At 69.8% G+C, this 56,979-nt stretch carries 50 protein-coding genes (2 of these 50 running past the window's edge); 28 read left to right on the top strand and 22 right to left on the bottom strand.

Going from position 1 to position 56,979, the window contains the following annotated elements:
* Positions 1–194 carry the beginning of a succinate dehydrogenase, cytochrome b556 subunit gene (gene sdhC, locus BLT62_RS05695; protein ID WP_083363189.1) on the bottom strand. The gene continues 232 nt to the left of window position 1, outside the view, so only the first 194 of its 426 coding nucleotides appear in the window; the start codon lies at positions 192–194; its stop codon lies beyond the left edge, outside the window.
* Between the two features lie 163 nt (positions 195–357).
* Here sdhC and BLT62_RS05700 point away from each other — a divergent pair, with 163 nt between their 5' ends.
* From BLT62_RS05700 to BLT62_RS05735, 8 genes are all read left to right on the top strand, one after another.
* Positions 358–1,479: a mannose-1-phosphate guanylyltransferase gene (locus BLT62_RS05700; protein ID WP_083363190.1), complete on the top strand. Its 1,122-nt coding sequence runs from the start codon at positions 358–360 to the stop codon at positions 1,477–1,479.
* A 41-nt stretch (positions 1,480–1,520) separates the two neighbouring features.
* A complete protein-coding gene (locus BLT62_RS05705; RefSeq protein ID WP_083363191.1) occupies positions 1,521–2,600 on the top strand; it encodes a BMP family lipoprotein in 1,080 nt (359 codons plus the stop codon).
* 166 nt (positions 2,601–2,766) lie between these two features.
* Complete coding sequence (locus BLT62_RS05710) at positions 2,767–3,873, top strand: BMP family lipoprotein (protein ID WP_083363192.1); 1,107 nt, start codon at positions 2,767–2,769, stop codon at positions 3,871–3,873.
* A gap of 191 nt (positions 3,874–4,064) precedes the next feature.
* The gene (locus tag BLT62_RS05715) at positions 4,065–5,585 is read left to right on the top strand and encodes an ABC transporter ATP-binding protein (RefSeq protein WP_083363193.1); all 1,521 of its coding nucleotides are present in this window, start codon (positions 4,065–4,067) and stop codon (positions 5,583–5,585) included.
* Positions 5,582–6,850, top strand: coding sequence for an ABC transporter permease (locus tag BLT62_RS05720; protein WP_083363194.1), 1,269 nt, complete (start codon positions 5,582–5,584; stop codon positions 6,848–6,850). The genes BLT62_RS05715 and BLT62_RS05720 overlap by 4 nt, the downstream gene beginning before the upstream one ends.
* Positions 6,851–6,870: 20 nt before the next feature.
* Entirely contained in the window at positions 6,871–8,133 is a 1,263-nt protein-coding gene (locus tag BLT62_RS05725; RefSeq protein ID WP_083365327.1) for an ABC transporter permease, read from the top strand.
* Positions 8,134–8,158: 25 nt separating this feature from the next.
* Positions 8,159–8,584 (top strand): cytidine deaminase, encoded by a 426-nt coding sequence (locus BLT62_RS05730; RefSeq protein WP_083363195.1) that lies wholly within the window; start codon positions 8,159–8,161, stop codon positions 8,582–8,584.
* A complete protein-coding gene (locus BLT62_RS05735; RefSeq protein WP_083363196.1) occupies positions 8,581–9,882 on the top strand; it encodes a thymidine phosphorylase in 1,302 nt (433 codons plus the stop codon). The genes BLT62_RS05730 and BLT62_RS05735 overlap by 4 nt, the downstream gene beginning before the upstream one ends.
* Before the next feature lie 196 nt (positions 9,883–10,078).
* Here BLT62_RS05735 and BLT62_RS05740 read toward each other — a convergent pair whose 3' ends face one another.
* Positions 10,079–10,987, bottom strand: a complete 909-nt coding sequence (locus BLT62_RS05740) for a hypothetical protein (RefSeq protein ID WP_083363197.1) — start codon at positions 10,985–10,987, stop codon at positions 10,079–10,081.
* Positions 10,988–11,220: 233 nt separating this feature from the next.
* On the opposite strand from BLT62_RS05740, the gene BLT62_RS05745 reads away from it, so the two are divergent.
* Genes BLT62_RS05745 through BLT62_RS05755 form a run of 3 tightly spaced genes read left to right on the top strand, consistent with a single transcriptional unit; the run spans position 11,221 to position 13,113 of the window.
* A complete protein-coding gene (locus BLT62_RS05745; RefSeq protein ID WP_083363198.1) occupies positions 11,221–12,342 on the top strand; it encodes an adenosine deaminase in 1,122 nt (373 codons plus the stop codon).
* Between the two features lie 55 nt (positions 12,343–12,397).
* Positions 12,398–12,844 carry a PTS sugar transporter subunit IIA gene (locus BLT62_RS05750; protein WP_083363199.1) on the top strand — a complete coding sequence of 149 codons (447 nt, stop codon included), beginning with the start codon at positions 12,398–12,400 and terminating at the stop codon, positions 12,842–12,844.
* Positions 12,841–13,113, top strand: a complete 273-nt coding sequence (locus BLT62_RS05755) for a PTS sugar transporter subunit IIB (protein WP_083363200.1) — start codon at positions 12,841–12,843, stop codon at positions 13,111–13,113. The genes BLT62_RS05750 and BLT62_RS05755 overlap by 4 nt, the downstream gene beginning before the upstream one ends.
* Positions 13,114–13,222: 109 nt before the next feature.
* On the opposite strand, the gene BLT62_RS05760 is transcribed toward BLT62_RS05755, so the two are convergent.
* Positions 13,223–14,932 (bottom strand): phospho-sugar mutase, encoded by a 1,710-nt coding sequence (locus BLT62_RS05760; protein ID WP_083363201.1) that lies wholly within the window; start codon positions 14,930–14,932, stop codon positions 13,223–13,225.
* Positions 14,932–15,759 (bottom strand): purine-nucleoside phosphorylase, encoded by an 828-nt coding sequence (locus BLT62_RS05765; protein WP_083363202.1) that lies wholly within the window; start codon positions 15,757–15,759, stop codon positions 14,932–14,934. The genes BLT62_RS05760 and BLT62_RS05765 overlap by 1 nt, the downstream gene beginning before the upstream one ends.
* Positions 15,760–15,852: 93 nt before the next feature.
* Between BLT62_RS05765 and BLT62_RS05770 the strand changes: the two genes are divergently transcribed.
* Positions 15,853–17,292: an NAD(P)H-quinone dehydrogenase gene (locus BLT62_RS05770; RefSeq protein ID WP_083363203.1), complete on the top strand. Its 1,440-nt coding sequence runs from the start codon at positions 15,853–15,855 to the stop codon at positions 17,290–17,292.
* A 24-nt stretch (positions 17,293–17,316) separates the two neighbouring features.
* Here the strand turns inward: BLT62_RS05770 and BLT62_RS05775 are convergent, their stop codons facing one another.
* From BLT62_RS05775 to BLT62_RS05785, 3 genes are all read right to left on the bottom strand, one after another.
* Entirely contained in the window at positions 17,317–18,522 is a 1,206-nt protein-coding gene (locus BLT62_RS05775) for an acyl-CoA dehydrogenase family protein (RefSeq protein ID WP_231919361.1), read from the bottom strand.
* A 306-nt stretch (positions 18,523–18,828) separates the two neighbouring features.
* Positions 18,829–20,589: an acetyl/propionyl/methylcrotonyl-CoA carboxylase subunit alpha gene (locus BLT62_RS05780; protein ID WP_083363205.1), complete on the bottom strand. Its 1,761-nt coding sequence runs from the start codon at positions 20,587–20,589 to the stop codon at positions 18,829–18,831.
* A 96-nt stretch (positions 20,590–20,685) separates the two neighbouring features.
* Positions 20,686–21,324 carry a Maf family protein gene (locus BLT62_RS05785; RefSeq protein WP_083363206.1) on the bottom strand — a complete coding sequence of 213 codons (639 nt, stop codon included), beginning with the start codon at positions 21,322–21,324 and terminating at the stop codon, positions 20,686–20,688.
* 41 nt (positions 21,325–21,365) lie between these two features.
* Here BLT62_RS05785 and BLT62_RS05790 point away from each other — a divergent pair, with 41 nt between their 5' ends.
* From BLT62_RS05790 to BLT62_RS05805, 4 genes are read left to right on the top strand one after another with little or no spacing between them, the layout of a single operon-like run.
* Entirely contained in the window at positions 21,366–22,790 is a 1,425-nt protein-coding gene (locus tag BLT62_RS05790) for a class I SAM-dependent RNA methyltransferase (RefSeq protein WP_156786251.1), read from the top strand.
* 13 nt (positions 22,791–22,803) lie between these two features.
* Positions 22,804–23,484 carry a response regulator transcription factor gene (locus BLT62_RS05795; protein ID WP_083363207.1) on the top strand — a complete coding sequence of 227 codons (681 nt, stop codon included), beginning with the start codon at positions 22,804–22,806 and terminating at the stop codon, positions 23,482–23,484.
* The gene (locus tag BLT62_RS05800; protein ID WP_083363208.1) at positions 23,471–24,730 is read left to right on the top strand and encodes a sensor histidine kinase; all 1,260 of its coding nucleotides are present in this window, start codon (positions 23,471–23,473) and stop codon (positions 24,728–24,730) included. Before BLT62_RS05795 ends, BLT62_RS05800 begins: the two co-directional genes overlap by 14 nt.
* Complete coding sequence (locus BLT62_RS05805; RefSeq protein ID WP_083363209.1) at positions 24,727–25,746, top strand: hypothetical protein; 1,020 nt, start codon at positions 24,727–24,729, stop codon at positions 25,744–25,746. Before BLT62_RS05800 ends, BLT62_RS05805 begins: the two co-directional genes overlap by 4 nt.
* A gap of 333 nt (positions 25,747–26,079) precedes the next feature.
* On the opposite strand, the gene BLT62_RS05810 is transcribed toward BLT62_RS05805, so the two are convergent.
* Both BLT62_RS05810 and BLT62_RS05815 read right to left on the bottom strand, forming a co-directional pair.
* Entirely contained in the window at positions 26,080–26,316 is a 237-nt protein-coding gene (locus BLT62_RS05810) for an acyl-CoA carboxylase epsilon subunit (protein WP_083363210.1), read from the bottom strand.
* The gene (locus BLT62_RS05815) at positions 26,313–27,884 is read right to left on the bottom strand and encodes an acyl-CoA carboxylase subunit beta (protein ID WP_231919413.1); all 1,572 of its coding nucleotides are present in this window, start codon (positions 27,882–27,884) and stop codon (positions 26,313–26,315) included. The genes BLT62_RS05810 and BLT62_RS05815 overlap by 4 nt, the downstream gene beginning before the upstream one ends.
* A 181-nt stretch (positions 27,885–28,065) precedes the next feature.
* Between BLT62_RS05815 and BLT62_RS05820 the strand changes: the two genes are divergently transcribed.
* Together BLT62_RS05820 and BLT62_RS05825 are read left to right on the top strand one after the other, a co-directional pair.
* Complete coding sequence (locus tag BLT62_RS05820) at positions 28,066–28,974, top strand: biotin--[acetyl-CoA-carboxylase] ligase (RefSeq protein ID WP_083363212.1); 909 nt, start codon at positions 28,066–28,068, stop codon at positions 28,972–28,974.
* Positions 28,975–28,981: 7 nt separating this feature from the next.
* Positions 28,982–29,578, top strand: coding sequence for a PH domain-containing protein (locus BLT62_RS05825; protein ID WP_231919362.1), 597 nt, complete (start codon positions 28,982–28,984; stop codon positions 29,576–29,578).
* Here BLT62_RS05825 and BLT62_RS05830 read toward each other — a convergent pair whose 3' ends face one another.
* Entirely contained in the window at positions 29,579–30,055 is a 477-nt protein-coding gene (locus tag BLT62_RS05830) for a GtrA family protein (RefSeq protein ID WP_083363213.1), read from the bottom strand.
* 186 nt (positions 30,056–30,241) lie between these two features.
* Here BLT62_RS05830 and BLT62_RS05835 point away from each other — a divergent pair, with 186 nt between their 5' ends.
* The 3 genes from BLT62_RS05835 (at position 30,242) to BLT62_RS05845 (ending at position 33,316) form a co-directional block, all read left to right on the top strand.
* Positions 30,242–31,372, top strand: a complete 1,131-nt coding sequence (locus tag BLT62_RS05835; RefSeq protein ID WP_172829646.1) for a 5-(carboxyamino)imidazole ribonucleotide synthase — start codon at positions 30,242–30,244, stop codon at positions 31,370–31,372.
* A gap of 85 nt (positions 31,373–31,457) precedes the next feature.
* Positions 31,458–31,925: a 5-(carboxyamino)imidazole ribonucleotide mutase gene (gene purE, locus BLT62_RS05840; protein ID WP_083365329.1), complete on the top strand. Its 468-nt coding sequence runs from the start codon at positions 31,458–31,460 to the stop codon at positions 31,923–31,925.
* Entirely contained in the window at positions 31,922–33,316 is a 1,395-nt protein-coding gene (locus BLT62_RS05845; protein WP_231919363.1) for an LCP family protein, read from the top strand. The genes purE and BLT62_RS05845 overlap by 4 nt, the downstream gene beginning before the upstream one ends.
* Positions 33,317–33,322: 6 nt before the next feature.
* Here BLT62_RS05845 and BLT62_RS05850 read toward each other — a convergent pair whose 3' ends face one another.
* The 3 genes from BLT62_RS05850 to rfbD all read right to left on the bottom strand — a co-directional run bounded on the left by BLT62_RS05850 (position 33,323) and on the right by rfbD (position 36,533).
* A complete protein-coding gene (locus BLT62_RS05850) occupies positions 33,323–34,459 on the bottom strand; it encodes a glycosyltransferase family 4 protein (protein WP_083363215.1) in 1,137 nt (378 codons plus the stop codon).
* Between the two features lie 18 nt (positions 34,460–34,477).
* Positions 34,478–35,476, bottom strand: coding sequence for a dTDP-glucose 4,6-dehydratase (gene rfbB / locus BLT62_RS05855; RefSeq protein WP_083363216.1), 999 nt, complete (start codon positions 35,474–35,476; stop codon positions 34,478–34,480).
* A gap of 199 nt (positions 35,477–35,675) precedes the next feature.
* Positions 35,676–36,533 carry a dTDP-4-dehydrorhamnose reductase gene (gene rfbD, locus BLT62_RS05860; protein ID WP_083363217.1) on the bottom strand — a complete coding sequence of 286 codons (858 nt, stop codon included), beginning with the start codon at positions 36,531–36,533 and terminating at the stop codon, positions 35,676–35,678.
* 74 nt (positions 36,534–36,607) lie between these two features.
* On the opposite strand from rfbD, the gene BLT62_RS05865 reads away from it, so the two are divergent.
* The 3 genes from BLT62_RS05865 (at position 36,608) to BLT62_RS05875 (ending at position 40,109) form a co-directional block, all read left to right on the top strand.
* The gene (locus BLT62_RS05865) at positions 36,608–37,216 is read left to right on the top strand and encodes a dTDP-4-dehydrorhamnose 3,5-epimerase family protein (protein WP_083363218.1); all 609 of its coding nucleotides are present in this window, start codon (positions 36,608–36,610) and stop codon (positions 37,214–37,216) included.
* A 2-nt stretch (positions 37,217–37,218) separates the two neighbouring features.
* Positions 37,219–38,085 carry a glucose-1-phosphate thymidylyltransferase RfbA gene (rfbA, locus tag BLT62_RS05870; RefSeq protein WP_083363219.1) on the top strand — a complete coding sequence of 289 codons (867 nt, stop codon included), beginning with the start codon at positions 37,219–37,221 and terminating at the stop codon, positions 38,083–38,085.
* Positions 38,086–38,237: 152 nt separating this feature from the next.
* The gene (locus BLT62_RS05875; RefSeq protein WP_156786252.1) at positions 38,238–40,109 is read left to right on the top strand and encodes a cell wall-binding repeat-containing protein; all 1,872 of its coding nucleotides are present in this window, start codon (positions 38,238–38,240) and stop codon (positions 40,107–40,109) included.
* 77 nt (positions 40,110–40,186) lie between these two features.
* On the opposite strand, the gene BLT62_RS05880 is transcribed toward BLT62_RS05875, so the two are convergent.
* From BLT62_RS05880 to BLT62_RS05900, 5 genes are all read right to left on the bottom strand, one after another.
* Positions 40,187–41,089: a hypothetical protein gene (locus tag BLT62_RS05880; protein WP_156786253.1), complete on the bottom strand. Its 903-nt coding sequence runs from the start codon at positions 41,087–41,089 to the stop codon at positions 40,187–40,189.
* A complete protein-coding gene (locus BLT62_RS05885) occupies positions 41,086–41,946 on the bottom strand; it encodes a glycosyltransferase family 2 protein (RefSeq protein ID WP_083363222.1) in 861 nt (286 codons plus the stop codon). The genes BLT62_RS05880 and BLT62_RS05885 overlap by 4 nt, the downstream gene beginning before the upstream one ends.
* A gap of 6 nt (positions 41,947–41,952) precedes the next feature.
* Positions 41,953–43,188 (bottom strand): ABC transporter ATP-binding protein, encoded by a 1,236-nt coding sequence (locus BLT62_RS05890; protein ID WP_083363223.1) that lies wholly within the window; start codon positions 43,186–43,188, stop codon positions 41,953–41,955.
* A gap of 14 nt (positions 43,189–43,202) precedes the next feature.
* Positions 43,203–44,105 (bottom strand): ABC transporter permease, encoded by a 903-nt coding sequence (locus tag BLT62_RS05895; protein WP_083363224.1) that lies wholly within the window; start codon positions 44,103–44,105, stop codon positions 43,203–43,205.
* A gap of 80 nt (positions 44,106–44,185) precedes the next feature.
* The gene (locus tag BLT62_RS05900) at positions 44,186–46,207 is read right to left on the bottom strand and encodes a glycosyltransferase family 2 protein (protein ID WP_172829647.1); all 2,022 of its coding nucleotides are present in this window, start codon (positions 46,205–46,207) and stop codon (positions 44,186–44,188) included.
* A 211-nt stretch (positions 46,208–46,418) separates the two neighbouring features.
* Between BLT62_RS05900 and BLT62_RS05905 the strand changes: the two genes are divergently transcribed.
* Positions 46,419–47,783, top strand: a complete 1,365-nt coding sequence (locus BLT62_RS05905; protein ID WP_172829648.1) for a hypothetical protein — start codon at positions 46,419–46,421, stop codon at positions 47,781–47,783.
* Positions 47,784–47,792: 9 nt separating this feature from the next.
* On the opposite strand, the gene BLT62_RS05910 is transcribed toward BLT62_RS05905, so the two are convergent.
* Positions 47,793–49,175, bottom strand: coding sequence for a glycosyltransferase family 4 protein (locus BLT62_RS05910; protein ID WP_083363227.1), 1,383 nt, complete (start codon positions 49,173–49,175; stop codon positions 47,793–47,795).
* A 191-nt stretch (positions 49,176–49,366) separates the two neighbouring features.
* Between BLT62_RS05910 and BLT62_RS05915 the strand changes: the two genes are divergently transcribed.
* A complete protein-coding gene (locus BLT62_RS05915) occupies positions 49,367–51,832 on the top strand; it encodes a glycosyltransferase (RefSeq protein WP_231919364.1) in 2,466 nt (821 codons plus the stop codon).
* Positions 51,832–52,827, top strand: coding sequence for a glycosyltransferase family 2 protein (locus BLT62_RS05920; RefSeq protein ID WP_083363229.1), 996 nt, complete (start codon positions 51,832–51,834; stop codon positions 52,825–52,827). The genes BLT62_RS05915 and BLT62_RS05920 overlap by 1 nt, the downstream gene beginning before the upstream one ends.
* Here BLT62_RS05920 and BLT62_RS05925 read toward each other — a convergent pair.
* Positions 52,802–54,421: a DUF2142 domain-containing protein gene (locus tag BLT62_RS05925; protein WP_083363230.1), complete on the bottom strand. Its 1,620-nt coding sequence runs from the start codon at positions 54,419–54,421 to the stop codon at positions 52,802–52,804. The two genes, BLT62_RS05920 and BLT62_RS05925, sit on opposite strands and share 26 nt — an antisense overlap.
* Before the next feature lie 106 nt (positions 54,422–54,527).
* On the opposite strand from BLT62_RS05925, the gene BLT62_RS05930 reads away from it, so the two are divergent.
* The gene (locus BLT62_RS05930) at positions 54,528–56,411 is read left to right on the top strand and encodes a hypothetical protein (protein WP_156786255.1); all 1,884 of its coding nucleotides are present in this window, start codon (positions 54,528–54,530) and stop codon (positions 56,409–56,411) included.
* Here BLT62_RS05930 and BLT62_RS05935 read toward each other — a convergent pair.
* Positions 56,408–56,788, bottom strand: a complete 381-nt coding sequence (locus tag BLT62_RS05935; RefSeq protein ID WP_083363232.1) for a DUF2304 domain-containing protein — start codon at positions 56,786–56,788, stop codon at positions 56,408–56,410. The genes BLT62_RS05930 and BLT62_RS05935 overlap by 4 nt on opposite strands.
* Positions 56,785–56,979, bottom strand: the 3' end of a protein-coding gene (locus tag BLT62_RS05940; RefSeq protein ID WP_083363233.1) for a glycosyltransferase family 2 protein. 543 nt of this gene lie beyond the right edge of the window; 195 of the gene's 738 nt are visible here — the last part of the coding sequence; its start codon lies beyond the right edge, outside the window; the stop codon is at positions 56,785–56,787. The genes BLT62_RS05935 and BLT62_RS05940 overlap by 4 nt, the downstream gene beginning before the upstream one ends.

The raw sequence follows: 56,979 nt of genomic DNA on the forward strand, positions 1-56,979 counted from the left end.
GCCTCCGGGCTGACGCGAATGAGTGCGGTATCAAGAATGTGGACGAGCAGGAAGAAGAAGATCGCGACACCGGTGATTCGGTGCAGGACCCACGACCACATTCCCTCGCGGCCGCGGTACAGGGTACCGGCGGGGCGAGGTGAGGTGGTGGACTTCTTGGCTGCTGTCAGGGTTCCTGCCGTTTGCTGTGGCATGAACAACCCTCCCTGGCTGAAGTGTGGCCAGTCACTGGCCCGGATTGCTCGATGAGCATGTGAACCCATACTATTCCTCACTCTCAGCGTTTTTCTGGTTAGGTATGCCTTACTCGGCGGCCGTCGCCGCGGTCTGCGCCCGCGGCTGGCCTAGGCTGACTGCGTGACTACGTCAACTGCGCTCGCCCGTTTCTACAGCGTGATCCCCGCCGGAGGCATCGGATCCCGGCTGTGGCCGCTCTCCCGCGCCGACGCCCCCAAGTTCCTGCACGACCTGACCGGTTCCGGCCAGACCCTGCTGCGCGACACCTGGAACCGGCTCGCCCCCCTGACCGGGGATCAGCGGATCATGGTCGTCACCGGCCGAGCCCACCGCAAGGCAGTGGAGGAGCAGCTGCCAGAGCTCGCCGACCACAATGTCGTGCTCGAGAGCGAGCCGCGCGAGTCGGCCGCCGCGATCGGGCTGGCCGCCGCGATCTTGGAACTGCGCGAGCCCGGCGTCATCATCGGCTCCTTCGCCGCCGACCACGTCATCCACCGCGACGACATCTTCCGCCAGGCCGTCGCCGAGGCCGTCGAGGTCGCGGATGCCGGCTACATCGTGACCCTCGGCATCCGCCCGACGGAGCCGGCCATCGGCTTCGGCTACATCCACTCCGGTGGCAAGCTCGACGTTCCCGGCGCCCCGAGCGCCCTCGCCGTCGAGTCCTTCGTGGAGAAGCCGGACCAGGCCACCGCGAAGCGCTACCTGGCCAGCGGCCGCTACCTCTGGAACGCCGGCATGTTCATTGCCCGCGCCGACCGGATCCTCGAGGAGATCGGCCGCTCGGAGCCCGAGCTGCTCGCCGGCCTGCTCGAGCTCGCCGCTGCCTGGGACGACCCGGCCACCCGCGGCCCGGCCGTCGACCGCATCTGGCCGAACCTCAAGAAGATCGCGATCGACTACGCCGTCGCCGAGCCGGCGGCCGCGGCCGGCCGCCTCGCCGTCATCCCCGGCCTCTTCGACTGGGACGACGTCGGCGACTTCGCGTCGATCGCCAAACTGCACTCCGGCGGCCGCAAGAGGGACCTCGCCATCCTCGGCGAGAACGCCCGGGTGCTCGCCGACTCCTCCAGCGGAATCGTCATCTCCGAGGGCGGGCGCACGATCGCGCTGATCGGCGTCGAGGACATCGTCGTCGTGGACACCGCCGACGCTCTCCTCGTGACGACGAGTGCCAACGCCCAGAAGGTGAAGGCCGTCGTCGACGCCCTGAAGCTCTCCGGCCGCACCGACGTCCTCTAACCCAACCAGTAACCGCCCACCCCGTGCACCAGGAGTCGAACGTGAAGAATTCAGCCCGCGGCATCCGTCGCGTCATTGTCCCCGCCGCCCTGCTCGCCAGTGCCGCGCTCCTCCTCGCCGGCTGCGCCTCGGCGCCGGAGGCCGGCGGCGAGAGCACCGCCTCCGACTACTGTGCGCGCATGGTCACGAACTCGGGCGGCCTCGAAGACCGCTCCTTCAACCAGTCCAGCTGGGAGGGCCTGCAGCAGGCCAGCACCCAGTACGACATCGACGTCGCCGCGCTGGTGTCGACCTCCGAGACCGACCTCCGCCCGAACGTCGAGCAGGCCGTCGGCACCGGATGCCAGTTCGTGCTCACCGTGGGCTGGGAGCTCGCCGACGCGACGACCGCCGCGGCCGAGGCCAACCCCGATGTGCACTTCGCCATCGTCGACGAGCAGGTCGAGGCCCCGAACATCAAGCCGATCGTCTTCGACACGGCCCAGGCCGCGTTCCTGGCTGGCTACCTCGCGGCCGGCGTCACCGAGACGGGCATTGTCGCGACCTTCGGCGGCGGCAACCAGCCGCCCGTCACCCTGTTCATGGACGGCTTCGTCGACGGCGTCGCGAAGTACAACGAGGTGCACGGTACCAGCGTGCGCGCGCTCGGCTGGGACAAGGCGAAGCAGGACGGCAACTTCACCGGCGACTTCGAGGACGTCGCGAAGGGCAAGACGCTGACCCAGGGCTTCATCGACCAGGGCGCAGACGTGATCCTGCCCGTGGCCGGCCAGGTCGGCGAGGGCGCTGCGGCCGCCGCGAGCGAGTCCACCGGCGTCTCGATCATCTGGGTTGACAACGACGGCTACGAGACCCTGCCGGCCGCCTTCCGCCCGGTCGTGCTCACCAGCGTGCTGAAAAACACGCAGGACGCCGTGGCGGCCATCGTCGGCGACGATCTGAACGGCACATTCGAGAACACCCCCTTCGTCGGCACGCTGGAGAACGGCGGCGTCGAGATCGCCCCGTTCCACGAGCGCGCGTCGCTGGTTTCGCCCGAGCTCTCCGCCGAGATCGAGGGCATCCGCCAGGGAATCATCGACGGCAGCATCGTCGTCACCTCGCCGAGCACGCCGCGCTAGACCGGCGGACGACCCCTCGCGATCCTCTGCTCACATGAGCAGAGGATCGCGATTTCATAACCATTGAGTCGCGGGCCGAATTTGCTCATAAGAGCAGGGAAATATTCGGTAACGTGACTTGCACAGAGGCCCCGGACTCCGTCGGGGCAGCACCTTGGAGGTCACCTTGACTATCACGACTCGTAAGGCTGGCCTGTCCGGTCTTGCTATTTTTGGCGTTGCCGCCCTGCTTTCGGGTTGTGCATCCGCACCCGAGAGCGGCGGAGGATCCACGGGCGGCGCCGACGGCGCGCTTGACTACCTCCCCTGCATGGTCTCCGACGCGGGCGGATTCGACGACAAGTCCTTCAACCAGCTCGGCTACGAGGGCATGGTCAAGGCAGCGGACGAGCTCGGTGTCGAGTACAAGAAGGTCCAGTCCGACGCTGAGACCGACTACGCCCCGAACCTGACCAACCTCGTTGACCAGGGCTGCAACACGATCGTCACCGTTGGCTTCGCCCTCGCGGCCGCCGCCGGAGAGTCCGCCGCGGCGAACCCCGACATCGAGTACGTCAGCATCGACGACGTCGTCGACCAGGACTTCGACGGCAAGACCGACCAGCCCAACATCAAGCCGATCATCTTCGACACCGCCCAGGCCGCGTTCCTGGCCGGCTACGCCGCAGCTGACTTCTCGAAGACCGGCGTCGTCGGCACCTTCGGTGGCATGAACTTCCCGACCGTCTCCATCTTCATGGACGGCTTCGCGCAGGGCGTTCAGTACTACAACACCGCCAAGGGCAAGGACGTCAAGGTCCTCGGTTGGGACACCGCCGCTCAGGACGGCTCCTTCACCGGTGGCTTCGAGGCCAACGACGGCGCCCGCCAGATCGCGCAGGGCCTGATCGACCAGAACGTCGACGTGCTGCTGCCCGTCGGTGGCCCGATCTACCAGAGCGCCGCTGCCGCCATCCGCGACTCCGGCAAGGAGATCGCACTCATCGGCGTCGACGCCGATGTGTTCGAGACCGACCCCTCGGTCGGCGACCTCCTCCTCACCTCGATCCGCAAGGCGATCGACGTCGGAACCTACGACGCGATCCTCGCAGCGGGCAACGGCGAGTTCGACGCCACGCCGTTCGTCGGCACGCTCGAGAACGAGGGTGTGGGCCTGGCCTCCTTCCACGACTTCGAGAGCAAGGTCAACCCCTCCCTCCAGGGCGAGCTCGACGAGATCAAGGCCGGCATCATCGACGGCTCGATCCCCGTCACGTCGTACCTCGCTGGCTAAGTAGCCGCTGCAACACAGAGCACTGCGTCACACGGGGAGACCAGCGAGAGCTGGCCTCCCCGTGCGGCGTTAAGCCCCGCACCTTTCGCTCAGAAGGCGGGGCTTCGCAACTTATGAGCAAACGGGTCGGATGCAGCCAACTTCCGTGCACAGCCCCCACTTCTGCGCAGGCACTCAATAGAATCGGGAACATGAAGCTCGAACTTCGCGGCATTACGAAAAGATTCGGTGCCCTGGTCGCCAACGACCACATAGACCTCACTGTCGAGGCCGGCGAGATCCACTGCCTACTGGGCGAGAACGGTGCCGGCAAGTCGACGCTCATGAACGTGCTCTACGGCCTGTATCAGGCCGAGGAGGGCGAGATCCTGCTCGACGACGTCGTGCAGCACTTCGCCGGGCCCGGCGACGCCATGGCCGCGGGAATCGGCATGGTGCACCAGCACTTCATGCTCATCCCCGTGTTCACCGTCGCCGAGAACGTCATGCTCGGCAACGAGTCGACCAAGTTCGGCGGGCGGCTCGACCTGCCGGCGGCCCGCGCCAAGGTCAAGGAGATCTCCGCGCGGTTCGGCTTCCACGTCGACCCGGACGCCCTCGTCGGCGACCTGCCCGTCGGTGTGCAGCAGCGCGTCGAGATCATCAAGGCGCTCTCCCGCAACGCCAAGGTGCTCGTCTTCGATGAGCCCACCGCGGTGCTCACCCCGCAGGAGACCGACGAGTTGATGGCCATCATGCGCCAGCTGCGCGACTCCGGCACCTCGATCGTCTTCATCACCCACAAGCTGCGCGAGGTGCGCGAGGTCGCCGACCGCATCACCGTCATCCGGCTCGGCAAGGTCGTCGGCGAGGCATCGCCCACCGCGACCAACGCGGAGCTCGCCTCCCTCATGGTCGGCCGCGCCGTCGAGCTCACCGTGCAGAAGGGCCCGGCCGACCTGCGCGGCCCAGCCTTCGTCGTCACCAACCTGTCCGTCATCGACCCCCTCGGCCAGATCGTCGTCAACGACGTGAGCTTCGAGGTGCAGCGCGGTGAGATCCTCGCCATCGCCGGCGTGCAGGGCAACGGCCAGACCGAGCTCAGCGAGGCCATCGTCGGCCTCCAGCCCCGGGTCACCGGCAGCATCACGCTGGACGGCAAGGAGATCTCCACGCTCAGCGTGCGGAAGATCCTCGACTCCGGCGTCGGCTTCGTGCCGGAGGACCGCACGGAGGACGGCCTCGTCGGCGAGTTCACCATTGCGGAGAACCTCATGCTCGACCGCGCGGACGGCGCGCCCTTCGTCAAGGGCGCGAACCTGCAGCGGGCCTACCTGGCCGAGTTCGCCACCGAGAAGTCCGCCGAGTTCGACGTGCGCTCCCAGGGCATCGACACCAAGGTCGGCCGCCTCTCCGGCGGCAACCAGCAGAAGGTCGTGCTGGCCCGCGAGCTCAGCCGCGAGCTGCGCCTCTTCCTCGCCGCCCAGCCCACCCGCGGCATCGACGTCGGCTCCATCGAGTTCGTGCACAAGCGCATCGTCGAGACCCGCGACTCGGGCGTGCCCGTGATCGTCGTCTCCACCGAGCTCGACGAGGTCACCGCCCTTGCCGACCGCATCCTCGTGATGTACCGCGGCAAGGTCATTGGAATTGTCCCAGGCGACACCCCGCGCGACGTGCTGGGTCTCATGATGGCCGGCGAAACGCCGAGCAACGAAGGAGCAGCGGCATGAGTGCCTCTCAGACAGCGCCGGGGCTGACCCCGCCCGACACCGTGCCGGGCACGGAGCCGTCCCGCTGGCAGAAGGCCTTCCGCGAGATCGCCACCGGCAACGCGATCATCTCCGTGCTGGCCGTCCTGCTCGCGCTGCTCGTCGGCGCGATCATGATCGCCTTCACCGATGAGCGGGTGCAGGAGACCGCCGGGTACTTCTTCGCCCGCCCCGGCGACATGCTGGGCGCCATCTGGCAGTCGGTCTCGGGTGCGTACTCCGCGCTGTTCCAGGGCTCGATCTACAATTTCCGGCGCGACGGCTTCCTCGACGGCATCAAGCCGCTGACCGAGACGCTCGTCTTCGCCACCCCGCTGATCGCCGCCGGCCTCGGTGTCGGCCTCGCATTCCGCGTCGGCCTGTTCAACATCGGTGCCAAGGGCCAGATGCTCATCGCCGCGGCCTGCGCCGGCTGGGTGGGCTTCGCGGTCGAGCTGCCGTGGGGCCTGCACATGATCGTCGCGCTGCTCGCCGGCGTGCTGGGCGGTGCGCTCTGGGGCGGCATCGTCGGGCTGCTGAAGGCGCGCACCGGCGCCCACGAGGTGATCGTCACGATCATGCTCAACTACATCGCCTTCTACCTGATCTCCTACGCGCTCCGCACCCAGGGCCTGCTGCAGGCGCCGGGCTCGACGAACCCGAAGACGGCTCCGATGCTGGAGACGGCCATCTTCCCGTCGCTGCTCGGGCCGCGCTACAACCTGCACATCGGCTTCATCCTCGTGATCGGCGCGACGATCTTCGTGTGGTGGCTGCTCGGCCGCTCGAACCTCGGTTTCAAGTTCCGCGCCGTCGGTGAGAACCCGAACGCCGCGCGCGTGGCCGGCATCAACGTCAAGAACATGTACGTCTACGCCATGCTGCTCGCCGGTGGCCTCGCCGGCCTCGCCGGTGTCAGCCAGGTGCTCGGCACGGTCACCACCGGCTTCAGCGCCGGAATCGACGCCGGCATCGGCTTCGAGGCGATCACGGTCGCCCTGCTCGGCCGCTCCCGCCCGTGGGGCATCTTCGCGGCCGGCCTGCTGTTCGGCGCGTTCAAGGCCGGCGGCTTCTCGATGCAGGCTGCAGAGGGCATCCCCGTCGAGATCATCGTCGTCGTGCAGGCGCTCATCGTGCTCTTCATCGCCGCCCCGCCGCTCGTGCGGGCGATCTTCCGCCTGCCGTCCCCGGACTCCACCCCGCGCAGACAGCGCCCCATCGTTACCAAGGAGGTGGCAGCAAAGTGAGCGCATCACCCGCCGTCGTCATGCCGTCCTCCGAGCCGATCGCGCTCGACACCGCCGTGATCAAGAGCTGGAAGGCCCCCATCGCCTTCGGCATCTTCACGGTGATCGCCTTCCTCATGTTCGTGCTGAATGCCCGGCCGGGCGAGACCACCTTCCGGCTCTCGACCGAGCGCGACGCCGTGCAGCTGCCCGAGGTCGTTGTGAACTCCGCGACGACCGGCTGGGTGGTCTTCCTCGCCCTCGTGCTGATCACCGCGGCATCCGCCCTCGCCGTCATCTCACGGCGCAAGGTGTCGATCTGGCTCACGGTGCTGTTCGCGCTGCTGTTCATGATCGGCTTCCTCGCCTGGGCTGCAGCCGGCTCATCGCTCCCGGTGACCGGCCTGCTGTTCGGCTCGGTCAGCCTCGCCGTTCCGCTCATCTTCGGTGCACTCGGCGGCGTCATCTCCGAGCGCGGCGGCGTCGTCAACATCGCCATCGAGGGCCAGCTGCTGGCCGGCGCGTTCACCTCGGCCGTCGTCGCGTCGAGCACGGGATCGCTCGTGCTCGGTGTGCTGGCCGCGCTCGTCGCCGGTGTGCTGGTCGGCATGGTGCTCGCCGTCTTCGCGATCAAGTACCTGGTCGACCAGGTGATCGTCGGTGTCGTGCTCAACGTGCTCGTCACCGGCCTCACCAGCTTCCTGTTCTCGCAGGTGCTCGCGCCGAACGCCGCCATGCTGAACACCCCGCCGCGCTTCCCGCGCCTGGAGATCCCGCTGCTCAGCGACATCCCGATCATCGGGCCGGTGCTGTTCAAGCAGACGGTCATCGTCTACGTCATGTACATCGCCGTCGCCGCCGTGGCCTACGCGCTGTACAAGACCAAGTGGGGCCTGCGGCTGCGCGCCGTCGGCGAGCACCCGAAGGCCGCGGACACCGTCGGCATCAAGGTGAACGCCACCCGCTTCTGGAACGTGGCCCTGGCCGGGGCGATCGCCGGCATCGGTGGATCCTTCTTCACCCTCGGCTCCGTCGGCGCCTTCAACAAGGAGATGACGGCCGGCGCCGGCTTCATCGCCCTCGCCGCCGTGATCTTCGGCCAGTGGGACCCGATCAAGGCCACCCTCGCCGCGCTGCTGTTCGGCTTCGCCACCAACCTGCAGAACGTGCTCGGGATCATCGGCTCGCCGGTGCCGAGCGAGTTCATGCTAATGCTGCCCTACGTCGTCACCATCTTCGCGGTGGCCGGCCTGGTCGGCGTCTCGAGGGCCCCCGCCGCCGACGGCAAGCCGTACATCAAGTAATTCAGCACCGAGTCAGGAGATCGACGTGAACGCCGTGACATCCGAGAACATCGACTGGGACGGCTTGCACGCCGCGGCCCTCGAGGCGATGGCGAAGGCCTATGTGCCCTACTCGAAGTTCCCCGTCGGCGTGGCCGCGCTGGTCAGCGATGGCCGGGTGATCAGCGGATGCAACGTCGAGAACGCCTCATACGGGCTCACTCTGTGCGCGGAGTGCGCGCTCGTGTCGTCGCTGCACATGACGGGCGGAGGGCACCTTGTCGCCTTCGCCTGCGTGGACGGCAACGGCAACGCGCTCATGCCCTGCGGCCGCTGCCGCCAGCTCCTGTTCGAGCACTCGGCGCCAGGCATGCTGCTGCAGACCGTTTCAGGAATCAAGACGATCGACGAGGTCCTGCCGGACGCCTTCGGGCCGCGCACCCTCGCCGCATTCGCAGAAGGAGCATCATGAGCACCATCGAGGCATTCGACGCCGTCGACCTCATCCACACCAAACGCGACAAGGGCACCCTCTCCACCGCCCAGATCGACTGGCTGATCGACGCGTTCACCCGCGGCTACGTCGGCGACGAGCAGATGGCCGCCATGGCCATGGCGATCTTCCTCAACGGGATGTCGCGCAGCGAGATCCGCGACCTGACCATGGCGATGATCGCCAGCGGCGAGCGGATGAGCTTCGCCGAGCTCGGCAAGCCGACCACCGACAAGCACTCCACCGGAGGCGTCGGCGACAAGATCACCCTGCCCCTGATGCCGCTCGTCGCCGTCTTCGGCGCGGCCGTCCCGCAGCTCTCCGGCCGCGGCCTCGGCCACACCGGCGGGACGCTGGACAAGCTCGAGTCGATCCCGGGCTGGCGCGCGAACCTCACGAACGAGGAGATGTTCGCCCAGCTGCAGCAGCACGGCGGCGTCATCAGCGCCGCCGGCAGCGGGCTGGCCCCGGCCGACGGCAAGCTGTACTCGCTCCGCGACATCACCGGCACCGTCGAGGCGATCCCGCTGATCGCCTCCTCGATCATGTCGAAGAAGATCGCGGAGGGCACCGGCGCCCTCGTGCTCGACGTGAAGTTCGGCTCCGGCGCCTTCCTCAAGGACATCGAACGCTCTCGCGAGTTGGCGCAGACGATGGTCGCCCTCGGCGAGGACGCCGGCGTCGCGACCTCCGCCCTGCTCACCAACATGAATGTGCCGCTCGGCCTGGCCATCGGCAACGCCAACGAGGTGCGCGAGTCGGTCGAGGTGCTCGCCGGCGGCGGCCCGCGTGACGTGGTCGAGCTGACCGTCGCACTGGCCGAGGAGATGCTGGCGCTCGTCGGTATCACCGACGTCGACGTGGCGGCCGCGCTCCAGGACGGCCGCGCCATGGACAAGTGGCGCGACGTCATCCGCGCCCAGGGCGGCGACCCGGATGCCGCGCTGCCGGTTGCCCGCGAGACGCACACAGTCGTCGCCGACCGCGACGGCGTGCTGGTGGAGCAGCAGGCGCTGCCGTTCGGCATCGGCGCCTGGCGCCTCGGCGCCGGCCGCGCCCGCAAGCAGGACCCGGTGCAGCACGCGGCCGGCATCGACCTGCACGCCAAGCCGGGCGACGAGATCCGCGCGGGCCAGCCGCTGTTCACGCTCAGCGCCGACGAGCCGGAGCGCTTCGCTCGGGCCCTCGAGGCCGTCGAGGGCGCCTGGCGCATCGGCGACCCCGGCGAGCCCGTGCTGGACGGTGGCCCCCTCATCGCGGAGCGCATCGGCCGCTAGCCCCCTCCCCAGTTGCCGATTTTCGGGGGTGCAAGCGTCTCACACCCCCGAAAAACGGCAACCGGGCGTGGTGTCGGCCGCGCTCATACACACCCAGTTGCCGAACTTCGGGGGTGCGCGGCCCGCGCACCACTGATGTGCGGCAACAGCGTGCGGCAACTGTGTGCGGCGTCAGACGGGCGGACCGGGCGCGGGCTCAGGGGCGCCAACCCCTGTCGAGGAGCGCTTGTCTGGTTCGCTCGACCGCCTCGGCGAGCGACATGTGCTTGTTCTGGCGGATGTGGCGCCAGTCCTCTGCCGCGATGTCGTTGAGGCGCTGCACGTCGCGCGCATACTGGGCATCGAGCTGCCTGTGCTGTTCGCCGTCGTATTCGAGCAACACCTTGTACTCCGGGTAGACGAGGTCCCCGAGCGCGATGGGCCGGCCCTGCCGGTCAAGGATCCACACGTTCACCTCGGGCTCCGGCAGGCCCGCCGCGACCACGGCGCGTCGCAACCGGGTCTCGCGCGGCGACTCCACACGGGCACGGAGCTGCGGGTAGGCCGCGCGCACGTGGGCGTGGCCGCGGCGGCCACCAACCGCGCGCACACTGCGCTCGATGTCGAGCGCCGTGCAGAGTGGGTGCGGGCGGCCGAGCAGGCGATCGCCCGCCTCGATCATCTCCTCGACGTCGAGCACCGCGCCGAGCTGGCACCAGGCCTGCGCAGGCGAGAGCACCGGCAGAGTGCCCATCATCCGGACGATGGGGATCCCCGTCTTCACCGTGTGCCCGACGATTCCGGCCATGCGTCGCGCCCGCACGGGATGCTTGACGCTCACATGAAGGAGCGCGTCATCCGTGACCCGGAAGGGCAGCGGGAGGCCGTGCAGCGCCGCTGCGGTCTGATGGCTGAAGAAGCCGCCCGGAGGCATGCGCACCGCGTACGCCCCGCACAGTGAGCGGAGGTCTGTGGGGCTCCCCGCCGGCACCCGCACCCCGAAGAACGGCGCCTCCAAGTCTGCGGCGCGCGTGCGCCCGTCGGAGGCGCCCGCATCGCGCACCGACGCGTAGTTGAAGGCCGAAGCGGTGCCGAACCCGCCCGGCAGCTCGGAGCGTCTGGTCATGGCGCCAGCGTGGCAGAATCCGAGCCGGCCCCGTCAGAGTTATCCACAGCCTGCGCGCCGTCGCACCCACCCCGTCGCGCCCGGTTGCCACCTTTCGGGGGTGTCGGCCGAGCCGCACCCCCGAAAATCGGCAACTGGGGGGTTGGGGCGTGGGGCGGCGGGCGAGCGCGCTACCGGTGGCCCCTGCGAATCTGCCGAGACATCCTGGCCGTGCGGCCACTAGATTTGTAAGGGTGAACACCTCTTCGAATGAGCACCTTCTGCCCGGCGGCGGCGTCAGCATCGACGCGCTGCCCAAGATCTCCCTGCACGACCACCTCGACGGTGGCCTGCGGCCGCAGACGATCATCGAGCTCGCCGACGTGATCGGCCTCGATATCCCCACGACGGATGCCGCAGAACTCGGCGCCTGGTTCGCGAATCAGGCCAACTCCGGCTCGCTCGTGGACTACCTGAAGACCTTCGACGTCACCACCAGCGTCATGCAGACCGCGGAGGGCCTCGAGCGGGTCGCCCGCGAGTTCGTGCAGGACCTCGGCGCCGACGGCGTCATCTACGGCGAGGTGCGCTGGGCGCCCGAGCAGCACCTGGCCCGCGGCCTCAGCCTCGACGAGGTCGTCGAGGCCGTGCAGCGCGGCATCGACGCCGGCATCGACGACGTGTACTCCGCCGGGCGCGAGATCCGCATCGGCCAGCTCGTCACCGCCATGCGCCACGCCGACCGCGGCCTCGAGATCGCCGAGCTGGCCGTGCGCCACCGCGAGCGCGGCGTCGTCGGGTTCGACATCGCCGGCGCAGAGCTCGGCTTCCCGGCCGGCAACCACAAGGCCGCCTTCGACTACCTGGCCCGGGAGTTCTTCCCGGTGACGGTGCACGCCGGCGAGGCCGACGGCGTGGACAGCATCCGCGGCGCGCTGTTCGACGGCCGGGCCCTGCGCCTCGGCCACGGCGTGCGCCTCGCCGAGGACGTCACGATCGAGCGCGAGGACGACGACAACAGCTACGTCACTCTCGGACCCGTCGCCCGGTGGGTGCGCGACCGCCAGATCGCCCTCGAGCTCAGCCCCTCGTCGAACCTGCAGACCGGCGCCATCGCCGCGTGGGGCGACGAGCTGATCGACCACCCCTTCGACCTGCTCTACCAGCTCGGCTTCCAGGTGACGGTCAACACCGACAACCGCCTGATGAGCAACACGAGCCTGAGCAACGAGCTCGGCCTGCTCAGCGACGCCTTCGGCTACGACCTGGACGACTTCGAGAAGTTCCAGCTGAACGCCGCCGCGGCGGCGTTCCTGCCGCTGGAGGACCGGGAGGAGCTCGCCGAGGCGATCTCCGACGGTTTCGCCGAGGCCTGAGCCTCGGCACCCGGCACGCATCACCTCACCCTGCCCCACCACGAGAAAGACACCGATGACTCTCCCGCCCCTGCCCGACTCGGCCATCGACATCGCCGTCAGCGCCGCCGATTGGCGCGCAGCCGTTGAACTGTGCGGGGCCGCGCTGACGCGCTCCGGCGCCACGAGCCCCGGGTACACGGGGCGCATGGTGCAGGTCATTGACGAGTTCGGTGCATACATCGTGATCGCGCCCGGGCTCGCCCTCGCGCACGCCCGGCCCGGCCCCGATGTGCTCCGGGAGGGGCTCAGTGTGGTCACGCTCGCCGAGCCCGTCTCCTTCGGGCACCCGCACAACGACCCGGTCAGCGTGGTCGTCGGCCTCGCGGTGAAGAGCTCGGACGAGCACGTGCACTCGATCGCCGCGCTGGCGAACGTGTTCAACGATGAGACGGTCATCCCCGCGCTGGCCGCGGCACCTGATGCCGACACCGTGCGTGCGCTGCTCGGCGTGACCGAGTGAAGATCGTCGCGATCTGCGGGGCGGGCATCGGCACCTCCGGCATTCTCAAGGTGAACGCCGAGCGGGCCCTCGGCCGGCTCGACATCGAGGCCGACGTCACGGCCTCGGATGTCGCCGGCGTCGCCGCCCAGGCGGCAGACGCCCAGGTGATCCTCACCTCGCCGGAGCTCGTCGCCCACATCGGCAAGACGAACGCCGACGTAGTCGTGATCAACAACTACTTCGACCTCGAGGAGATCACGGCGAAGCTGGAGACGGCGCTCGGCTAGAGCGGAAATCAGTCGACAGAGCAACAGACACAGAGAAGGGGCAGGGCGCCGCGGCGCCCTGCCCCTTCTCTGTTTTTGTTCTCTGTGTCTGTTCTCTGGCTGTGAGTTGCTACGCGTTCACGAGCGCGCGCATCCCGGTCTCCAGGGCTGCGACGGCGGCCGCGGCGGCCGCCTCGCGCTCCACAACCGAGCCGTCCGTCGAGGAGGCGTCGATGTAGACCTTGAGCTTGGGCTCGGTGCCGCTCGGGCGCACCATCACCCGCGATCCGTCCTGGAGCCAGATGCGCAGCACATCGCTCGGGGGCAGCGCCCCGAAGCCGTCGGCGAGATCGTCGATCTGCTTCACCCGGATGCCGCCGATCTCGACGGGCGGGTCGGCCCGGAGCGCCTGCATCACCTCGGAAATGCGGGAGAGGTCGGTGACGCGCACCGAGATCTGGCTGGACGCGTACGCGCCGAACGTCGCCGTGAACTCCTCCAGGTGCGCGGCGAGGGAGCTGCCGGCGCCCTTCAGCTGGGTGGCGAGGTCGAGCAGCGCGATCGCGGCGGAGATGCCGTCCTTGTCGCGCACCGTCTCCGGGTTCACCAGGTAGCCGAGCGCCTCCTCGAAGCCGAAGATCAGGCCGGGGGCGCGGGACACCCACTTGAAGCCGGTCAGGGTGTTCGCGAAGTCGAGCCCGTAGTGGGCGGCGACCGCCTGCAGGGCGGGGGAGGAGACGATCGAGCAGGCGAGCGTGCCCGTCGGGCCGCCGTCCCCCGGTGCCTCGGCGGCCAGGCGGGCGGCCCGCCAGCCGAGCAGGGCGCCCAGCTCGTTGCCGCTCAGCCGGCGGTAGCCGCTGGCATCCGTCGCCGAGGGGATGGCGACCGCGAGGCGGTCGGCGTCCGGGTCGTTGGCGATGATCAGCTCGGCACCCAGGGCGGCGGCGGTCTCGACCGCAAGGTCCATCGCGCCGGGCTCCTCCGGGTTGGGGAAGGCCACGGTCGGGAACGCGGGGTCCGGCTCGATCTGCGCGTCGACCGGGTGCGGCAGGGCGAAGCCGGCCGCGGCGAGGACGCTCCGCGTGGTCTCCCAGCCGACGCCGTGCATGGCGGTGTAGACCACGGAGAGCTCGGCCCGTCCGCTCTCCGGCGCCGCCGATGCCACGGCGGCCGTCGCGGCCACGTAGGCGTCGACGACGCCCTCCTCGGCCGTCTCGAACGCCGCGCGGGGCAGCGCGAGCACGTCGGCCTCCGCGGCGACGCGGAGGATGTGGTCGGCGATGGCGCCGTCGACGGGGGAGACGATCTGCGAGCCGTTGTTGGCGCCGCCGAGGTACACCTTGTAGCCGTTGTCGTTCGGCGGGTTGTGCGAGGCCGTGACCATCACGCCGGCGCTCACGTCGAGGTGGCGCACCGCGAAGGCGACCAGCGGGGTCGGGAGCAGGCGGGGGAGCAGGATGGCGCGCACCCCGGCGCCGGCCATGAGCTCGGCCGTGTCGCGGGCGAAGACCGCCGAGTTCTTGCGGCCGTCGTAGCCGATCACCACCGAGGGGGTGCTGCCGGGCTCGGCCGTCTCGAGCAGGTAGGCGGCGAGGCCGGCGGCGGCCTGGGAGACGAGCACCCGGTTCATCCGGTTGGGGCCGGCGGCGATCTCGCCGCGGAGGCCGGCCGTGCCGAACGCGAGGCGCTCGTCGAAGCGGTCGTGCAGCGCGGCCAGCGCGTCGGGGTCGCCGGCGGATGCCGCGTCGATCAGGCCCTGCAGCTCGGCGCGGGTCTCCTCGTCCGGGTCCTGGGCGATCCACGCCCGGGCGGAGGCGAGCAGCGCGGCATCCGCGCTCATCAGATCGCCGCCACGATGCGGGCCAGCAGCGCGGAGATGACGGGCTCGGCCAGCTGGCCGGCCTCGATCACCTCGGCGTGGCTGAGCGGGGTCTTCTGGATGCCGGCGGCCAGGTTGGTGATGAGCGACATGCCCAGCACCTCCATGCCGGACTGGCGGGCCGCGATGGCCTCCAGTGCGGTGGACATGCCGACGATGTGGCCGCCGATGATCTTCGCCATCTGCACCTCGGCCGGCGTCTCGTAGTGCGGGCCGCGGAACTGGCAGTACACGCCCTCGTCCAGGGTGGAGTCGATCGAGCGGGCCAGCTCGCGCAGACGGCTCGAGTACAGGTCGGTCAGGTCGACGAAGGTGGCGCCCTCCAGCGGGGAGTCGGCCGTCAGGTTGATGTGGTCGCTGATCAGCACCGGGGTGCCGGGCGTCCACGTCTCCTTGATGCCGCCGGCACCGTTGGTGAGGATCATCGTCTTCACGCCGGTGGCTGCGGCGGTGCGCACGCTGTGCACGACCCGGCGCACGCCGTGGTCCTCGTAGTAGTGGGTGCGGGCGCCGATGACGAGGGCGCGCTTGCCGGTCGGCAGCAGCACGGAGCGCAGCGTGCCGACGTGGCCCTCGAGTGCCGGCTTGCTGAAGCCGATGATCTCCTGGGCGGGAATGGTCGCCGTGGTCTCGCCGAGCAGCTCGGCGGCCTTGCCCCAGCCGCTTCCCAGCGTCAGGGCGATGTCGTGGCGCTCGACACCGGTCTTCTCGGCGATCTGCTCTGCGGCCTGACGGGCGATTTCGAACGGGTCGGCGTCGGGCAGGTCAAGGGGGTTCATTTCAGACATGGGTCAACTCTAATGACGGATGCCGCCGCGCCACAGGCCGTGCTCAGATGCGCGCGTTTGTGGCTGCGCGCGCGACTGGGAGAGAATAGAGCAATGGCCTACGAGTTCGAACGCACCCACAGAATCGCAGTACTCGGTGGAGGGCCCGGCGGGTATGAAGCGGCGCTCGCCGGAGCGCAGCTGGGAGCCGAGGTCACGCTCGTCGAGCGGGTCGGAGTCGGCGGGGCCGCCGTGCTCACCGACGTCGTGCCGTCCAAGTCGCTGATCGCGACGGCGGAGGCCTCGAACTCGATCAAGGAGGCCGCCGACCTCGGCGTGCAGTTCTTCGTCCGCGGCGGCGACGGCGCCCCCGTGCGCCCCGAGGTCGCCATCAACCTGGCCGCCGTCAACAAGCGCCTGCTCAGCCTCGCCCGCCAGCAGTCGGAGGACATGAAGGCCAACCTGCTGCGCGCCGGCGTGCGCCTGGTGCAGGGTGAGGGGCGCCTGGACGGCTCCGGCGCGCTCATCGTCTCCACCGCCCAGGGCGATGCCGGCACCGACTTCGAACGCATCGAGGCCGACACCATCGTCGTCTCCGTCGGCGCGAGCCCGCGCGTGCTTGCCTCCGCGGTTCCGGACGGGGAGCGCATCCTCACCTGGACCCAGCTTTACGACCTGCAGACGGTGCCGGAGCACCTCATCGTCGTCGGCTCCGGCGTGACCGGCGCTGAGTTCGCCTCCGCCTACCGCGCCCTCGGCGCCAAGGTGACGCTCATCTCCAGCCGCGACCAGGTGCTGCCCGGCGAGGACGTCGACGCCGCCCACGTCATCGAGAACGCGTTCAAGCGCAACGGCATGCGCGTGCTGAACAAGTCCCGCGCCGACTCCGTCGTGCGCACGGAGACCGGCGTCATCGCCACCCTCTCCGACGGCAGCACCGTCGAGGGCAGCCACTGCCTGATGGCCGTCGGCGCCATCCCGAACACGGCGGGCATCGGCCTGGAGGAGGCCGGCGTGCAGCTGGACGAGTCCGGCCACATCCGGGTGAACCGGGTGGCGCGCACCTCGATGCCGAACATCTACGCCGCCGGCGACTGCACCACCTTCATGCCGCTGGCCTCCGTGGCCTCCATGCAGGGCCGCACCGCCGTCTTCCACGCCATGGGCGACGCCGTCAGCCCGCCCGAGCTGCAGAACATCACCTCGAACATCTTCACCCAGCCGGAGATCGCCACCGTCGGCTGGACGCAGAAGCAGATCGAGGAGGGCATCCGCCGCGGCGAGATCTACAAGCTGCCGCTCGCCTCCAACCCGCGCGCCAAGATGATGGGCATCAAGGAGGGCTTCGTGAAGCTCTTCGCCAGCCGCGGCACCGGAACGGTCATCGGCGGCGTCATCGTCGCCCCGAAGGCCAGCGAGTTGATCTTCCCGCTGGCGCTCGCCGTGGAGAACCGCCTCACGGTCGACCAGATAGCCGACGCCTTCCCGGTGTACCCGTCGCTGAGCGGCAGCATCTCGGATGCTGCCCGCGCCATGCACATCGTGCACAGCTAGCGACGGGCCGCCGACGCCCGCGCCCTACCGGAACGCGCTCTCGCCGGTGACCCGGCGGCCGATCAAGAGGGCCTGGATGCTCTCGGTGCCCTCGTAGGTGTGCACGGCCTCCATGTCGATGAGGTGCCGGATGACGTGGTTCTCCAGCAGCACCCCGTTGGCGCCGAGCATGTCGCGGGCGATGGAGGCCACCACCCGCGCCTTGCGCGTGCAGGTGTATTTCGCCATGGACGCCATCACCGGGTCGAGCTCGCCGCGCGAGTCGAGCTCGGCCAGGTGCCGGCAGTGCAGCTGCATCGAGGTGACGTCGGAGAGCATCTGGGCCAGCCGCTCCTGCACCAGCTGGGACTGGGCCAGCGGGCGGCCGAACTGCACCCGCTGTTGCGAGTAGTTGAGCGCGGCCTCGTAGCAGGCGACGGCGTGGCCGAGCGCCGACCAGGCGACGCCGAGCCGGGTGGCGTAGAGCACCCTCGCCGTGTCGGCGAAGCTCTGCGTCCCGGGCAGCACGGCGTCGGCCGGCACCCGCACGTTCTCGAGGGTGACCCGGGTCTGGTGCACGGAGCGCAGCGCCATCTTGCCGGTGAGCACCTCCGCGCTGTAGCCGGGGGTGTCCTGCGGCACGAGGAAGCCGCGCACGGCCCCGCCGCGGTGCTCGGGGTCGTCGCTCGGCACCCGGGCCCAGACGATCGTGACGGCGCCGCCCAGGGCGTGGCCGATCCACTTCTTGGTGCCGTTGATCACCCAGCCGTCGGCATCCGGCACCGCCGTCGTCTCGAGCGCCACCGAGTCGGAGCCGTGCAGCGGCTCGGTCAGCGCGAACGCGGCGAGGACCTCTGCCCGCTCGACCGGGACCAGCCAGCGCGCCTTCTGCTCCGCGCTGCCGTGCAGGGCGATCGTGCGGAGCGCGAGCCCGCCCTGGATGGCGATGATGGTGCCGAGCGAGCCGTCGCCGCGGGACACCTCCATGGTGACGAGGCCCGCGGCCAGCGGCGAGAGCGTGCGCAGGCCCTCACCGGCGACGCCGTCGTTCAACAGCCCGAGCTCGCCCATCCGGCGCACCCGCTCGAGCGGGTACTCCGCGTTCTCCCACGCCTCGTTGACCGTCGGCCAGATCTCCTCGACGAACTGGCGGGCCGTCCGCCATGCCGCCCGGTCGGCCTCGGGGATGTCGGCGAACACCCGGTAGAAGTCGGTGTCAAGCGGCTCGGAGACGTCGTAGTCCTGGATCACGTGGGCCCTCCCGGTCAGGCGGCACCCGGTGCGGCGTCGCGCGGAACTCCCAGTCTCGCGCGCAGGGGCCGCCCTGTCGAGAGGCTGAGCAGACCTGTCAGGGAGCAGCCGTTCAGCGGATGCGAGCGCGCGGCAGCGGCCTGTCTGCTCGAAACTGCGGCGTGTCGCCCCGCGCATCCGCAGAACGGCTGCGCGGGGTTCGGAGCCCGTATGCCGCGCACCGCGCGCCGGGAAAAACGAGCGGGGGCTTCTGCACAGTGCTGGAGAGCAGCACTGTGCAGAAGCCCCCGCTCGAGGCTTGTGGCCCTAGTCGACGATGCTCAGCAGCAGGTGCCCGGAGGACACCGTGGAGCCGACCGCGGCGTTGACCGGGCCGACGGTGCCGTCGCGGTGCGCGGTGATCGGCTGCTCCATCTTCATGGCCTCGAGCACGACGATGAGGTCGCCCTTGACGACCTTGTCGCCCTCGGCGACGGCGATCTTGACGATCGTCGCCTGCATCGGCGCGTTGACGCTGTCGCCGGTGGAGGTGTTGACGGATGCGGAGGCACGACGGCGCGGGGCGGGGCCCGCGGTGAGCTCGGCGGAGCCGGGCAGCAGGCGGGTCGGCACGGTGACCTCGATGCGGCGTCCGTCGACCTCGACGACGACGCTGTGGCGCTCCTGCGGGGCGGCGGCCTCCTCGCCGGTTCCGCTCCACGGCTCGATCTCGTTGACGAACTCGGTCTCGATCCAGCGGGTGTAGATGCTGAACGGCTCGCCGTTCTCCGGGGCGAAGGCCGGGTCGCTCACGATCGCCCGGTGGAAGGGCAGCACGGTCGGCAGACCGGCGACCTCGAACTCGTCGAGGGCGCGGCGCGAGCGCTCCAGCGCCTCCTCGCGGGTGGCACCGGTGACGATGAGCTTGGCCAGCAGCGAGTCGAAGGAGCCGGAAATGACATCGCCGGCCTGGACGCCGCTGTCGACGCGCACGCCGGGGCCGCCGGCGGGCTTGAAGACGTGGATCGGGCCGGGGGCCGGCATGAAGTTGCGGCCGGCGTCCTCGCCGTTGATGCGGAACTCGAAGGAGTGGCCGCGCGGGGTCGGGTCCTCATAGTCGAGCACGCCGCCCTCGGCCAGGCGGAACTGCTCGCGGACCAGGTCGATGCCGGTGATCTCCTCGGAGACGGGGTGCTCCACCTGCAGGCGGGTGTTCACCTCGAGGAAGGAGACGGTGCCGTCCTTGCCGATGAGGAACTCGCAGGTGCCGGCGCCGACGTAGCCGACCTCCTTGAGGATGGCCTTGGACGCGCGGTAGAGCTCGGTGTTCTGCTCTGCGGTGAGGAACGGTGCCGGCGCCTCCTCGACGAGCTTCTGGTGGCGGCGCTGCAGCGAGCAGTCACGGGTCGAGACGACGACGACGTTGCCGTGCGCGTCGGCCAGGCACTGGGTCTCGACGTGGCGGGGCTGGTCGAGGTACTTCTCGACGAAGCACTCGCCGCGGCCGAAGGCGGCGATGGCCTCACGGGTCGCGGACTCGAACAGCTCGGCGACCTCGTCGCGCTCGCGGGCGACCTTGAGTCCGCGGCCACCGCCGCCGAAGGCGGCCTTGATGGCGACGGGCAGGCCGTGCACGTCGACGAAGGCGAGCACCTCTGCGGCGTCGGCGACGGGGTTCAGGGTGCCGGGGGCCAGCGGCGCGCCGACCTTCTCTGCCACGTGGCGGGCGGACACCTTGTCGCCGAGCTTCTCGATGGCCTCGGGGCTCGGCCCGATCCAGGTGAGCCCGGCGGCCATGACGGCGCGGGCGAAGTCGGCGTTCTCGGCGAGGAAGCCGTAGCCGGGGTGCACGGCGTCGGCGCCGGAGCGGCGGGCGATGGAGAGCAGCTTGTCGATGACGAGGTACGTCTCGGCGCTGGTGCTGCCGTCCAGGCCGTACGCCTCGTCGGCGAGGCGCGCGTGCTGGGCATCGCGGTCCTGGTCGGCGTAGACGGCGACAGAGAGAATTCCGTGGTCGCGAGCGGCCCGCATCACGCGAACGGCGATCTCGCCCCGGTTAGCGACAAGGACCTTGGTTATACGAGGCATAGTTCCCTAGCTTATTGCCCCGCGCAGGCCGGGCTTTGGTTGGTATCGACAAACATGCCCCGGAAGAGCTGCGGATGTCGACAATTCTGCTCGTGCTCAGCGCCGGTTCCAGAGGCTCGGCCAGTCCACGCCGAGCTCCCGCACCAGTTCCCGCAGCGTCGAGAGGGAGAGGCCGACGACCGTGCTCGGGTCGCCGTCCACCCGGCGGATGAAGGGCCCGCCCAGGCTGTCGATGGTGAAGGCGCCGGCCACGGAGAGCGGCTCGCCGGTGGCGATGTAGGCGTCGATCTCTGCGTCATCCGGCTCGGCGAAGGTGACGGTGGCCATGTCGGCCCGGCCGACCGCGCCGCGCACCCTGCCGCCGCGGTGATCGATCAGCCAGTGCCCGCTCCAGAGCTCGCCGGTGCGCCCGCGCTGGCTGAGCCAGCGCTCCCTGGCCACGGCCGGCTCGTGCGGCTTGCCGAAGATCTGCCCGTCGAAGAGGAAGGCGGAGTCGCCGCCGAGGATCAGCCCGTCGATGGGCCCTCCCGCGACGTGCGCGCCGACGATCGCCTCCGCCTTGGCCTGCGCCAGCAGCTGCACCATGTCCGGGGCGGCAAGCGGGCCCTGCTCGGCCTCGACCCGGGCGACGAGCGCCTCCTCGTCGACCCCGGGGGAGTGGGTGAGCGGCTCGATGCCGGCCGCCCGCAGCGTGGCGAGGCGGGCGGGGGAGGTCGAGGCGAGGTAGAGACGCATTCGGTGCCTTTCATTTGCCCGCGGTGTGGGACGATCAATGCATGGGTAATCGAGCACGTTCTGCAGGATCCGCACGACCGGCTAAAGCCGCACCAGCACGCGGGAGCAAACGAGCACAGCCTCAAGCGCAGCCGCAGGCCGCACAGGCGCCGCGGGCCCGGGCTGCCAAGCCCGCCGGTCCGGCCGTCGGCACGGAGGTCGAGCTCGACGTCACCAACGTAGCCCACGGCGGTGTCTTCGTCGCCCGCCACGAGGGCCGGGTCATCTTCGTCAGCGACAGCCTGCCCGGCGAGAAGGTGCGCGCCCGGATCACGGATGACGGCCACGCCAGCTTCTGGCGTGCAGAGACCCTCGAGGTCCTGGACGCCGCGCCCGAGCGCCGCGAGCACATCTGGGCCGAGGCGGCACTCAGCCGCGACCCCGCCGTGCGCGCGGGCGGTGCCGAGTTCGGCCACATCGAGCTGGCCGCCCAGCGCAGCCTCAAGGCCGCCGTGCTCGCCGACTCGCTGCAGCGCTTCGCCAAGCTCGGCGCCGACGTCACCGACGGCCTGAGCGTCGAGGCCATCGCCCCCGCCAGCGACGCACCGGCCGGCGCGGAGCAGGACGGCACCGGCTGGCGCACCCGGGTGCGCCTGCAGGTCGACGAGCAGGGCCGGGTCGGCCCGTACGCGGCCCGCTCGCACACCGTCGTGCCCGTCACCTCGCTGCCGCTGGCCACCGCCAGCGTCGCCGAGCACGCCCCGCTGACCCAGCGCTTCCCCGGCGCCGCCTACGTCGATGTCATCGCGCCGAGCGCCGACGCGACCCGCCTCGTCGTCGTCGAGCGCGACGCGAAGGGCCGCCCGGCGCAGCCGGCCACCCAGACCATCTACGAGGTCGTCAACGAGCGCACCTTCGGCCTCTCCGCCGGCGGCTTCTGGCAGGTGCACGCCAACGCGGCAGACACCCTGTACCGCGCCGTGCAGTCCACCATCGACGAGGCCGAGTTCGACCCGCGCGCCGCCAACCTCGACCTCTACGGCGGGGTCGGCCTGCTGGCCGCCGCCGTCGGCGACCGCTTCGGCGAGACCGTGCGCATCACCACCGTCGAGTCGGACGCCGTCGCCACCGACCACGCGGCAGAGAACCTGGCCGAGTGGGTCGGCGCCGCCGCCATCACCGACCGGGTCGACCGCTACCTGGCCCGGGTCAACCGCGACGCCAGCGCGGCAGAGCGCGCCCGCCTGCAGGCCGCGACGGTCGTGCTCGACCCGCCGCGCGCCGGCGCCGGCCGGGCCGTGATCGACTCGTTGGCCGCCCTCCGCCCGCGCCAGCTGATCTACGTGGCCTGCGACCCCGTTGCGCTGGCCCGTGACATCGGGCTGCTGGCCGGCCACGGCTACGAGCTGGCCTCGCTGCGCGCCTTCGACCTGTTCCCGAACACCCACCACGTCGAGGCCGTCGCCCGACTCGTCCCGAGCAACTAGGGCGGTAGAGCAGATGGTGATCACTGAACAGGCACTGGCACGCGTCGCAATCGTCGACGACCACGAGTCGGTCCGACTCGGCATCACGGCGGCCTGCGCGGCCGCCGGCTACGACGTCGTCTTCACCGCCGCCACCGCGCAGGCGCTGATCGACGGCCTGGACGGGCGCCCGGTCGACGTGGTCGTGCTCGACCTCTCGCTCGGCGACGGCTCCCGGATCACCGACAACGTCAAGCTCGCCCAGGCCACCGGGGCGGCCGTGCTGGTGCACAGCATCGCCGACCGGGTCGCCAGCGTGCGCGAGGCCCTGGCCGCAGGCGTCGCCGGCGTCATCCCCAAGTCCTCGCCGACCACCACGGTGATGGCGGCCATCGCCACGGTGGCCAGGGGAGAGGTGCTCAACAACCTCGAGTGGGCCACGGCCATCGACGCCGACCGCGACTTCGCGAAGGCGCAGCTGGGCCGGCGCGAGCGCGACGTGCTGCACCTCTACGCCTCCGGCCTGCCGCTCAAGCTCGTCGCCGGGCAGCTGGGCATCGCCCACTCCACGGCGCGCGAGTACCTGGACCGCATCCGCATGAAGTACGTCGAGGTCGGGCGCCCGGCACCGACCAAGGTCGACCTGTTGCGCCGCGCCGTGGAGGACGGAATCCTGCCGGGGCTCGACCAGGACGGCGAGGATGGTCGCGGCTAGCACCGTCGCGCCCCCCGCGCGCGGCAGCACGGGGATCAGGGCGATCAGCGCGGCCAAGATCGAGGTCATCGCCGCGCGCGCCGTCGGGATCTTCGGCATCGTCTTCGGCCTGCAGTGCCTGCCGATCATGTTCCGGCAGCTGCCGGACCTCGACCGCGGGTGGGCGGATGCCGTCAACCTGGCCGTGTTCGGCGGGCTCATCCTCGTCGCCGTCGCCAGCGTGTTCAACCGCTTCGTGCGGCTCACCACCAGCTGGGTGGCGATCGCCTATCTCGGCGCGCTGCTGGTCTGGCCGCTGACGGTGGTCGACACCGCCCCCTTCGCCACCCAGGCCTCCTGGCTCTGGTTCCTCTGCACCGTGGCGACGGCCTGCGCGGCGGTCGCCTTCCCCGTCGTCTGGGCCGCCGCGTACACGGTGATCGTCCCGGTCGTCTACGGCGCGCTGCGCACCCTGCCGTCCGGCGGCAGCGCCGACACCGCGCTGGCCGCCCTGGACGCGCTGTACGCGATCATGCTGGGCCTCGTGGTGCTCATCATCATCACGATGCTGCGGCAGGCGGCATCCGCCGTCGACGTCGCCCAGATCGCCGCCCTGAGCAGCTACACCACCGCCGTGCGGCAGCACGCGACGGAGCTGGAGCGGATCGAGGTCGACGCCATCGTGCACGACAGTGTGCTGACCACCCTGCTCTCCGCCGCGAACGCCCGCACCGATGCCGACGGCGAGCTGGCGGCCCGGATGGCCAGGGAGGCGATCGCCAAGGTGGATGCCGCGAGCAGCGTGCTCCCCGGCAGCGACCGCGCCGTGCCCGTCGCCCACCTCGAGCGCCGGCTGCGCGCCGCCGTCGCCGGGTTCTCGGCGCCGGTCAGCGTGAGCGTCGGACCCCTGGTCGGCCACACGCTGCCGGCGCAGGCTGCGGAGGCGCTGTACTCGGCCGCCGTGCAGGCGCTGGTGAACAGCCTGCAGCACGCGGGCGGGAACGGCAGCGAGCCAGCGCTGCGGCGCCCGGTGCGCCGCTCGCTCACCATGCACGCCGACGCCTCCGGCATGGTGCGCCTGGCGATCGCGGACAGCGGCGTCGGCTTCGACGTCGACGCGACGCCGGCCGCCCGGATCGGCGTGCGCGTCTCCATCCTCGAGCGCATCTCCTCCGTCGGCGGCGTGGCCCGGGTGCAGAGCGCCCGCGGCGCAGGCACGACGATCGTGCTGGCCTGGCCGGCACCGAGCGAGGGCGGCCAGGCATGATCACGATTCCCCGGCTGCTGATCCTCGCCCTCGGCGCCCTGTTCTCCGGCTACCACGTCATCCTCGGCCTCTATGCCCTCTCGGTGCCGGACTCGCCGTGGCCCTCCGTTGTGGCGATGGCGCTCTACGCCGTGGCCACCCTGATCGCCCTCTGGCCGAGCAGCCCGACCCGGATGCCGCTCTGGCTCGGCGGGTTCACCCTGGCGACGGCCATCGCCCTGCCGCTGCTGGTGGCGAGCCAGCTGGATCCGGGGCAGGACAACGGCTACGCCACCTGGTACGTGGCGGCGGTCGGCACCCTGATGACGATCGCGGCCGCCCGCCGGCGCCTCGCCCTGGCCTGGGCCGGCGTCGGCTTCCTCGCCCTGCACACGCTGATCTGGGCCGGGCCGGGCGCGCTCGGCGGCATCGGCGTCGTCGGCAGCATCGTCTGGGTGGCCGTCGCGCACATGCTCGGGCTGCAGCTGGCCAAGGCCGGCCGCGACGCGAACCACTTCCTGCGGGCCGAGCGGGAGGCGACCGAGTGGCAGGCCGCCCAGGACGCCCACCTCTACGAGCGGCGCTTCCGGCTCGCCCAGACGAACCGCATCGCCGCCCCGATGCTCCGCCGCATCTCGGACGTCGGCGGCGACCTCAACGACGAGCAGCGCCAGGAGTGCCGCAACCTCGAGGCGGCCATCCGCGACGAGATCCGCGGCCGGATGCTGCTGAACGACCGGGTGCGCGCCGCCGTGCGCGCCGCCAGGGGGCAGGGCGCGATCGTCACCCTCCTCGACGAGGGCGGCATCGACGAGCTGGGCGACGGGGATCGCGGCCGCGTGCTGGACACGCTGGCCGACGCGATCGGCGGCAGCGCGGCCAACAAGATCATCGCCAGGACCGTCTCCGACGGCTCTGAGACGGCCGTGACGGTCGTCGGCCTGCGCCTGAGCGACGGCGGCAGCGCGAGCGCGCTCGGCCACGAGGAGCTCGATGACGAGGTCGAGCTGTGGCTGGAGATCCCGCGCAGCCTGTGAGGCGCGGGCCGGAGGGCCTGGTCTGGCTGACCTGAGCGGCGAGGCTGCGAGGCGGGGCCTGCGAGCAGCGAACGCGTGAAGTGAGGATTTCTTCCGCACCGGTGTAGAAACCGAAAGGGAGTCGGCCCGAAGGTCGACTCCCTTTCGAGAATCCGAGTCAGGGCGGCAACCCGAATGCAACCCTGACTCGCCCCCAAAACACTCGCCTGCTTACCCTAGTCGGCGAGTGATTGGTGGTGTAACTCAATGAGAGACACCTAGCAATAACTATATTGCTGGAGGTTGGATGCCCTCACCAGTCGTCATTTAGGGGGACATTGGGGTACAAGCCGTTCAGAGCTCTGGCCGCGACCAGCGCCCGAGGCCGGGCACGAGGGGAGCGCGCAGCGGCCGCTGCGAGCGCTGCCAGGCGGAGGTGCCGTGGCCGGGCGCCGCGCCGAGCTGCGCGGACTCCTGCGCCAGCTGGGCGGCGAGCACAACGGCCACCGCGGCGCGCTCGGAGGCCGAGACGCGCCGGGTGATGAAGTGGAGGCTGGCCGGATCAAGGCCCGGCGTCTGCTCGCCGCTCACAGCGGGATGTTCCCGTGCTTCTTGGGCGGCAGGCTGGCGCGCTTGGTGCGCAGCGCCCGCAGCGCCTTGACCACGGCGATGCGGGTCGCGGCCGGCTCGATCACGCCGTCCAGCTCGCCGCGCTCGGCCGCCAGGAACGGGCTGGCCACGTTGTAGGTGTACTCGTTGGCCAGCTTGGTGCGCACGGCGGCGACGTCCTCGCCGGCCTCCTCTGCGCGCTTGAGCTCCGGGCGGTAGAGGATGTTCACGGCGCCCTGGCCGCCCATCACGGCGATCTCCGCCGTCGGCCAGGCCAGGTTGATGTCGGCGCCGAGCTGCTTGGAGCCCATCACGATGTAGGCGCCGCCGTAGGCCTTGCGGGTGATGACGGTCACCAGCGGCACGGTCGCCTCCGCGTAGGCGTAGAGCAGCTTCGCGCCGCGGCGGATGACGCCCGTCCACTCCTGGTCGGTGCCGGGCAGGTAGCCGGGCACGTCGACGAGGGTGAGGATCGGGATCGAGAACGCGTCGCAGAAGCGAACGAAGCGGCTGGCCTTCTCGCCGGCGTCGATGTTCAGGGTGCCGGCCATGGCGTTGGGCTGGTTGGCGATGACGCCGACCGAGCGGCCCTCGATGCGGGCGAAGCCGACGAGGATGTTCGGGGCGAACAGCGGCTGCACCTCGAGGAAGTCGCCGTGGTCGACCAGGTGCTCGATGACCGTGGTCATGTCATAGGGCTGGTTCGGCGAGTCGGGGATGATCGTGTTCAGCTTGCGGTCGGCATCCGTGATCTCGAGCTCGACCTTGCTCTCGTACACGGGCAGCTCGGCCAGGTTGTTGTCCGGCAGGAAGCTGATCAGCGCGCGGGCGTAGTCGAGGGCGTCCGGCTCGTCGCTGGCCAGGTAGTGCGAGACGCCAGAGACCTTGTTGTGGGTGAGCGCGCCGCCGAGCTCCTCCATGCCGACGTCCTCGCCGGTGACCGTCTTGATGACGTCGGGGCCGGTGACGAACATCTGGCTGGTCTTGTCGACCATGATGACGAAGTCGGTGAGGGCGGGGGAGTACACGGCGCCGCCGGCGGCCGGGCCCATGATGATGGAGATCTGCGGGATGACGCCGGAGGCCAGCGTGTTGCGGCGGAAGATCTCGCCGTACTTGCCGAGCGCGACGACGCCCTCCTGGATGCGGGCTCCGCCGGAGTCGAGGATGCCGATGATCGGCACGCCGGTCTTCAGCGCGTGGTCCATCACCTTGATGATCTTCTCGCCGGCGACCTCGCCGAGCGAGCCGCCGAAGATGGTGAAGTCCTGCGAGTAGACGGCCACCTGGCGGCCGTGGATGGTGCCGAGCCCGGTCACGACGGCGTCGCCGTATGGGCGCTTGGCCTCCATGCCGAAGGCGTGGGTGCGGTGTCGCACGTACTCGTCGAGCTCGACGAACGAGCCCGGGTCGAGCAGGGACTCGATACGCTCGCGCGCCGTCATCTTGCCCTTGGCGTGCTGCTTGGCGATCGCGGCGTCCCCACTGGCCGTGACGGCCTCGTGGTAGCGCTGCTTCAGGTCGGCGAGCTTGCCCGCCGTCGTGTACATGTCGGGGGCCGCGGTGCTGGAGTTCTCGGTCACGCGGTTCACTCTATCCTGCACAGAGGGGCGCATTCCTTTGACGATTCCCTACAAAGTTGCCCGCAGTGGTTGTGGCCGGGCGCGGTCGTCCGGTGCGGCGCCCGCCGGGCTCGGGCACAATGGCAAGTGCCGCCAGCCAAGGAGTTTCATGAGCATTCCCGCATCGTCCCTGCCGCCAGAAGCCGCGTTCCCGCAGAGCGCCGCCGCCGTGGCGCGCTTCGCAGCGCTCGCCGAGACCGGCTCGACCAACGACGAGATGATCGCCCGCGCGACCGGGGAGCAGGCCGCGGAGTGGCCGGACCTGTCGGTCATCGTCACCGACAACCAGACCCGCGGCCGCGGCCGGCTGGGCCGCAGCTGGCTGGCGCCCACCGGCAAGTCGCTGGCGATCTCCGCGCTGCTGCGCCCCACCCTGCCCGACGGCTCGCCGCTGCCGGCCGACAGCTACGGCTGGTTCCCGCTGCTGGCGGGGGCGGCGATGACGAGGGCCGTGCGCCGCGTCGTCGTCGCCGGGCACGAGAAGAAGGCGGCGGAGGCGGCCATCGCGGGCGAGGAGAGCGTCGCCGACGCACCCCCGGTGACGCTCAAGTGGCCGAACGACGTGCAGATCTCCGGCTACAAGGTCAGCGGCATCCTGAGCGAGATGCTGCCGATCCCCGCGGGCGGCGTGCCCGCCGGCCTCGTGATCGGCGCGGGGCTGAACGTCTCGCTGGACGAGCACGACCTGCCCACCATCTCCTCCACCTCGCTCACCCTGGTGACGGGGTCGAAGGTGAGCCCGGATGCCGTGCTCGCCGGGTACCTCGGCGAGCTCACCGCGCTCTACCGCGCCTTCCTCGCCGCGGGCGGCGACGCCGTGGCCAGCGGCCTGCACGCCGAGGTGAGCGCGCTCTGCGGCACGCTCGGCCAGGCAGTGCGGGTGGAGCTGCCCGGTGGCGGCGAGCTGCTCGGCACGGCGGTGGCGATCGAGGAGGACGGCCGGCTGCGCGTGCGCGAGCACTCCAGTGCCGAAGAGACGTCTGTCGCAGCGGGCGACGTGACACATCTGCGCTATTAATGGGCTTATGACGAACCACGGTGGAGCGGCGCAGCCCGCGGCGGGCGGAATGCCGCCGTCGGGCCGGGCAGCGCAGTCCGCCGCCCCCGCCGAGCACGTCATCGCACGCCTCCGGCGGCACGGCCGGATGCTGTTCTGGCCGACGATCCTGCTGCTCGCCGTGGCCGGCGCCGCGGGCTACCTCGGCGGGCGGATGCCGGAGGAATGGCAGAACATCGCCGTGCTCGTCGTCGCGGCGCTGCTGGTTCTGATCGGCTTCGTCGTGCCGCTGCTGGCCTGGCTGAGCCGGCGCTACACAATCACCACCCGGCGCGTGATCGTGCGGCACGGCTTCTTCGTGCGCGTGCGCCAGGAGCTGATGCACAGCCGCGGCTACGACGTCAGCGTGCGCCGCTCCTGGCTGCAGAGCGCGTTCCGCACCGGCGACATCCTCATCAACACGGGGCAGGAGCAGCCGATCGTGCTGCGCGACGTGCCGAACGCCTCGCTCGTGCAGCGCACGCTGCACGAGCTGATGGAGGCCAACCAGGGTGCCAACGCGGCCCGGCGGCCGGGCGGGCAGCCCGCCGGCGACGACCACACCGTGGCCTGGGGCGAGCGCTAGCTAGTCGGCCAGGGCCGCCCGGCGCGGGGCGAAGACCCAGTAGCGGTACAGCAGGAAGCGGAACGCCGCGCCGAGGGCCAGGCCGACGACATTCGAGGCGATGTTGTCGGCCAGCAGCGAGGTGAAGCCGAGCACCTCGCGGGAGAACCACAGGCAGCCGACCGAGATCGCCATGCCCGCGGCGCTCACCGCGAAGAACTCGATCCCCTCGCGCAGGGTGCGGCCGGTGCGCTGCTTCCCGAATGTCCACAGCCTGTTGCCGACCCAGTTGACGAGAATCGCGACGGTTGTCGAGATGGACTTGGCGATGAGCGGGCCGGAGGCCACCAGCTCCGGGCTCAGCACGGTGGTGCGCAGCAGGTTGAACAGCGCGACGTCCACGACCAGCCCGACGGCGCCGACGGCACCGAACTTCGCCACCTGCACCATCAGGGCCTGGAAGCGGGCGCGTTTCCCGCGGGCGGGCACCTGGGCCATGGCCGGAATCCTGTCGATTGATCGGAGCGTGCTGAAAATCGTGCGTGCTGAATTGTGACGGTCTCGAATGCGCAAAGATAGAAGAACGACGCGCAGGGCAGTTTACGACCCCGCGCTCGCGCGATGCTGGAAGCGTGCTGCGCGGCATCCGCGATTCACCTGCAGATTTACGGAGAGTGCGATCCCATGATTGTTGGAGTGATCGGTGGCGGCCAGCTGGCCAGGATGATGATCCCCGCCGCGGTGAATCTGGGCATCGAGATCCGCGTGCTCGCCGAGGCGGACGGCATGGCCGCCGAGCTGGCCGCGAGCGGCGTCGGCGACTACCGCGACCTCGCGACCGTGCTGGCATTCGCCGAGGCCGTCGACGTGATCACCTTCGACCACGAGCACGTGCCGCAGGAGATCCTGCACGCCCTCCTCGAGCAGGGCACCCCCGTGCGCCCGGGCCCCGACGCGCTGCTCTACGCCCAGGACAAGCTGCTGATGCGCGCCAAGCTCTCCGAGCTCGGCCTGCCCGTGCCCGACTGGGCCGCGATCGAGAGCGCCGCAGAGCTCGGCGAGTTCCTCGAGGCGCACGGCGGCCGCGCCGTGGTGAAGACCCCGCGCGGCGGCTACGACGGCAAGGGAGTGCGCGTGGTGCGCGCCGCCCACGAGGCCGACGACTGGTTCCTCGCGCTCGCCGAGGACGGCCGCGGCGGGGCGCTGCTGGTCGAGGAGCTCGTCGAGTTCAAGCGCGAGCTGGCCCAGCTCGTCGCCCGTCGGCCCTCCGGCGAGCTCGCCGCCTGGCCCGTCGTCGAGACGGTGCAGCAGGACGGCGTCTGCAGCGAGGTCATCGCGCCCGCCCCGCACTCGGCCGGGAAGGTGGCGGATGTCGCCGCCGAGATCGCGCTGGCGGTTGCGGAGGGCATCGGGGTCACCGGCGTCTTCGCCGTCGAGCTGTTCGAGACCACCGACGAGCGCCTGCTCGTCAACGAGCTGGCGATGCGCCCGCACAACAGCGGGCACTGGTCGCAGGACGGCTCGACCACGAGCCAGTTCGAGCAGCACCTGCGGGCGGTGCTCGACCTCCCGCTCGGCGGCACGGGCACGCGCGACCCCTGGACGGTCATGGTCAACATCCTCGGCGGGCCGGCATCCGGCAGCCTCGCCGACCGCTACGCCGACGCGTTCGCCGCCCACCCCACCGCCAAGGTGCACAACTACGGCAAAGACCCGCGGCCCGGCCGCAAGGTCGGCCACGTGAACGTCGGCGGCGACGACCTCGACGACGTGAGTTACCAGGCGCGAGCCGCTGCGGCTTTCTTTCAGGACTGAGCACTACCATTGTCTGGTGCCTGAAGACCTCGCGAACTCCCTCCCCGCCAACGACCCTGTGACCGGTGCCCTCGTCGGCGTCGTCATGGGCTCGGACTCCGACTGGAACGTCATGTCGGCGGCCGCGGAGCTGCTCCGCGAGTTCGGGGTGCCCTTCGAGGTCGAGGTGCTCTCCGCGCACCGCACGCCGGAGAAGATGATCGCCTACGGCAAGTCGGCGCGCGAGCGCGGCCTCAAGGTCATCATCGCGGGCGCCGGTGGCGCCGCGCACCTGCCCGGCATGCTGGCATCCGTCACCACCCTGCCCGTCGTGGGCGTGCCCGTGCCGCTCGGCCTGCTGGACGGCATGGACTCGCTGCTGTCGATCGTGCAGATGCCGGCCGGCGTGCCGGTCGCCACGGTCTCGATCGGCGGCGCCAAGAACGCCGGACTCATCGCGGTGAAGGTGTTGGCGACAGCCGACGAGAGCCTGAGCGACGCCCTCGCGCGCTACGCCGAGAACCTCGCCGAGATCGTCGAGCAGAAGAATGAGGCCCTGCAGGCCCGCCTATGAGCACCTACACGCACAGCGCACAGAGCCCGATTCGGTTCCCGGATGCCGGGTCGACGAGCGTCATGACCCGGCGAGCCTGGTGGCTCGTCGCCCTCAACTTCCTCGTGCCCGGCGCCCCGCAGGTGCTGGCGGGCAACCGCAAGCTCGGCCGCTTCGGGCTGGGCTGCACGCTCGTCCTGTGGACGCTGGCCGTGCTCGCCCTCGCCGTCTGGCTGATCGCCCCGAACGTGCTGCTCAGCGTCGCCGCGAACTCGATCACCCTCTGGGTGGCCGCCGCGTTCCTCGTGTTCTACGCCGTCGTCTGGCTGATCCTCTCGCTCGACACGCTGCGGCTCGTGCGGCTCGTGCGCACCAAGGCATCGGCCAGGGGCTGGATCGCCGGCCTCACCACGGTGCTGATGTTCGCGCTGTCCGGCACGGCCGCCTACGGCGCCTACATCGCCACGACCACCAGCAGCTTCCTCTCCTCCGTCTTCATCGCCGGCCCGAGCGAGGACCCGGTCGACGGGCGCTACAACATCCTCCTGCTCGGTGCGGACACCGGCGCCGACCGCGAGGGCACCCGCCCGGACAGCATCTCGGTGGTCAGCATCGACGCCGAGACCGGCCAGGCCGTGACGATCGGCCTGCCGCGTGACATGAAGTACTTCCCGTTCCCGGAGGGATCGCCGCTGGCCGCCGTGTACCCGGAGGGCTACGGCGCGATCGACGGCTGCGAGGTCGGCGAGCCGGACGGATGCCAGCTGAACTGGGTCTACAGCGAGGTCGACTTGGTCAGCCCGGAGATGTACCCGGACGCGACCAAACAGGGCAGCGAGCCGGGCGTCGAGGGCATGCGCTCCGCCGCGGAGGGCATCACGGGACTCACCATCCAGTACTACGCGCTCGTGGACATGCAGGGCTTCTCCGACCTGATCGACGCGCTCGGAGGCGTCACCATCGACGTGCCGAGCGACGTGCCGATGCACTCCGATGAGACCTTCACGACCGTGGCGGAGTGGATCTACGCCGGGCCGCAGCACCTCGACGGCTACCACGCCCTGTGGTACGCGCGCTCCCGGCACGACACCAGTGACTACGACCGCATGGCCAGGCAGCGCCAGCTGCAGGACGCCGTGCTGAAGCAGTTCAACCCGGCCAACGTGCTCTCCAAGTTCCAGGAGATCGCGAAGGCCGGCACCAAGGTCGTGAACACCGACATCCCGCAGAGCATGCTCGGCTACTTCACCCAGCTCGCGATGAAGACCAAGGAACTGCCGATGGTGAACGTGGAGCTGGTGCCGGACAACGGCGTCGACCCGCTCGACCCGGACTTCGACTACATCCGCGAGCTCATCAACGAGGCGCTCTACCCGCCGGTGTCGACAGAGGAGCCGGCGCCGGCGGACTAGCGGGGCCTACAGGTCGGCGTGCAGCTGCCAGACGCGCTCTGCGGCGTCGCGCCAGCTGAACGCCCGGGAGCGGTCGCGCCCGGAGACACTCATCCGCTCGGCGAGTGCGTCGTCGCCGAGCACCAGTGCGACGGCCTCGGCCAGCCGCTCCGGGTAGCCGGCGGCATCCGCCAACTCGACGGAGACACCGGCATCGCCGGCCACCTCGACGAGCGCGGCAGCGTCTGAGTGCACGACCGGCACGCCGAACTGGAATGCCTCGATGATCGAGGCGGAGAAGCCCTCGGCCCGGCTCGGCGCCACGAACACGGCGGCCCGGGAGAGCACGACGGCCAGGTCGCCGGGGGAGAGCTTGTCGAGCGCGAGCACGCGGCCCTCTGCGAGCCCGGCGTCGTCGGCGACGGCATCCAGCTCGACGTCGCCCCAGCTGGGCGCACCGAGCACCACCAGGGGGAGCGTGGCGCCGCCGAAGCGGCCGAGGCCCTCGATCAGCGCGGTGACGCCCTTGCGCGGCTCGAGCGAGCCGGAGGTCAGGATGAAACGCTCCGGCAGGCCGAGCGCCGCGGCGCGCTGCTCGGCATCGGCCGGCAGCACGAGGCCGCTGCGGGCGGCGCCGGGGATAACCCGCACGCGGTCGCCAAGCTCGAAACGCTCCATCAGCTGAGCGGCCAGGGCGTGCGAGGGCACGACGATGGCGTCCGCATGCTTGCGGGCGCGGCGCATCATGGCCTTGTGCCAGGCGACGGTGCTGGTGGAGAGCGACTCGGGGTGGGTCCAGGCGAGCAGGTCGTGCACGGTGACGGCGACCTGCACGCCGTCATTCACGCGGTCGTGGCGCCGGAGCGGAGCGAACAGCCCCGGCGCGTGGATCATGCCGTTGCCGCTGCTGGCGGTGATGCCCAGCTGCCAGGCTGCCGCGAGCTCCCGACGCGGAAGCGTCGTCGTGTAGAGCCCGCGGAGCCCGGGCAGGGCCGCCTCGAGTCGCTCGTACTTCTCCCGCTGCGCGGCGGAGACGATTCCCTCGACGTCGCAGCCGCGCGGCGCCGACTGGATCAGGGCGCGAGTGATCTCCTCGCTGTACTGCCCGATCGGCCCGGGGGCCGGGGCGATGATCTGATCGACGACGACGCGCAGGGTTGTCATGTGTTCTCGGCCCGAGCCTTACTGGCCCTGGGCCTTGTAGCGGGCCTCGGTGGCGTCCTTCTGCGGCGCCCACCAGGACTCGTTGTCGCGGTACCAGGCGATGGTGTCGGCGAGGCCGGCCTCGAAGTCGGAGAACTGCGGCTCCCAGCCGAGCTCGGTGCGCAGGCGCGTCGAGTCGATGGCGTAGCGGAGGTCGTGACCGGGGCGGTCAACGACGTGGTCGTACGCGTCGGCGGGCTGGCCGAGGCCGACGAGGATCATCTCGACGACCTCCTTGTTGTTCTTCTCGCCGTCGGCACCGATCAGGTACGTCTCGCCGATGACACCCTTGTCGAGGATGGTCAGCACGGCGGAGGAGTGGTCGTTGGCGTGGATCCAGTCGCGCACGTTCTCGCCGCTGCCGTAGAGCTTGGGGCGCTCGCCGCGCAGAACGTTGGTGATCTGGCGCGGGATGAACTTCTCGACGTGCTGGTAGGCGCCGTAGTTGTTCGAGCAGTTCGAGATCGTGGCCTGAACGCCGAAGGAGCGCACCCAGGCGCGCACCAGCAGGTCGCTGCCGGCCTTGGTCGAGGAGTACGGGCTCGACGGGTTGTACGGCGTCGTCTCGGTGAAGCGGTTCGGGTCGTCCAGCTCGAGGTCGCCATAGACCTCGTCGGTGGAGATGTGGTGGAAGCGCACGTTGTACTTGCGCGCGGCCTCGAGCAGCGTGAAGGTGCCGATGATGTTGGTGTCGAGGAACGGCCGCGGGTCGTCCAGGGAGTTGTCGTTGTGGCTCTCGGCCGCGTAGTGCACGACGGCGTCGACATCCGCGAACAGGCTGTCAACGAGCGCTGCGTCGCTGATGTCACCCTCGACGAAGGTGAAACGGTCGGCGGGGAGCCCCTCCAGCGAGGCGAGGTTGCCGGCGTAGGTGAGCTTGTCGAGCACCGTCACGCTGTGCTCGGTGTTGTCCAACACGTAGTGCACAAAGTTCGAACCAATAAAGCCGGCGCCGCCGGTCACAAGAAGTCTAGACACCCCGTCATTGTAGCCAGAGCCGCCCGAGCGGTTCCCGTGAGCGGCCCCCGTGCGTGGCGGCGGATGCCGCGGACGCCGGTTTCCCGCCTCAGCGGGCCCGCGGCTGCTCGCGCTCGAGCATGCTCAGCCCCGGGGCCAACCCGCAACGCTCGCCCGCGCGGGCCGCCCCTCACGGTCACGATCGGGGAGCTGCGGCGGGCTAATCGGCAGGCTTCGCGACGGCACCCGTTGCGACGGCCTCGGCCAGAGCCTCGCGCCAGTCCCGCATCTCCGGCAGTCCGGCCGCGGCCCAGGCATCGTGGCCGAGCACGGAGTACGACGGGCGAGGAGCAGGACGCACGAACGCGGTGCTGTCGGTCGGCTGCACCCGCTCGGGGTCGAGGCCGACCTCGGAGAAGATCGCCTGGGTGAAGTCGAACCAGGACGCCTGGCCCGCGTTGGTGCCGTGGTAGGCGCCGGCCGGGGCATCCGACTCAGCGAGCAGCACGATCTGGCGGGCCAGGTCCGCCGTCCAGGTGGGCTGGCCCAGCTGGTCGACGACAACGCTGACCGTCGGGTGGCTGCCGGCCAGGCGCAGCATGGTCGCCGCGAAGTTCGGGCCGTGCTGGCCGTAGAGCCAGGCGGTGCGCACGATGTAGGTGCCCTCTGGATGCTCGGCGGTGGCAAGCTCCTCGCCGGCGGCCTTGGTGCGGCCATACGCCGAGATCGGGGCGCGCGGCGCAGTCTCCGGGTACGGCGAGGTGGCGACACCGTCGAAGACGTAGTCGGTGGAGACCTGGATCAGCTTTGCGCCGGCCTCCCGGGCCGCACGGGCGAGATTCTTCGCGCCCGTCGCGTTGACGGCATACGCGGCATCCTCGTTGCCCTCCGCGTCGTCGACCTTCGTGTAGGCGGCGGCGTTGATCACGACGTCGTGGCCGGCGACGGCCGCGCGCACGGCGTCGAGGTCGGTCACGTCGAGGTCGGTGCGGCCGAGGGCCGTGACATCGCGGCCGGTGAGGGCATTCTGGAGGTCGGTTCCGAGCATGCCGGACGCGCCGGTAATCAGGTATCGCATGCGTCCATGTTATTCGTGGCATGCCGAGAGGGTCCCCACAGCTCTCCCAGCCGCTGATTGATAGACTCTCAGGCGTGCAAATCCGTGAACTGAGCATTCCAGACAGCTACGAGATCACCCCGAAGCAATTCGGTGATGACCGTGGGGTCTTCCTCGAGTGGTACCGCTTCGACAAGCTCGAAGAGGTCGTCGGTCACTCGATCGATCTGAAGCAGGCCAACACCTCGGTGTCCAAGCGCGGCTCCGTGCGCGGCATCCACTTCGCTGACATCCCGCCGAGCCAGGCCAAGTACGTGACGGCCCCGCACGGCGCCGTGCTCGACTTCGTCATCGACATCCGCGTCGGCTCGCCGACATTCGGCCAGTGGGACTCCGTGCTCCTGGACGACAAGGACCGCCGCGCGATCTACATCGCCGAGGGCCTCGGCCACTGCTTCGTGGCGCTGACCGAGAACGCGACCGTCAGCTACCTGGTCACCGACACCTTCAACCCGGGGCGCGAGCACGGCATCAACCCGCTCGACCCCGAGATCGGGCTCGAGTTCGGCATCGACCTCAGCGAGGCGCTGCTCTCGCCGAAGGACACCGACGCCCCGAGCCTCGCCGAGGCTGCGGCATCCGGAATTCTGCCCAGCTGGGAAGCTGCACGGGCGTACTACGAGACATTGAACACAAAGGCATAAACATGCGCGGAATTATTCTGGCCGGCGGCTCCGGCACCCGGCTCTGGCCGATCACCAAGGGCATCTCCAAGCAGCTGATGCCGATCTACGACAAGCCGATGATCTACTACCCCCTGTCGACCCTGATGATGGCCGGGATCAACGAGATCCTGATCATCACCACCCCGGAGTACAACAGCCAGTTCCGCGCCCTCTTCGGCGACGGCTCCGACCTCGGCATCTCGATCCAGTACGCCGAGCAGCCGTCCCCGGACGGCCTCGCCCAGGCCTTCATCATCGGCGAGGAGTTCATCGGCGACGAGAGCGTTGCCCTCGTGCTCGGCGACAACATCTTCCACGGGACCGGCCTGGGCTCGGCGCTGCGCAAGCACAACGAGGTCGACGGCGCGCTGATCTTCGCGTACCAGGTCAGCGACCCCACCTCCTACGGTGTCGTTGAGTTCGACGAGGACTTCACCGCCGTCTCGATCGAGGAGAAGCCGGTCAAGCCGAAGAGCAACTACGCCGTGCCCGGCCTGTACTTCTACGACAACTCGGTCGTCGAGATCGCCAAGACGATCGAGCCGAGCGCCAGAGGCGAGCTGGAGATCTCCACCATCAACGAGCGCTATCTGCAGGCGGGCAAGCTGCAGGTGCAGGTTCTCGACCGCGGCACCGCGTGGCTGGACACCGGCACATTCGAGTCGATGATGCAGGCCTCCGAGTACGTGCGGGTGATCGAGGACCGTCAGGGGTTCAAGGTCGGATGCATCGAAGAGATCGCCTGGCGTGCCGGCTGGATCGACGACGCCCAGCTGCAGGGACTCGCTGCCCCGCTCGTGAAGAGCGGCTACGGACGGTACCTGAAGCGGCTCGTGGAAGCTGAGTAGACCGCAGCAGAAAATTCATCTGCCGCTTTTCGGCCCCGGCGCCTGTCGCCGGGGCCGATTCGTTTAATCGCCCTACCATGGGGGACATGCGCTCGAATTCCCCACGCCGAATACTCGCTCTCGGTCTCAGTTCCCTTGTCCTTCTGACTGGGTTGAGCCTGGCACCTGTCGGCGCGGCATTCGCGGAGGACGGCATCGACTGGACCTCCGTCCAGCCCGACGAGGTGCCCCCGGCAGACGCCCTGGTTGAGGCGCCGGTCGAGGAACCGGCCGAGGTGCCGGCCGAGACGCCGTCCGACGAGCTCGACGGGGCGACCGACGAGCTTGGCGTCGAGCCCGATCTCGAGGCGGACCTCGAGACTGCGCCGCAGGCACGCACATTCGCCGCCCCGTTCGCGGCCGCCGTCGCCAGCTCCTTCGACCCGGGCAACATCATCAGCGACTACAACTTCTTCGACTCGTGGGCGATGACGGAGGGCGAGATCCAGACATTCCTCGACCGGAATATCGCGGCGCCCTGTGAGAACAGCAACTGCCTCAACGTCCTGAAGATGAACACCCCGAACGCGTCCTGGACGTGGGGCACCTGCGCGCCGTACGCCGGCGCGGCGAACGAGTCGGCCGCCCGGATCATCTACAAGGTGCAGCGGGCCTGCGGCCTGAGCGCCAAGGTCATCCTCGTCACCCTCCAGAAGGAGCAGTCGCTCGTCACCCGCAACGGCCCATCGAGCGAGATCCTGCGCAAGGCCATGGGCATGGGCTGCCCGGACACCGACGTCTGCGACTCCCAGTACTACGGCTTCTTCAACCAGGTCTACGCCGCTGCCCGTCAGATCGTCTGGTACACCAACCCGGACAGCTCGATGTTCAAGAGCAAGAAGTACGAGGTCGGTCAGGTCAAGCCGGTGCAGCTGCACCCGAATGCGGCATGCGGGGCACCCGGCGTGCGCATCGCCAACGTTGCGACCGCGGCGATGTATCACTACACGCCGTACCAGCCCAACGGCGCTGCGCTCGCGGCCGGCTGGGGCGCCAGCGGCGACCCGTGCTCCAGCTACGGCAACCGCAACTTCTCCCTCTACTACACCCAGTGGTTCGGCAGCCCGACCGGCAGCCCATCGCCGAGCGCCCAGCGCATCGCGGGAACTGACCGCTACGACACCGCCGCCGCAATCTCTCGGTCGAGCTTCAGCGGAGAGGGCAGCGTGCCCGTGGCCTATGTCGTCACCGGCGAGGACTTCCCCGACGCTCTCGCGGCCGGGCCGGCCGCTGCGTCGCAGGGCGGGCCGCTGCTGCTGACAAACCCCGGCTACGTGCCCGATCCCACCACCGCAGAGCTGAAGCGGGTCAAGCCGAAGAGCATCATCGTCGTCGGCGGCCCGGCGGCCGTGAGCGATCACGTTGTCAACACGCTCAAGCAGATCGCACCCGTTACGCGCATCTTCGGCTCCGATCGCTATGACACGTCTCGGAAGGTGGCCCAGCAGGCATTCGGCGGTGCGACCTCCGCCTACGTCGCGACGGGGCTGAACTACCCTGACGCGCTGTCCGCCAGCGCTGCGGCCGGCGTCGCCCGCGTTCCCATCCTGCTGGTCAACGGTGGTATCGGCGGCGTCGACGCGGCGACGACCGACTACCTCAAGGCGCGCAAGATCACCTCTGTGAAGATCGTCGGCGGCCCGGTCGCCGTGCACCCGGGTGTCGAGTCCGGGATCGTCGCGAAGGGCGTTGCCGTGAAACGGCTTTCCGGCGAGGTTCGCGAGCTGACCAGCGTCGCAATCAACCGGGACGCCTTCCCGGGCGCGACGTCTGCCTACCTCGCCACGAGCCTCAGCTTCCCCGATGCCCTGGCGGGTTCCGCAGCAGCGGCCCGGGCCGGAAGCCCGCTGTACGTCACCTACCCTGGCTGCGTGACGGGCGAGCTGCGCTCCGAGCTCAAGCAGCGACTGAATGTGGCATCCATCCGCCTGCTCGGTGGCCCGGCCGCCCTCAACGAGAGCATCGCCCGCCTCGAGGGCTGCTGATCAGGCAGTGAGGCGGTAGCCGCATACACGGCAGGGGCCCGGCAGACATGATCTGCCGGGCCCCTGCCGTTGCCGCGTCAGGGGGAGGCGCGTGCGATCATCTCGGTGAGGTAGTCGCGGAACTCGTTCTTGAGGTCAGCCATGGTGTGGAACTGGTTCGTCTCGTCGAGCACGAACTCGTAGGGTGTGTCGATCTTGCGCAGCGTCCAGCCCCGCGCCCGGGCGTAGCCGCAGAGCCACTGGTCCTCCAAGAACGCGAACCGGCGCGGGAGCCCAGTGAAGAAGTCGTCCTCGCGCACGATCTCGATATCGCACACGGAGCCGCCCGTTCCTACGTAGTCTGCCGCGGCCCCGGGAGGGGTCTCCGTGCGATTCCAGTGGGAGTCGACGTAGTTCCAGGCCCAGACCCCGCCGAACTCACGGGGTGCGGCCGCGTCGAGGAGGTCGTCCGCGAAGCGGGGCGTGATGTCCTGGTCATCATCAAGCATCGCGAAGTGCCCGCGGTAGCCGGCTGCGCGGATCTTGCGGGCGAGGAAGAACCGGCCGATCCCGCCGACGTTCACCGCGCTGGAGTGATACTCGACGCTGCGCAGAGCGCCCTGCGGGGTGAACGCCGCGATGCGCGAACGGTAGAAGTCGTCGTTGTCTGGAAGGTTGTTCCAGATGAGCAGGCGGATGCCACGCTCCACGCTCTGCGCATCGAGCTGACGCAGGATGTCCTCGATGCGCTGTGGGCGCTTCCACATGCACACGATGACCGGCAGGGCCGTGTCGAGCGGGCGGGAGAGCAGCGGCTCGACGCGGAACGCCCCGGCGCGGCCGCGGCGCACGGCCGAGTTCCAGCGGACGGTCTCGCGCGCAACACCGATGCGGCCGGAGGCGGCCCGAAGCGCCGTGCCCGCCCGTCGTTTGGCCGCACCGGCGTATCGCCGGGAGCGCCGCACAACACCCGCGGGGATATCGCGGAGCGGCCTGGTCACCGAGTGACCCACCATTTGCGAGCGGAGAGTCCGATCCGCAGCACGAGGCGGACAGGCGCGAGGTACCACGCCGAATACTTGTCTGCGAGGTAGACGTAGGCGCTGTCGTGGTGCGCGGCCTCCATGCGCTTGGCCGACTGGGCGGTGGAGTGCGCGCCGGTGTGGGTGACCGTCGCGGTGGGGACGTAGACGTTGCGCCAGCCGTTCTTGCCGAGCCGGGCGCCGAGGTCCACATCCTCGAAGTACATGAAGAAGCGCTCGTCGAAGCCGCCGATGGCGTCGTAGGCCGTGCGTCGGGTGAGGACGCAGGCGCCGGAGAGCCAGCCGGCGTCGCGCTGCTCGATTCCGTAGGCGTGCTCGGCGCGGTATCGCGTCGACCACGGGTTGGAGCGCCAGACCCGTCCGAGCAGGGCATGGCCGATTCCGGTGCGCAGCGACGGCAGGTTGCGAGCGGACGGGTACACGCTCCCGTCGGCATCCAAGATGCGGGGCCCGACTGACCCGATGCGCGGGTCGGCGTCGGCGGCAGCCACGAGTGCATCGATGGCGCCGGGGGTGAACGAGACGTCCGGGTTGACGATGAGCACATAGTCCGCAGTGGATCCGCTCTGCTGGACGCCGGCGGTGACGCCGCCGCCGTAACCCAGATTGCGCTCCAGCTCCAGCAGGGTGGCCCCGAACTCTGCGGCAAGCGCCCGCTCGACGCGGAGATCGGCCGACGCATTGTCGACGACGATCACGTCGAGCGGATGCGCGCTGGCCGTCGCCAGCGTGGCCAGGAACGGTCGCAGCGTCTCGCCGGTGTTGTAGGTCACCGTGACGACCAGCACCCGTGCTGACGGTGTGTTAGCGCCCACGAACTATCATCGCTCCTGGCTGAGATCGGTGAAGACGGGCTCCGCATAGGTCGATCCGACGGCGAGGATGTTGCCGGCGGCGTCGAAGTCACAGGCCTGGGGCAGATCGGCGAAATGCCGGCCGGAGCGCTCCATCAACGAGACGTTGACGAAGTACTTGCCGGTGCCGAAGCGGTTGTCCTTCAGCACGAAACGCACCTGGCGACGACCGCTGAGGGTGCCGAGCTCCAGTCCGAGCCGCTTCGTCGTGGTGCCGTACACGACCTGGCCGAGGGTGTTGTCGATCTGGATTGCGACCATCCAGTCGTCCGTCGACCCGAAGTGCTCGACGTCCATGGTGATCTCGAGGTCGTCGCCCAGCTCGAGGGGAGCCTCGGCGTCGCGGCCCGCGGCGACGGCAGTCGCCCCGTGCACGATCGCCTCGCGCGCCTTCTCGCTGGAGCCCGGCGCGATCTGCGACACACGACGGTCCTCGAGGATGTCGCGGAACTTGGCGACGGCCTCGCGCGGGTCGCCGTCATAGGCGATCTCGCCGGCGTTCAGGAGGATGGCACGGTCGCAGAGCTCTTCCACCTGGCTCAGCGAGTGCGTGACGAGCACGATCGTGCGCCCCTCCTCCTGGAAGGAGCGGATCTTGTCGAGGCACTTGCGCTGGAAGGCCTCATCGCCGACGGCGAGCACCTCGTCGACGAGGAGCAGGTCGGGGTCGGTGTGCACGGCGACAGCGAAGGCGAGACGCACGTACATGCCGGAGGAGTAGAACTTGACCTGGGTGTCGATGAAGTCGCCGATGCCGGAGAAATCGAGGATGCTGGCGAATCGCTCCTCGGTCACCGCGCGGCTGAGCCCCATGATGGAGGCGTTCAGGTACACGTTCTCGCGCCCGGTGAGGTCGGGGTGGAATCCGGCACCGAGCTCGAGCAGCGCGGCGATGCGGCCGCGCCGCTCCACGCTTCCGCCGGAGGGGTCGATGATGCCGCCGATGACCTTGAGCAGGGTGGACTTGCCCGAACCGTTATGCCCGATCAGGGCGACGGTGTGGCCGGCCTGGATGGAGGTGGTCACCCCGCGGAGCGCCCAGAAGTCCTCGCGGTGGCGGCGGCCGTTGCGGCCGAGCGTGACGAGGCGTTCCTTGAGGGAGTTGTCCTTGCGCAGCACGAAACGCTTCGAGACGTCGTTGATGCGCACAACGTCGGGGGCTCTGCCGGATTCGGGGCGAGCGGTGTCTTGGAGCTGCGTCATTCTCTCTTCGATCCTTAGAGTGCCTGGGCGAAGTTGCCCTGCAGCTTGCTGAAAACGCGCTGCGCGATGGCCAGGAGAACCAGGCCGACGACGAACGCGATGCCGAGGCGGGGCAGCAGGTCGACGGGGTACTCGGCCACGCCGCTGCCGGCCGTCCAGAAGGCCTTCTGGAATCCGAGCACAGCCAGGGTGATCGGGTTGTTGGTGTAGATGTCGAGGAGAAGGCCATCACCGACGGCGTTCTTCACCATGGACCAGGAGTACACGATCGGGGATGCCCACAGCAGAAGCAGCAGCATGACCTCGACGAGGTACTGGATGTCGCGCAGGTAGACGTTGACGGCCGCGAAGAACAGCCCGAGTGCCATGCCGAACACCAGAAGCACCATCAGGGCCGGGATGGCGTAGAAGACATCGGCGTGGATGGGGAACGCGCCTGCGATCAGCGTCGCGACCAGGAGGATCCCGAGCTGAATCAAGAAGTTGAACAGCGCAGAGCCCACGCTGGCCAACGGGAAGACCTCGCGCGGCAGATAGATCTTCTTGATCAGACCGGCATTGCCGACGATCGATGACGTCCCGCCGCCGATGGTCTCGCTGAGCAGCCCGTAAGCGGTCAACCCGGTGAAGACATAGATCGCGAAATCGGGGATGCCGCCTGCCCGCGCCGCGGACAGGAACTGGCCGATGACGATGTAGTAGATCAGCAGCTGGGTCAACGGCCGGACCAAGGTCCAGACGAAGCCGAGTGCGCTGTCCTTGTAACGCGACTTGAGGTCGCGCCGTACAAGCAGCGAGAGCATCTCTCGTTGCTGGAAAATCTCGCGAATCGAGTGCAGGGCACTGCGGCTCTGCGCTGATCCAACCGTCACCAGCTTCTGCTGTGCGAGGCTGTCGAAGCGGTCTTGCGCGCTCATCTGGTGTGTTCTCGATCCATTCGGGGAAAGCTCCCGCAATTATAGTGAGCCAAATTGCGAGCCCTGCCCAGCCAGATGCGTTACCGTGCGCGGGATGCCGCGTGGCCGCTCGGCTGGAACAGTTCCGGCCAGCGAGCGGCGAGCAGGCGCCTGTTGTTGGCGTCCGCGGCGAAGCGGCCGGGGCTGAAGAGCTGGAAATGGCGCACTCGTGAGTTCGGCACCACGCGGAAGTCGGCGTGGCCGGCCGTGGCGAGGCGGAGCGAGAAGTCGGCGTCGTCGTAGCCATTGCTGAAGATCGGGTCGAAGCCGTGCACGGCGGCGAAATCGGCGGAGCGCAGCAGCATCGCAACGCCGGAGACGCCATCGATCTCGGTGACCTCGCTCGGGACCGTGAGGAGATCGTGGGGGATCGGTTCGCCCCGTTCGAAGCGGAGCCCGGCGCTCTGCACCGAGCCGTCGTCGTTGAGCACCAGCGGCTGCACCGCGGTGACGGGGCGGCCGTCGGCACCCGCCTCGTTCAGCGCGCTGAGCAGGGGGGCGAGCCAATCCTCGCCGACCTCGGTATCGCAGTTGAGGAAGAGCGTGTACTCGCCGGTTCCCAGGGCGAAGCCGAGGTTCGACCCCAGCGCAAAGTTGGTGTTGCGCTCCAGCGGGAGCAAGCGCACCTGATTGGCTCCGAGCAGTCCGGCCGCCAAGATCTCGGACGGTGAACGCGGGGACCCGTTGTCGACGACGACGATCTCGATGTCGATGTTGCCGGAGTGCGCCAGAACGCTGCGCACAGCGGGCAGAGTGTGGCGCCAGTCCGCATAGCTCGGGATGACGATTGACACGCGGCCGGGCACCCGCGCCGGCACCGCTGCTTCGATCTTGGCCCAGTCCAGCAGATACTTGCTCAGCACGACCTGCTCCCAGCCGGGCGCCTCCACGGTGCTGATGCGACCGGTCCCCGTGCTCTCGCTGTAGATCACGCCGATAAACGGAAGCAGTTCGACGGGTCCCAGCGCGAACAGGCGGATTGCGAGGTCGTAGTCGACCCAGCGGCGCAGGGACTCGTCGAACCCGCCGATCTCGGCGATCGCCTCGCTGCGCACGACCAGGGTGTTCAGGTCCACGAAATTGCCGCCGTAGAGGAGGTCGTCGCGGGAACCGTGGATCGCGAGAAAGCGGTTCTCGCCGGACTCCTTCTTCATCTCGACGGCGGCATAGACCGCCACGGCGTTGCCCGTCTCCAGGGCGGCGACGCTGTGCTCGAGGAGCTCGGGGACCCAGACGTTGTCGGAGTCGAGGAAGGCGATGTAGCGCCCTTCGGCTGCAGCGATCCCGCTGTTGCGGGCCGCGCAGACCCCGGCCGCCGGCCCGCGCACGAGGTGTACTCGTGGATCGCGCTCGGAGTAGCGCTGCACGACGTCCGGTGTGCTGTCAGTGGACCCGTCGTCGACGACGATGAGCTCCCAGTCGGGGTAGCTCTGGGCGAGCACGGACTCGATCGCCGCGGAGATGACGGTGGCGCGGTCGCGCACGGGCATGACGACGGACACCAGCGCAGAGCCGGCCGCGCGGGGCGGCAACTCCGGGAGCGGCCCACTGTGCCATTCGGTGCTGAACCGCTCGCGGTTGAGCTCGGTGCGACGCCAATAGCGGGCGCTCGTCTTCAGCGCCTCCGCCCTGGCCTCGCCCCACGTCGGCGTTCCGGCGCAGAAGTCGTGCACGGGCAGCACCGTGTCCGGGGTCGCGTGCGCGACGAACTGCTCCAGGGCGTCGCGCAGGCTGATCAGCCGCGCCCCACCGCGCCGAAGCGGCTTCTGCACGTAGACCCTGGCGTCGAAGAGGGGCGAGGTGGTGTTGAGCGGCTCGTTGTGGAAGAACATGTGGCAGAAGCGCGGGGCTTCGTGCAGAAGGCCGGTGTGGAATCCGTACCATTCCTCGTTGTAGAGCGGAGTGGGGGAGTACCCGGCCGCCGCACCGTGGCGGAGGAAGTGCTCGGCGGCATCCTTCTTCGTCTGGAACGCCTCGTTGGACTGCGCCTCGTAGTACTCCAGGTCGAACAGGGGAGAGCGGGCGAGCGCCGCAGTCCGCTCTCGGTGATCCCAACGGGTCATTCTCGGTTCCAGCGAGGGGACGCCGCCGAGTGCGCTTCGAACACGCCGCTTTGCGGCGCGAAGCAGTCTCCCCATTGAGGCTCCTCTCCTGGACATGTCCCCACGACCGTACGGTACCTTGCTGCGAGGCGCAAAGGCGCGCCATCCACTGTGCCTTGTTCGGGTGTGGCACTTCTGGGGGTGATCGTGCCCGTGAGACACTGGCACGGACATGGATATCGACACCGCCTCGCACCAGAGCCCACCGACACCCCCGCTCCGGTCCGGCGCCGCCGCCCGTTTCACCCGCTGGCTGCCGCCGGTGTTGATCATCCTGGCCAGTCTCCTCGTCGGCATCGTGCACGTTCCGCAGCACAACGCGATCTCGCCGATCGACGAGTACGTCTACATCGACTACTACGCCAAGGTGCTGGACCAGGGCGTCGTGCGGCAGGGCGAAGAGGTCGGCCATTATGCCAGGCAGGAGCTCGGATGCCGCGGCCTGCGGATCCTCGCGCCGGCCCCAGACGACCGCTGCTCGCCCGCGATCGCCGACGACGACGCGCGGTTCCCGATGGGCGGCATCACCTCCGCCGACATCTACACGCCGCTCTACTTCGGCGTCACCCGAGTCGTGGCTCAGCCGCTGCTCTGGCTGGGCGTCACCGACTCGCTGACCCAGGCCGGCCGCTTCGCGGGCGTCTTCTGGCTGGCCGCAGCCGGGCTCCTCCTCTTCTCCGCATTGCGCCGGCTCAAGATCGGCCCCTGGGCCGGCACCGGGATCACCCTGCTCCTGGTCGGCTCGATGCCGGCCTACTGGTTCAACACCTACATCAGCACCGACGCACCGACCATGTTCGCCGGGGCGCTCCTGGCGTTGCTGACCGTCCGATACCTGCAGGGTGCCGGATCCGGCTGGTGGCTGGTGTTGGCGGCGCCGGTCATCACGCTGCTGAAATTCCAGAACGTGGCCGTGATCGGCGCGGTCGCCCTCACGCTCTTGTTCGCGGCCTTCTCGGCATCCGCCGGCCCGTTCTGGACGCGTCTGCGCGGGACCATCCTGCACCGCCACACCCGCTTCGCGGCGCTCGCGGTGGTGGCCGCCGTGCTCGCCCAGGGCGCGTGGACCGTGGTGCGCGCGCTGATCTCGCTCGGCCCATCGCCCGACCAGGGCACGGCGAACGACTACAGCCTGCACGCGCTGCTCAACCTCATGTTCAAGTACCTGCCGGGCTCCGGCACAGGTGTCGATGCCACCTCGACGGGGGCGATGATCGTCACCAACCTGGCCGTGTGGATCGCCGTGGCGGGTGTGCTCGGCCTCGTGGTGACGGCCAAGCCCGGCACCCTCAAGGCGTCATTCGCCTACGGGACCCTGCTCATGGCGCTTCTGATCGGCCCGCTGCTCGCGACCGCCGTGCGCATCTCCACCGGGTACTACTTCTCGCTGCCCGAGCGCTACGGGCTCTCACTGTTCCCGCTGTTCCTGATCGCCGCCGCGGTGTTCGTGCAGCAGACCGAGCGGCGCGCTCCGGTCGCCGTGCTGGGGGCGCTCGGCGTCGTGAGCTACGCGGCGATGCTCACCGTTCCGAGCTAGCCGCGCGGGTCAGCCGCGGCCGAGGCGGCTGAGGCGGTTGGACGCCCAACGGATCGGTCGGGTGACCCGCCACGACGAGCTCGCCTCGAGACCGGCGATTCGTGTGGCGAGATCCTTCCGCTCCCGCTGCCGCGGGGAGACCACGCCGGCGACGATGTCCGGGGCGCGTCGCGGGTTCAGGCAGAAGGCGATCAGCGGCTCGAGGACCGTCGACCAGCGCAGGCGCTGCGCGTAGCGCTGCACGTTCTCGCGCACGACGGCCCTGCGCTCGTCGTCGTAGAGCAGCTCCTCCAGCGCGCCGCGCAGCGCCTCGATGTCCTCGGGCGGCACGACGCGGCCGAGGTCGTTGTCGCGGATGATGCTGGCAAAGGTGTCGCCGTCGGTGCTGACGATCGGCAGTGAGGCCCAGAGGTAGTCGAGGATCCTGGTGCGGAAGCTGAAGGCCGTCTCCAGGTGGTCGAAGTGGGTGCTGACGCCGAGGTCCGCATCGAGCAGGTAGTTCGCGCGCTCGTCGTAGGGCACCCAGCCGTCGTTGAAGAAGACGACCCGGTCGAGAAGCCCGAGCGACTCGGCCAGCTCCCTGGTCCGCAGCGAGACCTCCATCTCCGGCACGTTGGGGTTCGGGTGCTTCACACCGAGGAAGAACAGGCGAAGGTCTGGGTGCGTCTTGGAGAGCGCGTGCACCGCGTGGATCAGGGTGATCGGGTCAAACCAGTTGTAGATCCCGCCGCCCCAGATGATGACGGTGTCGCTCTCGGAGATGCCGGGGACGGTGCCCTTGATGCCGTGCCGCACCTGGACCGGGGCGGTGTCCTCGATGCCGAACGGCGCGACTCCGAGGAGCGAGCGCAGGCTGGCGTCCTGATCGTAGGTGTACGGGTTGATGCGGCAGAGGGCCGCCAGCTGGCCGAGCCAGAAGTCGCGCTGCTTCTCCGAGGCGCAGAGCATGTAGTCCGAGCGCTCGATCTGCGCGTTGAGCACCTCGGCGGTCTGCAGCGAGACGTGCAGCCTGTCGGCCTCCGGAAGCGCTTTGACCTGCTCCAAGACCTCCAGGTGCATGGGGTCGTAGATGTCCGCGACGAGGATGTACCGCTCATCGCTGAGCCACGGGAAGCTGGCCAGAACATGGCCCTGGAACACGATGACGTCGCTCCAGTCCGCGTGGGCGCGGAGCTCGTCGGACGACGCGAAGAAGACCGGGAAGTCTGGGTGCTGGAGCTCGGACTGCAGCGTCGAGACGAGGCGCACATCGGCGACGGCCGAGAGAGCTTTGGCCATCTCGAAGGCTCGGATGGCGGGCCCCGCCATCTGGACACCGAGGGAGTCGGGCGTGATGACCAGGACCTTGTTCAGTGCCGCCGTCTTCTGGGGCGTGTCGGTCTCGAGCGGCATGGGGAATCCTCCGGTGGGGCGGCCGCGTCACGTGACCGGACCGGCTGATGGTCGGTCGTTGACGCAAGAAGGGACAGTACCATGTGAGCCTTCGGGGAGGCTGTTGAGCGCTCTCGCAGCGCGCGCTTGTTAGTATCGAGCTTGCCGTTTCCTATCGAAAGGCCTGCATGCCTCCGCGTCAACCGGGACTCGTGTCCGTCGTTCTCGTCAATTTCCGTGGCACCGACGACACACTCGAAGCCATCAAACACCTCGGGTTGCTGGATTGGCCAGCCGATCGCCTCGAGATCGTCGTCGTCGAAAACGCCTCCGGCGACGACAGCGCCGCCCGGATCCGCGCCGGGGCGCCGCACGTGAAGCTCGTCGAGTCCAAGTCCAACCTCGGATTCGCGGGTGGCTGCAACCTCGGCGTGAAGGCGTCGACGGGCGAGTACATCGCCCTGCTGAACAACGATGCCAAGCCGGACGCCGGCTGGGTGCGCGCCGCGGTCGACCGATTCGCCGAGAGCCCCTCGGTCGGCGCCGTCGCGAGCCGCGTGCTGGACTGGGACGGCAAGCTCGTCGACTACATCGGTTCGGCGATGACGTGGTTCGGCCAGGGCTACAAGCCCCTCACGGCCCAGCCCGTGCCGAACCAGCCCGACCGTGTGCACGACGTGCTCTTCGGCACCGGCTCCGCCATGTTCGTGCGCCGCGACGTCTACGACGCGCTCGGCGGATTCGACGAGCGCTACTTCATGTTCTTCGAGGACGTCGACCTCGGCTGGCGGCTGAACCTCGCCGGCTACCGCTTCGTCTACGAGCCGGCCTCGCTGGCCTACCACAAGCACCACGCCTCGATGTCGGCATTCGGCTCCTTCAAGGAGAGCTACCTGCTCGAGCGAAACGCGCTGTTCACGCAGTACAAGAACCTCGGCGATGAGGCGCTGGCCGAGGCCCTGCCGGCCACGCTGGCGCTCGGCATCCGCCGGGCCGTCGCCCGCGGCGAGCTGGACTCCACCGCCTTCGACCTGCGCAAGGGCGCCGACGACGGCCCCACGATGGAGGTCTCCAAGCAGACCATCGCCGGGGTGTTCGCCATCGACCAGTTCGTCGAGCAGCTGCCGTCGCTGCAGAAGTCCCGTGCCGAGATCCAGGCCTCGCGCGTGGTCAGCGACAACCGGCTGTGGACGCTGTTCGGCGACACCGACGCGCCCTCCTTCCAGAACGACCACTACCTCGAGGGCTACGACAACCTGGTCAACGCCTTCGCCGTGACCCAGCCGCCCCAGGTCAACCGGGTGCTCATCATCACCGGCGACCCGCTCGGCGCCAAGATGGCCGGCCCCGCGATCCGCGCCTGGAACATGGCCGAGGCGCTCGCCAAGGACAACCTGGTCACCCTCGTCACCCTCGCCGGGGCCGAGGACCTGTCCGCGCCGTTCGCGATTGCACACGTGCGCCCCGGCGACGACCGGGCGATGAAGAAGCTCGAGCGCGAGTCCGACGTCATCGTCTTCCAGGGCCTGGCCATGGCGCTGTTCGAGTCGCTCCGCAAGAGCGACAAGATCATCGTCGCCGACATCTACGACCCGATGCACCTCGAGCAGCTCGAGCAGGGTCGTGAGCAGGGTGCCGTGCAGTGGGAGAAGCAGGTCGGCGACGCCACGGAGGTGCTCAACGAGCAGCTGCTGCGCGGCGACTTCTTCCTCTGTGCCTCCGAGCGCCAGCGGCACTTCTACCTCGGCCAGCTGGCGGCCCTCGGCCGGATCAACCCGGCCAACTACGCCGACGACCCCGACCTGACCAAGCTGATCAGCGTCGTGCCGTTCGGCCTGAACCCCGAGTTCCCTGCGCAGACCAAGCCCGTGCTGAAGGGCGTGCTGCCCGGCATCGGCGCCGACGACAAGCTGCTGCTCTGGAGCGGCGGCCTGTACAACTGGTTCGACCCGAAGACGCTGATCCGCGCCGTCGCCCGCCTGAGCGAGACCCACGACAACGTGCGCCTGTTCTTCCAGGGCACCAAGCACCCGCACCCCGGTGTGCCAGAGATGGGCATCGTCGCGGAGTCGCGCGCGCTGGCCAAGGAGCTCGGCGTGCTGGACTCTGCCGTGTTCTTCAACGACTCCTGGGTGGACTACGCCGAACGGCACAACTACTTGGGCGAGGCGGATGCCGGCGTCAGCACGCACTACGACCACGTCGAGACCACGTTCTCGTTCCGCACCCGCATCCTCGACTACCTCTGGGCTTCACTGCCGATGGTGGTGACGGAGGGCGACCACTTCGCCGAGCTGATCGCCGCGGAGAAGCTCGGAGTCGTCGTGCCGCCGACCGACGAGATCGCCCTGGCCGACGCGCTGGAGAAGGTGCTCTTCGACGAGAAGTTCGCCGCCAGCACGCGCCGCAACATCAGCAGGGTGCGCAAGCAGTACGAGTGGCAGAGCGTGCTCGCGCCGCTGGTCGACTTCGTGGCCGCGCCGAGCCATGCCGCCGACCTCGTTGCCAGCGGGGCCGTGCGCGCGTCATCCGGCGCCGCGGAGCGCCGTGTCGCCCCGCGCACGCGCAAGCACGGCCTCCGGCACGATGTCAGCCTGTTCGTGCACTACATGCGCACCGGCGGGCCGCAGGTCGTGGCGAAGAAGGTCAAGAGCCGCCTCGGTCGACGCTTCAAGTGATGCAGGCCGCTCGCGTCTCCGTCGCCCTGTGCACGTACAACGGGGCGGCGTTCATCGACGAGCAGCTGGCGAGCATCGCCGCCCAGGGCGATCTCGTCGCCGAGATCGTCGTGGCGGATGACGGCTCCAGCGACGACACGCTGAGGCGGGTGCGTGCCTTCGGGCAGGCGCTGTTGGAGAGCGGTTCGCCGATCGAGCTGCGCCTGCTGGACGGGCCAGGCGGCCACGGCGTCACCAAGAACTTCGAGCGCGCCGTGTCGGCCTGCCGGCACGAGCTGATCGCGCTGAGCGACCAGGACGATCGCTGGCTGCCCGGCCGGCTGGCGCTGCAGCTGCAGGAGTTCGACGCCCGCCCGGAGCTGCTGCTGCTCTCGGCCGACGCCCGCCTCGTCGACGCCACCGGGCGCCCGCTCGGCGCGACGCTGCTGCAGACCCTCGAGGTGACGGCCGACACGCGCAGCGCTCTGGCCGAGGACCCGTTCGGGACGCTGCTGCGGCGCAACCTCGTCACCGGCGCCACGGTCGTGTTCCGCCGGGATCTGCTGCCGCTGGCGCTGCCGTTCCCACGCGAATGGGTGCACGACGAGTGGCTCGCGATGATGGCCGCCGTGCGCGGGGAGATCGCCCTGCTCGAACAGCCCGTCGTCGACTACCGCCAGCACGGCAACAACCAGATCGGGGTCAAGCCGCCGACGCTCGCCAACAAGCTGCGGCGCGTGCTGCAGCCGCGGGGCGAGCGCAACCGGCAGCTGGCTGAGCGGGCGGCGATCCTCGCCGACAGGCTCGCGGATGCCGGCTTGGACGGGCCCCGGCAGGCCGCCGTGCAACGGGCGGCCGCTCAGAAGGCGGCCTTCGAGCGCGCGCGGGCCGACCTGCCGCCCGCCCGCTGGCGCCGGCTCCCCGGCGTGCTCGGGCTGCTGCGCACCGGCGACTACCGGCGCTACGCCAGCCAGGGCACGACGGACGTGCTCAGAGACCTGTTCCAGCCGGCGTGAGCTCGGCCGCGGCGTCTGGGCCGCTCGGCGGCCTCATCACGTGCGGGGCGGAGCTCGGTGTGTCCGTCGGCGTGCCCGGCGCGGCAGGCGGGGCGGCGGCATCCAGGCGGCGCCCCGCGCTCCAGCCGAGCCACGCCGTCGCGCAGACCAGGACGGCGAAGACCGCGAGCCAGGGCAGCGTGCCGCCGGGCGGGGCCCAGTCCGGGGCGGTGAGCAGCTGCTTCCAGGCGCCGCCCGCACCCACCGCATAGCGGCGCATGGCATCCGCGAAGCTGGCGAACTGGGCGATCGCCCAGAGCAGCCAGACGATGAGGCCGAGCCGGAGCAGCACGCTGCGTGCGGCGGCGCCCTCCGCCCGGATGCCCGCGCTGATCACCGCGACGACGCCCAGCACCGCCATCGCGAAGAGCGGCAGGTTGTAGCGGCCCTGCCAGATGATGCCGCCACCGGTGATGTACGCGCCCTGGATGACCGGCGGCAGCAGGAAGAAGCAGGCGGCAAGTGCGGCGGCGAAAACGGCGCGGCGGCCGCGGAGCACGGCGAAGCCGGCCAGCAGGATGGCGCCGCAGAGCACGGACCAGATGAAATAGACGCCGAGCGGGGCGGGGGTGTCCAGCCAGCCGAAGTTGCCGATCATGCCCTGGGCGTAGCCGAAGGTGTCGCGCAGGGTCATCAGGAACCCCGCGATCGGGTGCGTGCCGACCCCGGGGAACGTCTGGAAGTTGTCCTCCAGCTCGACGGCGGCCGTCAGGGAGTTGCTGCGCAGCAGCCAGACCAGGGCGAACCCGACCCCGACGGCGGTGCCGCCGATGGCCCACTGCACGGGGCGCTGGCGGAGCAGCTCGCGGATCTCGGCCCACGAGGCCAGGACGAGCGGCAGCGCGATGGCGAGGAAGACCCAGAGCATGGAGAGTCCCCGGGTGTTGGCCGCGACCACGCTGCCGGCCAGCACGATCATGCTGCGTTGGGCGAGGAGCGACCGGGACGGGTGCAGGACGACGCCGAGCATGCCGGCGAAGGCGGCCAGCGTTGCGCTGGTCTCGACGGCATTCGGGTTCACCGACCCGCCGAGGAACAGCAGCATCGGCGCCGTGGCGACGGCGAGGGCGGCCAGTGGCAGCGCCGGCCGGCGCCAGCCGGAGACCGTGACCACGGTCAGGGCAAGGAAGAGCGAGAACAGCACGGCGCTCATCGCCCGCATCGCGTACAGGCCGAACTCGGTGCCGAAGATCAGGGACGGCCAGCCGACCAGGAGGTAGTACACCGGGTTGTAGAGCCCGGCCGTCGTCGTCGAGTCCACGATCGCGCCACCGTCGCCGGCCAGCGCATCGACGCAGTCGGCCGTCACCCCCGGCTTGAACGCGAAGCAGGTCTCGGCGTGCGTCACGGCCACATAGTTGGGCACCTGCACGATGTGGCCGAGCGAGGACGGCTCGCCAACGAACTGGCCGCGCACCACGGACGCCGCCTTCACCATGTGTGCCGGCTCGTCCGGCGATGCGGCGACCGGGGTGGCGATCGCCCAGGCGATGCTGAGCAGGCTGGCCAACAGCCAGCTCACCCAGAAGAGGGTGCGTGCGCGAGGGAAGGACATGGCGGAGCCTCAACATGGTCGTCGGAAGTGGTGGCGGCAACCGCCCTGCCACCACTGTACAGAGCAATGCAGCCTTCCCTCGGACGCCGGCAGGTAGGATCGGGCGGTGACAACCACGACTGACCCGGTAACCGCTGCGCCAACCCCGGGGACGCGCGTTCGACGTGCGGCACTCACAGCGGCGACGCTGTCGATCGTGCTCGGCCTCGTGCTCTGCGTCTTCGGCGCCAGCCCGGCACCGCTCGTCATCGCGGTCATGGTGCTCGGCACCTGCGTGCTGGCCCGCCGCCACTCCTGGACGCTGAGCGCAGCGGCGACGATCGTGCTGCTGCTCGCGGGCCACACCGTGCTCAGCCGCTCGCTGCCCCTCGTCGGCTGGGACTACGGCGCAGCGGGCGTGGTCTCGTTGACACTCCTCGGCACGGTTCTGCTCATCGTGCTCGCGCGGACCCCCACGGCGCTGCTCGCCCGCGCCACCCGCGCGCACTGGCTGACGGCGGCGGCGGCATTGGCGCTGCCCACGCTCAGCGGCCTGCTGCTCTTCGGCGCCCAGGTCTTCGGTCAGCCCGGGTATGCCTGGGCGATGCGCAACGACATGATCTGGAACACGGTCGCCGCACGATTCGTGCTCGCCGACGGCGGCCTCTCGACGTCCGGCCACCCGAACCCGTCCCCGCTGATGAATGCGCTGGTGGCCAGCTGGCTCGCACCGGGCCGGGATACGGCCGCAGAACTGCTGCGCCATGACGTCGCCCGGCAGACGGAACTGTGGATGCTGTTGACGCTGCTCGCCGCCGCGCTCGCCGGACTCGTCGTTGCCAGGGCCGTCCCCGCGTCGCGGCCGGCGCTGCGCTTCGGGGCGGGGCTGCTCGGCTCGGCGATCCCGCTCAGCTGGTATGCCACCGGTGCGATGCTGGAGTTCGGCTTCCTGAACGCGATGCTTGCCGTCACGCTGCTGCTCGTCGTGTGGTTGCTCTGGCAGGAGGTGCCGTCCCAGCCCGTGCTCGCGAGCGCGCTGCTGCTCATCACCACCACCCTCCTGCTGGCGGCGTGGGCGCCGCTGGCGGTACTGCCGCTGGGGCTCGCCGCGGCGGCCGTGTTGCCGCGTTGGCGCTTCTTCCTCGCACTGCGCGGCCGTGTGGCGGTCGCCTGGTGGGCCGGGGCCCTCCAGCTTCCCGCCTACCTGCTCGTGGTCACCCTGCCCGACCTCGCCCGCGACGGCGGGGCGCTCGCGGCCGACGGCGCCGTGCCCGGCATCACCGCGACGTCGGTGCTCACGGCGGCCGCGCTGCTCCTCACCCTGTCGGCGCTGGCGGCCGTCGGCCTCGGCCGCCGCCACGATCTGGCCGGTGTCGTCGTCGTCCTGATGATGGGCGGCATCGGGGTCGGCTACCTGATGGCCCAACGATTCGGCATCGTCGCGCCCTGGGGCTACTACCCGGTCAAGCTGTCCTGGCTGCTCTGCATCCTCCTCACCGTCCTGCTGGCTGCGAGCATTCTGGGCTGGCTCGGCCATGCAGAGGCCAGAGGCCCGCTCGGACTGGTCATCGTCCTCGCCGCCCTCGTGGTTGTGGGGCTTGGCCTGCGCGCGGTGCCGCTTCCGGCCGGGCTCGGCAGCGCGCTGCCGCTCGTCAAGGTCGCCGCGGCAGAGGCCAGAGGGGGCGACACCGCGCGCGCCGACCGGCTCTTCCGCATCGCGGACGACGGCACCAAGACGATGGTGTCGCGGCTCGGGACCCCCGGCGACGACGCCTTCGTGAACGCCTGGCTGCTCCAGCTCCAGGCTGACGCCAGCCAGGACCCGATCCGTGCGTTCTCCTACTCGCTCGACCCGAGCGATGTGGGGATGCTGTGCGCGGCGGCGGAGGCGTGGTCGGGCCCCGTCACGATCGAGTCGGCGGACGCCGACCTGGACATCGAGCTCGCGCTGGCCTGCCCCGCGGCCGACATCAGCGTTCGACTCGGCGACGCGGCATCCGCCATCGGCTAGGAGTCGGCGCGCTCCGTGCCGACACCGGCGAGGGCCTCGAGCTTGCGCAGCCGCAGGTCGTGCAACGCGGCGTCCTCGGCCAGCGCCCTGGTCTTGGACTCCAGGGTGGTCAGTTCGGCGCTGTGCTGGATGCACACCAGCACCAGGATCGCGATGCTGATGAAGAAGACGAGGTTCGTCGGTGTGTCGATGCCGACGACCGAGGCCGCCCACTCGAGGATCACCGGGAACAAGCCGATCAGGAGCGCGAGGAACCCGGCGATCAGCCACCAGATGGCGTGCCGCTCGCGCAGCTGCCGACGCCGGAGCATCTCGATCACGACGAACAGGGTGAGCAATGCGGCCGCAACGCCGAAGACATAGCTGGTGACGCTCATACGGATGCAGCCTCTTGTCGCAAACTAGCGGGTGGACGGATCAGGGCGAAGCCCAGGGCCAGGAAGGCGCGGCCGAGGTATGCGGCCGCCTTGAACGGATTGTGGGACGGCTTGCCGCCCGCCCGGGGGCGCATGGAGACGGGGATCTGCGTGACGGTGCAGCCCGCCCTCGCCGCGATGACCAGAGCCTC

The sequence above is a fragment of the Microterricola viridarii genome (assembly GCF_900104895.1).
In the GTDB taxonomy this organism is placed as follows: domain Bacteria; phylum Actinomycetota; class Actinomycetes; order Actinomycetales; family Microbacteriaceae; genus Microterricola; species Microterricola viridarii.

Excerpts from the sequence above, each read along its gene's own strand:
- BLT62_RS05795 (WP_083363207.1), top strand. The coding sequence starts at position 22,804 with ATGGTGATCACTGAACAGGCACTGGCACGCGTCGCAATCGTCGACGAC.
- BLT62_RS05760 (WP_083363201.1), bottom strand. The coding sequence starts at position 14,932 with ATGAGCGCGGATGCCGCGCTGCTCGCCTCCGCCCGGGCGTGGATCGCC.
- BLT62_RS05805 (WP_083363209.1), top strand. The coding sequence starts at position 24,727 with ATGATCACGATTCCCCGGCTGCTGATCCTCGCCCTCGGCGCCCTGTTC.
- BLT62_RS05835 (WP_172829646.1), top strand. The coding sequence starts at position 30,242 with ATGATTGTTGGAGTGATCGGTGGCGGCCAGCTGGCCAGGATGATGATC.
- BLT62_RS05720 (WP_083363194.1), top strand. The coding sequence starts at position 5,582 with ATGAGTGCCTCTCAGACAGCGCCGGGGCTGACCCCGCCCGACACCGTG.
- BLT62_RS05905 (WP_172829648.1), top strand. The coding sequence starts at position 46,419 with ATGGATATCGACACCGCCTCGCACCAGAGCCCACCGACACCCCCGCTC.
- BLT62_RS05900 (WP_172829647.1), bottom strand. The coding sequence starts at position 46,207 with ATGACCCGTTGGGATCACCGAGAGCGGACTGCGGCGCTCGCCCGCTCT.
- BLT62_RS05825 (WP_231919362.1), top strand. The coding sequence starts at position 28,982 with ATGACGAACCACGGTGGAGCGGCGCAGCCCGCGGCGGGCGGAATGCCG.
- BLT62_RS05780 (WP_083363205.1), bottom strand. The coding sequence starts at position 20,589 with ATGCCTCGTATAACCAAGGTCCTTGTCGCTAACCGGGGCGAGATCGCC.
- BLT62_RS05765 (WP_083363202.1), bottom strand. The coding sequence starts at position 15,759 with ATGTCTGAAATGAACCCCCTTGACCTGCCCGACGCCGACCCGTTCGAA.
- BLT62_RS05725 (WP_083365327.1), top strand. The coding sequence starts at position 6,871 with ATGCCGTCCTCCGAGCCGATCGCGCTCGACACCGCCGTGATCAAGAGC.
- BLT62_RS05790 (WP_156786251.1), top strand. The coding sequence starts at position 21,366 with ATGGGTAATCGAGCACGTTCTGCAGGATCCGCACGACCGGCTAAAGCC.
- rfbD (WP_083363217.1), bottom strand. The coding sequence starts at position 36,533 with ATGCGATACCTGATTACCGGCGCGTCCGGCATGCTCGGAACCGACCTC.
- BLT62_RS05925 (WP_083363230.1), bottom strand. The coding sequence starts at position 54,421 with ATGTCCTTCCCTCGCGCACGCACCCTCTTCTGGGTGAGCTGGCTGTTG.
- BLT62_RS05820 (WP_083363212.1), top strand. The coding sequence starts at position 28,066 with ATGAGCATTCCCGCATCGTCCCTGCCGCCAGAAGCCGCGTTCCCGCAG.
- BLT62_RS05920 (WP_083363229.1), top strand. The coding sequence starts at position 51,832 with ATGCAGGCCGCTCGCGTCTCCGTCGCCCTGTGCACGTACAACGGGGCG.
- BLT62_RS05890 (WP_083363223.1), bottom strand. The coding sequence starts at position 43,188 with ATGACGCAGCTCCAAGACACCGCTCGCCCCGAATCCGGCAGAGCCCCC.
- BLT62_RS05750 (WP_083363199.1), top strand. The coding sequence starts at position 12,398 with ATGACTCTCCCGCCCCTGCCCGACTCGGCCATCGACATCGCCGTCAGC.
- BLT62_RS05740 (WP_083363197.1), bottom strand. The coding sequence starts at position 10,987 with ATGACCAGACGCTCCGAGCTGCCGGGCGGGTTCGGCACCGCTTCGGCC.
- BLT62_RS05815 (WP_231919413.1), bottom strand. The coding sequence starts at position 27,884 with ATGTACACGACGGCGGGCAAGCTCGCCGACCTGAAGCAGCGCTACCAC.
- BLT62_RS05800 (WP_083363208.1), top strand. The coding sequence starts at position 23,471 with ATGGTCGCGGCTAGCACCGTCGCGCCCCCCGCGCGCGGCAGCACGGGG.
- purE (WP_083365329.1), top strand. The coding sequence starts at position 31,458 with ATGGGCTCGGACTCCGACTGGAACGTCATGTCGGCGGCCGCGGAGCTG.
- BLT62_RS05910 (WP_083363227.1), bottom strand. The coding sequence starts at position 49,175 with ATGCCGCTCGAGACCGACACGCCCCAGAAGACGGCGGCACTGAACAAG.
- BLT62_RS05715 (WP_083363193.1), top strand. The coding sequence starts at position 4,065 with ATGAAGCTCGAACTTCGCGGCATTACGAAAAGATTCGGTGCCCTGGTC.
- BLT62_RS05935 (WP_083363232.1), bottom strand. The coding sequence starts at position 56,788 with ATGAGCGTCACCAGCTATGTCTTCGGCGTTGCGGCCGCATTGCTCACC.
- BLT62_RS05830 (WP_083363213.1), bottom strand. The coding sequence starts at position 30,055 with ATGGCCCAGGTGCCCGCCCGCGGGAAACGCGCCCGCTTCCAGGCCCTG.
- BLT62_RS05735 (WP_083363196.1), top strand. The coding sequence starts at position 8,581 with ATGAGCACCATCGAGGCATTCGACGCCGTCGACCTCATCCACACCAAA.
- BLT62_RS05850 (WP_083363215.1), bottom strand. The coding sequence starts at position 34,459 with ATGACAACCCTGCGCGTCGTCGTCGATCAGATCATCGCCCCGGCCCCC.
- BLT62_RS05785 (WP_083363206.1), bottom strand. The coding sequence starts at position 21,324 with ATGCGTCTCTACCTCGCCTCGACCTCCCCCGCCCGCCTCGCCACGCTG.
- rfbA (WP_083363219.1), top strand. The coding sequence starts at position 37,219 with ATGCGCGGAATTATTCTGGCCGGCGGCTCCGGCACCCGGCTCTGGCCG.
- BLT62_RS05895 (WP_083363224.1), bottom strand. The coding sequence starts at position 44,105 with ATGAGCGCGCAAGACCGCTTCGACAGCCTCGCACAGCAGAAGCTGGTG.
- BLT62_RS05845 (WP_231919363.1), top strand. The coding sequence starts at position 31,922 with ATGAGCACCTACACGCACAGCGCACAGAGCCCGATTCGGTTCCCGGAT.
- BLT62_RS05770 (WP_083363203.1), top strand. The coding sequence starts at position 15,853 with ATGGCCTACGAGTTCGAACGCACCCACAGAATCGCAGTACTCGGTGGA.